43 protein-coding genes, 3 tRNA genes and 2 riboswitches (2 of these 48 cut by a window edge) are annotated in these 57671 nt (G+C 37.5%); of the genes, 18 read left to right on the top strand and 28 right to left on the bottom strand.

All coding sequences use genetic code 11. From position 1 onward, the window contains the following. Positions 1–2471, bottom strand: the 5' portion of a protein-coding gene (locus HHL23_RS06540; protein WP_169234006.1) for a putative LPS assembly protein LptD. The gene continues 115 nt to the left of window position 1, outside the view; only the first 2471 of its 2586 coding nucleotides appear in the window; the start codon lies at positions 2469–2471; the stop codon falls past the left edge of the window. 53 nt (positions 2472–2524) lie between these two features. On the opposite strand from HHL23_RS06540, the gene HHL23_RS06535 reads away from it, so the two are divergent. The 11 genes from HHL23_RS06535 to HHL23_RS06485 all read left to right on the top strand — a co-directional run bounded on the left by HHL23_RS06535 (position 2525) and on the right by HHL23_RS06485 (position 11097). Then, positions 2525–3814, top strand: a complete 1290-nt coding sequence (locus HHL23_RS06535) for an N-acetylmuramoyl-L-alanine amidase family protein (protein ID WP_169234005.1) — start codon at positions 2525–2527, stop codon at positions 3812–3814. A 58-nt stretch (positions 3815–3872) separates the two neighbouring features. Beyond that, positions 3873–3947, top strand: a tRNA-Glu gene (locus tag HHL23_RS06530). Between the two features lie 11 nt (positions 3948–3958). Further along, the gene (locus tag HHL23_RS06525) at positions 3959–4279 is read left to right on the top strand and encodes a hypothetical protein (RefSeq protein WP_169234004.1); all 321 of its coding nucleotides are present in this window, start codon (positions 3959–3961) and stop codon (positions 4277–4279) included. Positions 4280–4346: 67 nt separating this feature from the next. Further along, complete coding sequence (gene rpsT, locus HHL23_RS06520) at positions 4347–4601, top strand: 30S ribosomal protein S20 (RefSeq protein WP_169234003.1); 255 nt, start codon at positions 4347–4349, stop codon at positions 4599–4601. 10 nt (positions 4602–4611) lie between these two features. Then, positions 4612–4683 (top strand) — tRNA-Glu (locus HHL23_RS06515). A 99-nt stretch (positions 4684–4782) separates the two neighbouring features. Continuing rightward, positions 4783–4854, top strand: a tRNA-Glu gene (locus tag HHL23_RS06510). Positions 4855–5138: 284 nt separating this feature from the next. Continuing rightward, the gene (locus HHL23_RS06505) at positions 5139–6176 is read left to right on the top strand and encodes a helix-turn-helix domain-containing protein (protein ID WP_169234002.1); all 1038 of its coding nucleotides are present in this window, start codon (positions 5139–5141) and stop codon (positions 6174–6176) included. A 121-nt stretch (positions 6177–6297) separates the two neighbouring features. Next, positions 6298–7950 carry a serine hydrolase domain-containing protein gene (locus HHL23_RS06500; protein WP_169234001.1) on the top strand — a complete coding sequence of 551 codons (1653 nt, stop codon included), beginning with the start codon at positions 6298–6300 and terminating at the stop codon, positions 7948–7950. A gap of 261 nt (positions 7951–8211) precedes the next feature. Continuing rightward, positions 8212–8868: a FadR/GntR family transcriptional regulator gene (locus HHL23_RS06495; protein WP_169234000.1), complete on the top strand. Its 657-nt coding sequence runs from the start codon at positions 8212–8214 to the stop codon at positions 8866–8868. Positions 8869–8926: 58 nt separating this feature from the next. Then, on the top strand, positions 8927–10132 hold the full coding sequence (locus HHL23_RS06490) for an MFS transporter (protein WP_169233999.1): 1206 nt from the start codon (positions 8927–8929) through the stop codon (positions 10130–10132). 191 nt (positions 10133–10323) lie between these two features. Beyond that, the gene (locus HHL23_RS06485) at positions 10324–11097 is read left to right on the top strand and encodes a T9SS type A sorting domain-containing protein (protein WP_169233998.1); all 774 of its coding nucleotides are present in this window, start codon (positions 10324–10326) and stop codon (positions 11095–11097) included. A gap of 134 nt (positions 11098–11231) precedes the next feature. Here HHL23_RS06485 and HHL23_RS06480 read toward each other — a convergent pair whose 3' ends face one another. The 19 genes from HHL23_RS06480 to HHL23_RS06390 form a co-directional block, all read right to left on the bottom strand. Continuing rightward, positions 11232–13511: a T9SS type A sorting domain-containing protein gene (locus tag HHL23_RS06480; RefSeq protein WP_169233997.1), complete on the bottom strand. Its 2280-nt coding sequence runs from the start codon at positions 13509–13511 to the stop codon at positions 11232–11234. Between the two features lie 29 nt (positions 13512–13540). Further along, the gene (locus HHL23_RS06475) at positions 13541–14749 is read right to left on the bottom strand and encodes a cell surface protein (protein WP_169233996.1); all 1209 of its coding nucleotides are present in this window, start codon (positions 14747–14749) and stop codon (positions 13541–13543) included. Between the two features lie 14 nt (positions 14750–14763). Continuing rightward, entirely contained in the window at positions 14764–15897 is a 1134-nt protein-coding gene (locus HHL23_RS06470) for a YncE family protein (RefSeq protein WP_169233995.1), read from the bottom strand. Further along, positions 15894–17924: a TonB-dependent receptor plug domain-containing protein gene (locus tag HHL23_RS06465; RefSeq protein WP_169233994.1), complete on the bottom strand. Its 2031-nt coding sequence runs from the start codon at positions 17922–17924 to the stop codon at positions 15894–15896. Before HHL23_RS06465 ends, HHL23_RS06470 begins: the two co-directional genes overlap by 4 nt. Positions 17925–18033: 109 nt before the next feature. Then, positions 18034–18220, bottom strand: a riboswitch (cobalamin riboswitch). A 231-nt stretch (positions 18221–18451) separates the two neighbouring features. Then, a complete protein-coding gene (locus tag HHL23_RS06460; RefSeq protein ID WP_185194857.1) occupies positions 18452–19393 on the bottom strand; it encodes a transporter in 942 nt (313 codons plus the stop codon). A gap of 11 nt (positions 19394–19404) precedes the next feature. Next, positions 19405–20451: a cytochrome-c peroxidase gene (locus tag HHL23_RS06455; RefSeq protein ID WP_169233993.1), complete on the bottom strand. Its 1047-nt coding sequence runs from the start codon at positions 20449–20451 to the stop codon at positions 19405–19407. After that, positions 20444–21271, bottom strand: coding sequence for an MbnP family protein (locus HHL23_RS06450; RefSeq protein ID WP_169233992.1), 828 nt, complete (start codon positions 21269–21271; stop codon positions 20444–20446). Before HHL23_RS06450 ends, HHL23_RS06455 begins: the two co-directional genes overlap by 8 nt. A gap of 191 nt (positions 21272–21462) precedes the next feature. Further along, complete coding sequence (locus HHL23_RS06445; protein ID WP_169233991.1) at positions 21463–21831, bottom strand: hypothetical protein; 369 nt, start codon at positions 21829–21831, stop codon at positions 21463–21465. A gap of 2 nt (positions 21832–21833) precedes the next feature. Further along, positions 21834–22508, bottom strand: a complete 675-nt coding sequence (locus tag HHL23_RS06440) for a superoxide dismutase (RefSeq protein WP_169233990.1) — start codon at positions 22506–22508, stop codon at positions 21834–21836. A 193-nt stretch (positions 22509–22701) separates the two neighbouring features. Beyond that, positions 22702–23394, bottom strand: a complete 693-nt coding sequence (locus HHL23_RS06435; RefSeq protein ID WP_169234028.1) for an SCO family protein — start codon at positions 23392–23394, stop codon at positions 22702–22704. Beyond that, positions 23372–23647, bottom strand: a complete 276-nt coding sequence (locus HHL23_RS06430) for a YHS domain-containing protein (RefSeq protein ID WP_169233989.1) — start codon at positions 23645–23647, stop codon at positions 23372–23374. Before HHL23_RS06430 ends, HHL23_RS06435 begins: the two co-directional genes overlap by 23 nt. Positions 23648–23798: 151 nt before the next feature. Then, positions 23799–24161: a hypothetical protein gene (locus HHL23_RS06425; protein ID WP_169233988.1), complete on the bottom strand. Its 363-nt coding sequence runs from the start codon at positions 24159–24161 to the stop codon at positions 23799–23801. Between the two features lie 431 nt (positions 24162–24592). Then, positions 24593–26245, bottom strand: a complete 1653-nt coding sequence (locus HHL23_RS06420; protein ID WP_394354150.1) for a heavy metal translocating P-type ATPase — start codon at positions 26243–26245, stop codon at positions 24593–24595. A gap of 356 nt (positions 26246–26601) precedes the next feature. After that, positions 26602–27021: a Fur family transcriptional regulator gene (locus HHL23_RS06415; RefSeq protein ID WP_169233986.1), complete on the bottom strand. Its 420-nt coding sequence runs from the start codon at positions 27019–27021 to the stop codon at positions 26602–26604. A 15-nt stretch (positions 27022–27036) separates the two neighbouring features. Next, entirely contained in the window at positions 27037–27933 is an 897-nt protein-coding gene (locus HHL23_RS06410) for a cation diffusion facilitator family transporter (protein WP_169233985.1), read from the bottom strand. 22 nt (positions 27934–27955) lie between these two features. After that, positions 27956–28837, bottom strand: coding sequence for a bestrophin family protein (locus tag HHL23_RS06405; protein WP_169233984.1), 882 nt, complete (start codon positions 28835–28837; stop codon positions 27956–27958). Positions 28838–28967: 130 nt separating this feature from the next. Beyond that, entirely contained in the window at positions 28968–30230 is a 1263-nt protein-coding gene (locus tag HHL23_RS06400; protein WP_169233983.1) for an efflux RND transporter periplasmic adaptor subunit, read from the bottom strand. 1 nt (position 30231) lies between these two features. Next, on the bottom strand, positions 30232–34593 hold the full coding sequence (locus HHL23_RS06395; protein WP_169233982.1) for a CusA/CzcA family heavy metal efflux RND transporter: 4362 nt from the start codon (positions 34591–34593) through the stop codon (positions 30232–30234). A gap of 134 nt (positions 34594–34727) precedes the next feature. Next, the gene (locus HHL23_RS06390) at positions 34728–35051 is read right to left on the bottom strand and encodes a DUF6660 family protein (RefSeq protein ID WP_169233981.1); all 324 of its coding nucleotides are present in this window, start codon (positions 35049–35051) and stop codon (positions 34728–34730) included. Positions 35052–35769: 718 nt separating this feature from the next. Here HHL23_RS06390 and HHL23_RS06385 point away from each other — a divergent pair. From HHL23_RS06385 to HHL23_RS06360, 6 genes are all read left to right on the top strand, one after another. Then, positions 35770–36840: a hypothetical protein gene (locus tag HHL23_RS06385; RefSeq protein WP_169233980.1), complete on the top strand. Its 1071-nt coding sequence runs from the start codon at positions 35770–35772 to the stop codon at positions 36838–36840. 7 nt (positions 36841–36847) lie between these two features. After that, the gene (locus tag HHL23_RS06380) at positions 36848–37324 is read left to right on the top strand and encodes a hypothetical protein (RefSeq protein ID WP_169233979.1); all 477 of its coding nucleotides are present in this window, start codon (positions 36848–36850) and stop codon (positions 37322–37324) included. 52 nt (positions 37325–37376) lie between these two features. Next, a complete protein-coding gene (locus HHL23_RS06375) occupies positions 37377–43997 on the top strand; it encodes a SpvB/TcaC N-terminal domain-containing protein (RefSeq protein WP_169233978.1) in 6621 nt (2206 codons plus the stop codon). A 2-nt stretch (positions 43998–43999) separates the two neighbouring features. Next, positions 44000–44464 (top strand): hypothetical protein, encoded by a 465-nt coding sequence (locus tag HHL23_RS06370; protein ID WP_169233977.1) that lies wholly within the window; start codon positions 44000–44002, stop codon positions 44462–44464. Positions 44465–44560: 96 nt separating this feature from the next. Then, positions 44561–45487, top strand: coding sequence for a hypothetical protein (locus HHL23_RS06365; protein ID WP_169233976.1), 927 nt, complete (start codon positions 44561–44563; stop codon positions 45485–45487). 6 nt (positions 45488–45493) lie between these two features. Then, positions 45494–46105 (top strand): hypothetical protein, encoded by a 612-nt coding sequence (locus HHL23_RS06360; protein WP_169233975.1) that lies wholly within the window; start codon positions 45494–45496, stop codon positions 46103–46105. 568 nt (positions 46106–46673) lie between these two features. Here HHL23_RS06360 and HHL23_RS06355 read toward each other — a convergent pair. The 6 genes from HHL23_RS06355 to HHL23_RS06330 form a co-directional block, all read right to left on the bottom strand. Beyond that, complete coding sequence (locus HHL23_RS06355) at positions 46674–48167, bottom strand: RagB/SusD family nutrient uptake outer membrane protein (protein WP_169233974.1); 1494 nt, start codon at positions 48165–48167, stop codon at positions 46674–46676. Positions 48168–48186: 19 nt separating this feature from the next. Then, positions 48187–51120 (bottom strand): SusC/RagA family TonB-linked outer membrane protein, encoded by a 2934-nt coding sequence (locus HHL23_RS06350; RefSeq protein WP_169233973.1) that lies wholly within the window; start codon positions 51118–51120, stop codon positions 48187–48189. An 83-nt stretch (positions 51121–51203) separates the two neighbouring features. Beyond that, positions 51204–51301, bottom strand: a riboswitch (SAM riboswitch). 286 nt (positions 51302–51587) lie between these two features. Further along, entirely contained in the window at positions 51588–51914 is a 327-nt protein-coding gene (locus HHL23_RS06345) for a helix-turn-helix domain-containing protein (protein ID WP_169233972.1), read from the bottom strand. Beyond that, positions 51889–52095 carry a hypothetical protein gene (locus HHL23_RS06340; RefSeq protein ID WP_169233971.1) on the bottom strand — a complete coding sequence of 69 codons (207 nt, stop codon included), beginning with the start codon at positions 52093–52095 and terminating at the stop codon, positions 51889–51891. The genes HHL23_RS06345 and HHL23_RS06340 overlap by 26 nt, the downstream gene beginning before the upstream one ends. 544 nt (positions 52096–52639) lie before the next feature. Then, positions 52640–53887, bottom strand: a complete 1248-nt coding sequence (locus HHL23_RS06335) for a hypothetical protein (protein WP_169233970.1) — start codon at positions 53885–53887, stop codon at positions 52640–52642. A gap of 114 nt (positions 53888–54001) precedes the next feature. Next, on the bottom strand, positions 54002–54550 hold the full coding sequence (locus HHL23_RS06330) for a hypothetical protein (protein ID WP_169233969.1): 549 nt from the start codon (positions 54548–54550) through the stop codon (positions 54002–54004). A 439-nt stretch (positions 54551–54989) separates the two neighbouring features. On the opposite strand from HHL23_RS06330, the gene HHL23_RS06325 reads away from it, so the two are divergent. After that, a complete protein-coding gene (locus HHL23_RS06325; protein ID WP_169233968.1) occupies positions 54990–55400 on the top strand; it encodes a type II 3-dehydroquinate dehydratase in 411 nt (136 codons plus the stop codon). 106 nt (positions 55401–55506) lie between these two features. Here HHL23_RS06325 and pckA read toward each other — a convergent pair whose 3' ends face one another. Continuing rightward, positions 55507–57123: a phosphoenolpyruvate carboxykinase (ATP) gene (gene pckA, locus HHL23_RS06320; protein WP_169233967.1), complete on the bottom strand. Its 1617-nt coding sequence runs from the start codon at positions 57121–57123 to the stop codon at positions 55507–55509. Positions 57124–57250: 127 nt separating this feature from the next. Beyond that, positions 57251–57671: the final stretch of a GYDIA family GHMP kinase gene (locus tag HHL23_RS06315; RefSeq protein WP_169233966.1), read on the bottom strand. The gene runs 485 nt beyond the window's last position; only the last 421 of its 906 coding nucleotides appear in the window; the start codon falls outside the window, past its right edge — the gene reads right to left on this strand; its stop codon occupies positions 57251–57253.

Raw genomic sequence — 57671 nt, 5'->3', positions numbered from 1 at the left:
ACCCAGTTAAAGTTGATCGTAAAACTTCGCTGATCTCTGGAGAATCCGATTCTTGTATACGCCAGATCTTTCGTCACAAGGTCAAAATGCGTACTTCCGTTGATATTCCAGTAAGGAGTCAGCTTAATGCTACCGTCAAGACCTACTGAAGCAATTTTATTGCCAAGGGCAGAAAGTCCTTTTGAATAAGCATAGCTCGCATTGATATTTAAAGTCCATGCCTGATCGAAATGAGCATAATTATCATCATCAAAATAATAATTTTCATTTCTCACTTCACCTTTCGAAGGATATTTCTTAGCATAATCTGTCTTCTTACCAAAAATTTCACTGCTTAAAGGATAAGATAATTGTACGTTGAATCCTTGTACACTGAAATGACCAAATTCTTCTGTTCTGATTCCCTGAGTGGCTCCCGGAGCGAAAATAATTTTATAAGGTTCCAGCGCAAGACTTGTATTAACACTTAGCTTATTATTGAAGAAAGAAGACTGCCCGCGGATATCAATTAAAGACCATGGATGAGATTTTGCAGCAAAGTTATAGTTCCCTGATAGGTTAAGTGATTCAAAAATCTTTATTTTCTTCACACCGGTAGAGTCACTTTTAGACTTTACCTTCATTTCAATATTGTTGCCAATGTTAAAACCTAAAGCCCCTACAACACCACTGGACGGAGTTCCAACAATTCCTTTTTCAAAAATAGAATAAGGCGTCAAAGCTCCTTCTGCATTGTAATAGTTTTTGTAGTAACCAAACCCAGGGCTTGAGAAATCTGGTGAGTAGGTGAAACTAAGACTTGGTGTCATCATATGTCTCACCGCTTCTACAGCAGATCCTTTTCTAAATTTCAACATTCCATAAAGCGTTGTCTGAAGACTGGCTGATGAAGAGAATGTAGAATATCCGGCAACATTCTTTTGGATTTCGTCTACATCCACATTCTTTACAGGATCATAATATTTGTTGAGTGTTTTGGTCGTTAATGCGTTATCAATATTCGCACTTAAACTGAATGTGAAATATTTCGCTAACGTTGTATTGGTTCCTAAAGCAATATTATTTTTAAGCCCTGTCTGCATTTTGTCCCACATGGCTTTTGTAAAAAGCTCATTCTCCTGAGTGCTGACATAGTTGGTCAGGTTAAAACCTGTATTCACTGTAATATTTTCGAGAAGCCCCTGTCTTACCCCTGTTTTTGATTTAAACAGATAAAACTGGTTGATCGCCACATTCATCTGAGGAAGACGGAGATCTGCTAATCCAGTTGCAAAGTTTTGAGAGTATGATGCCGATCCTGTAATCGTTGCAGGCAACTTTAAAAATCTTTTGGTAACCGTTACCGCTGAACTCTGCTGTGTATTCAGGACGTTCTGATTGAAAATATAATTGTTGTTAAGCGGATTGTTATAAAATTTGGTACTTACAATATCTACTGAAGCACTGAAAGTCAGGAAAGGATTGGCTTTTGAATCCTGAGTGTGTGTCCAGGCAATTCTGTAGGTACTGTTTTTCGTATAATCATCCAAACCTTTAATTCCTCTTACCATTGTTCCCACATCCGCTGTAAAGGTTCCGGAATAGCGATATTTCTTCAGATAATTCATTTGGGGCCTTAAATTCCAGCTCCCTTTGGTATAAATATCGGCAAGAACCTTAAGATCAAAATGCTCCCCTATCGGTTGATAATACCCCAATCCATTCAGGAAAAACCCTACATCTTCCCTTTCTCCGAAACTTGGAATAAGGATACCCGCCGCCCTTTTTTCTGAAAATGGAAGAATGGCAAACGGAAGAATAAGAGGAGTCGGAACCTTTTCGATGTACATCTGGATAGGTCCTGTCACAATCTGTGATTTATTTTTGGTCTTGATCAGCTTGACATTCGAAGCACGCATAAAATAATCCGCCGCAGTATCTTTTTTCTTGATATAATATTCGTCGGTCGTATAATCTGCGTTTCTCATAGCAAAAACAGAATCATTATACTTTTTAGTTTTCTGTGCCGTGATAACCCCGCCACTTTCTTCTGTTCTGGCATTAAAAGCGATGGCCTGTCTGGTCTTTGTATTGTAACTGAACTCGTTGGTCTCATACTTTTTACCCGCTTGGGTTGTAATTACCGGTTCAATAATCTTCCCAAGAGAATCCAATTTTCCACGGGCATAGATGAGATTTTTATTATCATCGATAGAAATATAATCTGCATCAATCTGCATGTCCTGGTATTTTACCTGGGCATTTTTGTTCAGGAATGTCATCTTTTTAGGAACATCTCTTCGCTGATCATCCGCCTTTGTGCGGAGAATATCATCTAAAGCTTCCTTTTTTACGACAATGGTATCCTTTTTGGAAATAGTATCATTAACCACATTTTTAGGCAATTTTTCAGGGGTTTTCTGTGCTAAAAAATTGTTAAAAATTAGGATAATTAAAATTTGTAATATATTTTTGAGGACGGTTTTGGCCAATTTTGTTATATATAATTAAGGCTCAAAATTAGTATAATTTTTAAAACTGTAAGATGTACAAACAAAAATTTAAAATAATTTTATCATTTCTCCTTATTCTTTCAAGCACTTTAATTTTCTCACAAAAGAAATTTACGATCGTTTTAGATGCTGGACATGGGGGAAGTGATCATGGAGCAAACAGGTCTTATGCGGATATTGGAAGGGTTGCAGAAAAAGACGTTACGCTTGCCGTTACTCTAAAAGTAGGGACTATGTTGGAGAAAAACAGAGATTTCAAAGTAATATATACCCGTAAGTTTGACGAATATCCTTCTCTTTCGGATAGAACCAATTTGGCGAATAGAAGTAAAGCAGATCTTTTTGTCTCTATCCACTGTAACTCTTCGCAGAGACCTACAGCCTACGGAACGGAAACTTATGTGCAGGGACCGAACCAGAATGATGAGAATCTTGAAGTAGCAAAAAGAGAGAACGATGTGATCTTTCTGGATGAAAAGGATAAACAGACCTTCGGTTCTTACAATCCGAGTTCTCCGGAGTCTCTTATTGCCCTGAAACTCCAGCAAAACAAATACCTGGAGTCAAGTTTGCTGCTTGGCGGACTTGTGGAGGGGAACTTTGTGAATAAAGATAAAAGATTTTCAAGAGGTGTTTTCCAGAAAAACCTTCACGTACTCCGTATGAATGCTATGCCATCCGTACTGATCGAAACAGGTTTCATCAACCACCCCGAAGAAAGCCACTACCTGGCATCTGAAAAAGGTCAGAATGAAATTTCAGAAAGTATCTATAACGCGATCATCGATTATAAAAAAGCGATTGACAGAAAAACCGGAGGTTCTTCTATTGCTACCAGAAAACCTGAACCTGAGAAGCCGGCAGAGTCGCCATTAAAAAATGATTTCAGGATTTTATTACTAAGTTCACCTACCAAATACAATGACGGAGACCCAGCTTTAAAAGGCTTAAATTATATTCTTCCTCTGAAAGACAACGGACAGTACAAATACTACTATGGAGTTACCAATATGGCTTCTGTAAAAGATATCAATTTAAAAACAGCAAAAGATGCAGGATTCAGAAATGCCTATGCAGTAGGATTTATGCCTAATCAAAAACTGTTGACGGGTTACTATACCATCGAAGTTTATGTAGGTGAAAAACTGAATGGAAACTCATTTATCCTTCAGACACTTAAGGATGTGGAAAGGAATAAAGACAGTGGTGTTTTTTACTATACATATGGTAAAGTTTTCACTTTGGAGGATGCCGTAAAGCTCCAAAAAGACCTTGAATCCAAGGGAATCAAGAATACCATTATTCAAAAAGTTTTTAAATAATCTGGAAAATAATTTTGAAGTTAAAAAGTTAATCACTACTTTTGCAACCTCAAAATTTGGCCTATTCGTCTAGTGGTTAGGACTCAAGGTTTTCATCCTTGCAACAGGAGTTCGATTCTCCTATAGGCTACCAAATTTGATATCATGCCGGATTTAAAAATACAAGAAGCAAAACTTCTTTTTAAGAAAATCCACTCTAACCCAAAAAGTTACGATTTACAAATCAATGAAGACGGGATTGCAGGCAGGGATGATAAAATAAGTTTCAGACTTTACAGGACTGGAGAAAGGGTCGCCTTTGAAGTAACAATTGATGGACTTACCTTCACCAACACTACTGGAGAATGGAACAACGCAATGATTATGCTAAGTAGCACAATCAAGAAAATAGAACGAGAACAAGAGAATTTAAAAATAGAACAAGCAATAGATAAACTCAGAAAATACCTGTCAGAAGAAAATTGAAAAATTTTAAAAATAAATTTGGCAGATTAAAAAAAAGTTTATAGTTTTGCACTCACATTTGAACGATATGGCAAATCATAAATCAGCATTAAAGAGAATTAGACAAAACGAAGTTAGAAAAGTTCGTAACAGATATTATCACAAGACTGCAAGAACTGCTCTTAAAGTTTTGAGAAGTGAAGAAAACAAAGCTGCTGCTTCAGAGCAACTGCCAAAAGTTATCGCTTTATTGGATAAATTAGCTAAGAAAAATATTATCCACAAGAACAAAGCGGCTAACTTGAAAAGCAAATTAACTAAGCACGTTAATAAATTAGCGTAAAAGTATAGTAGGCCCGTTCGTCTATCGGTTAGGACCTCAGATTTTCATTCTGGTAAGAGGGGTTCGACTCCCCTACGGGCTACAAAATTTAATCACTACTAACCGGGTGGTTATACTAAGAGTTGAAACTTATAAAAACAAAAAAACTAACCCTGTAGATAGTATTTACAGTTTGGTAGATGGCCCGTTCGTCTATCGGTTAGGACCTCAGATTTTCATTCTGGTAAGAGGGGTTCGACTCCCCTACGGGCTACTTAAAAAAACTTTGATATAAAATATCAAAGTTTTTTTGCTTTTGGACACTTCCGAAATTCTTCCGATCATCGGAAATATCTCTACACAATCCCGCACAAGTCTATTTCATTTTTGCTCATTGAAATTGATCTACATTCCCAATTCGGGGATTCAATTATATAAATGAAGTCATAAATGGATAACAGGGCAGGATTAAAAATGGGGATAAAGTTACTGATCACCATATTAATTAGCTAAAGAGAAACTATAATTTGTAGTTTTGTACTATTCAAAATAAAAGATATGGCATTCATTAACGATTTAGGTAAGATTATTGTTTTTTTGTTTTTATTGCTAAGTCTTTTTCTGGTTACAGCAAAATCCAAAAGAAAATTACCTGACTATTTGTTTGCTGCTTTTCTCCTCGTATCTGTGATTGATTTTTCCGGTTTTTTCCTCTCACCACCTGACTCTAAACTCATCAAAGTAGGGAAACTTGCCAGTGTCATGCTGCAGATGCCTCTGTATTATTTATATGTCAACTCAGCCTGTTATTATAATTTCAAACTTCATAAAAAGCATCTTTTACACGCACTCCCCTTTCTGTTCTTTTTCTGTCTCTTCAGTGTCACAGGAATTTCAAAACAAGGTTATCGCGTGTTTGATATTATTTCCATCATCCAATATTACTATTACATCATTGCAGTATTTCTGGTATTGAGAACCTTCAGAAAATTGTATCAGGAAAATTATTCCAGCAATCATCACCTTACCTATCAATGGTTAATACAAACCACTCTCCTTTTTTTAATCGGAAATGTCTTTGTTCTTATCAGAGGCTTCGTAGAGGAGAATAGCCCGGTTTATACCTATTTATACACCTTCACATCCCTGTTTGTATTATTTGTGATCAGCTGGTTTGTGCTGAACGCCTTATACCGACCCAATTTGTTCGCAGGAATCAATAAAGATTTGGTTCCCGTAAAGTCAGTGAATGAATTGAAGGAAGAGCCGGAGCAACTGAAAAGCCTTCTGCAATTTATGGAAACAGAAAAGCCTTATTTAAATGATAAACTGACATTGCAGAAATTGTCTGAACAAATTAATTTACCCGAAAAGCAACTATCATTATTAATCAATCAGCATACCGGTAAACATTTTTTCGACTTTATCAATGAGTTTAGAATCACTGATGCTAAAACTCTTCTAAAGGAGCAGTCCCAATTAACCGTACTGGAAATATTGTACGAAGTGGGCTTCAACTCAAAATCTTCATTTTATACTGCCTTTAAAAAGGAAACCAACTTAACCCCTACAGACTACAGGAAATCAACCTCTTAAATAGTGTCCGATTTTAAGTCGGACTGTTTTTATGATTCAAAATCAGTCCGATTTCCGATACCCGGATATTTATGCCAATCCAAAGCTCCAGATTTGCTTCATCATTTAAAAACTAAATCAAATGAAGCTACCCATCAAATGGACATTGTTCCTTTTTTCTGCATTGAGTTTCGGGCTCTGCTCCTCCCAATCGAATCAAAAAGATCCTGTCAGGAAAACAGACTCTTTGTTGAAGGTCTATCAACAGGCAAATGCTCCCGGTATGGCTGTTGCCATCATCAAAGACGGAAAAGTAATCTATAAGAAAACCTACGGCCTTGCAAATCTGGAGAATAAAACTCCGATAACAGATTCTACGGCTTTTAATATAGCATCGGTTTCTAAGCAATTTACCGCATTTATTGCTCTTTTAGCTGAACAGGAAGGAAAGTTATCATTAGATGATGACATTAGAATTTATCTGCCAGAACTGAGCCGTCTGCCCTATAAAATTACCATTCGACAATTAGCCAATCATACCCATGGATTGGCCAATTTTTCTGAAATTAAAAAACTGCAGGGTTTTGGTGATGAATTTAAAGTTACCAATGATGTAGGAGTGCATACCCTTCTTGGAATTAAAAGCATCAACTTTCCTCCAGGTGAAAACTACCAGTATAATAACACGGGTTTTACTTTGCTCGCTGAAATTCTTCATCGGGTTTATAAAAAAGATTTTAGTCAAATAGCAAAGAAATATATTTTTAACCCTTTGCATATGAAAAATACTGTAGCCATAGACGATCCCGATAAAATCATCCCAAACCTAGCAGAATCCTACCAACCCAAAGGCAGCACTTTTCTGAAGCTTCCCATAGGACAAATGGTGAATGGCTCGTCCAATATATATACTACGCTGGATGATTTGTGTAAATGGGCAGTCAATTTTCAGAATCCAGTACAGGGAAACCGTGCACTTTATAATACAATGCAAAGGAACACCGTACTAAGTTCGGGCAAAAACATAGAATATGGATTGGGTCTGCAAACTGAAAAATATAAAGGTTTGGATGTTGTATTTCATGGTGGAGGTACGGTGGGTTATCGAACTTATATTTTACATGTCCCCTCTCAACAATTTTCTGTTGTACTATTAGGTAACAAACAGAGCTTTGAAGGTTTGCTGATCGCTTATCAGTTGATTGACTTCTTTCTTAAGGATCAACAGAGGCTTCCTGCTTTGCCGCAAAAAACAGCCTATACATCATCTGAACTTGAGAAATTTAAAGGAGTTTATGAACTTAATCCTGGAAATTATCTTGAAATATCGACGGAAGGAAAAGATCTGTATCTTGGAACATATAATCAGAATGGTAAAGAGCCATTACAGGTAATTGGTGATAATAAATTTAAGATTACCTCTATTCCTACTGCGAGTTTAACGTTTCATAACGGATCGGTTAGTCTCAGAATCGCAGACTTTACCTACAACGCCAAAAAGACAACCCTGAATCCTCCTAAACTGGAGAATATGGCTTTGAACAAGTTGGCTGGATTCTACAGAAATGAAGAATTTAACACGATCTACCAGCTACTCATTGAAAACAATAAACTGATAGCCAGGCATCCTTTGAACGGTGATATTGAATTGTATCCATTACACCCTACAAGTTTCTACTCGACAACAGAATATTTTGGACAGCTTGATTTCAAGTATGATAAAAATAATGAGATCACCGAATTTATATTATCCGGAGCCAATATGCTGAATATTGAATTTAAAAAAATAAAGTAATCTTCAACTAAAACCAAGTCTGTATAGATCCAGTCATTTATTGAAATAAGGCGGATCAAAAAAGAGGCAATTTCAACTTTGAAGATAGCCTCTTTTTTATCCTAATGAGTTGCCTAAAAATAACTTCCGGATGTCTCCGATTCCTGCCTTTTGCTTTATGATTGTGGTTATACTTTTGGGTGCGAAGAAAATCATTCCGAAAATTAGCATGAAATATTTCAAAAAATCTTACCTTTGCATTCATCAGATGATAAGATGTATATGCAAATTCAAAGACGCACATTGGCTCAGGAAGTCGCGGAAAGATTAATTCAGGGAATAATCAGCGATGAATACAGGATTGGAGATAAACTTCCCATAGAACCGGAGTTGATGAAAATGTACGGGGTGGGACGTTCCAGCATTCGTGAGGCTATAAAAATTCTATCGATACAAGGTATTCTGAGTGTACAGCAAGGTGTAGGCACCTTTGTGATTTCAAAAAACATTCAGGAATCATTAGAAACCCAGATTACCAAAGCGGAAATCAACGAGGTATATGAGGTACGCTCTCTTTTAGACTCAAAAATTGCGGCAAGAGCAGCCGTTCACCGTAGTGAAAAAGACCTGGAAACCATTAAAATGTATTTGGATCTGAGAGATCAATTTGCTAAAGAAAACAAGGCGTTGGAATGCTACCAGGCTGACATCAACTTTCATATATCTATTGCTAAAGCGTGTGGCAATACCCTTTTGAAAGAAATTTACAGAATAACAAGCAAACATATTCTAAGAACTTTTGAAAGCAGTCATAACAATAATACAGACTCTTTTAAGCTTTCACAAAAAATACATACTGATCTTTATAAAAGTATTGAAAATAAAGATCCTGATCAGGCTGCACGCATTGCACAGCTCATTGTTGAAAAAGTATATTAAAAATTAAATCTATAACAAAATTCATCAGATGACCAGATGAATTTAAGAATTCAATAGTATGGAAAAGATACAGACACAAACCATTGACACCTCAAAAATTGTTTATCCTATCTTATTTATGATCAGTTTTTCTCATTTACTGAATGACCTGATCCAATCTACCATTCCTTCGTTATATCCAATTTTGAAAGGGGAATTCAGTTTATCATTTGCTCAGATAGGTATCATTACATTAGTATTTCAGCTTACGGCTTCTATTTTACAACCGTTTGTTGGAATTTACACTGATAAAAAGCCCAATCCAAGATCTCTGGCCATAGGAATGGGGCTATCGATGGCTGGTTTATTACTTTTGGCAGCAGCACATCAGTATTATATGATTCTTATTGCCGTTGCATTGATTGGTATGGGATCATCCATTTTCCATCCTGAAGCTTCACGGGTTGCCCAATTGGCGTCTGGTGGGCAAAAAGGACTTGCTCAATCCATCTTTCAGGTTGGCGGAAATTCCGGAAGTGCTATTGGTCCTTTACTGGTTGCTTTAATTATACTTCCTTTAGGCCAGAGCTACGTTGCTCTTTTTGCCATTGCAGCTTTTATAGGAATTATCGTTTTATGGAGAATTGGAAACTGGTACGCTGAAAGATTGTCCCTTAAGAAGTCCGCTCAACATTCGGATAACATTATTGAGATACAACTGTCACGCAAAAAAGTAATATTTTCTATCAGTGTTTTATTGGCTTTAGTATTTTCAAAATACATCTATCTGGCTTCAATGACTAACTATTTTACCTTTTTCCTGATCGATAAATTTCATATTTCGGTAAAAGATTCTCAACTTTATTTATTCATGTTTCTGGCAGCAGTTGCCATAGGAACCATTTTGGGTGGAAAGTTAGGTGATAAATATGGCAGAAAGAAAATCATTTGGATTTCCATTTTGGGAGCAGCGCCTTTTACTCTTTGCCTACCCTATCTTCCTTTGGTGTGGACTATCGTTTTTGCAGTTTTAATCGGCTTAATTATCGCATCCGCATTCTCTGCCATTTTAGTCTATGCTACGGATCTTATGCCCAACAAAATCGGACTGGTCGCAGGATTGTTTTTTGGATTCATGTTTGGGATGGGCGGAATCGGTTCTGCTGTCCTGGGAGCTGTAGCCGATGATACAGGAATTGAATATGTATTTAAAATCTGCGCCTTTCTGCCTCTTATGGGTGTCATCACTGCTTTTCTACCCAACATTAAGGGACGGAAAAAATAGATCAAAAGGTGAAGATCAGAAAAAATTGGACATTCCGATGATTCAATAATTTCTAATCCGAAAAAACTTTGTCGGTTATTATATTCCATATTACAGAATTATTACATAATTCACATTTAATAGAGATAATATTGTATACATATACTTTTATGCTTAAATTTGGATAAACATTAACCAAAAATCTCTATAGTATGAAATCTATTCTACTTTCAAAGAGCCGTCTTTTTCAGGCCGCCTTATTTTTAGCCTTTTTATTCCAATCGAATAATTCGCAGGCACAAAGCAGAATCTACGCAAACGATCAACATTCCAATGTATATGGAGTATGTCTGGGATGTGCCGTACAGAATCCTCTGAATGCCGTGGGAGACAACGAAGACAATTATTCTACCATGGTCATGGGTACCGTTTTATTGGGAGGCGTTGAACAAACCCTAAGATTCCCTGAAGTGAGAATCAACACTAAATTAGTAATCGGTATCGGAACTAATAATATTCCTCTGACCGTTCAGCTGTTAAGCGGTGTGTATATAGAAACGATGAGCGGAACGACAGCCAACAATGACAGCCAAATGATAACCGCCAGTTTACTGAAGCTAGCAGACACTCCTAACAGAGCAACTATTGAACTTACTCCTGCCAGCTCATATAACGCCGTTAAAATAAGACTGAGCGGGGGCGTATTAAGTCTGGGTGGTGGATTCAGAGTGTATTATGCTTATCAGGATCCCCTTGCTACGATAATGGCATACAGCAAAGCCGGACAGATTACTCTGGGTGGTACCGTTCCATTAGAAGGGGCCGAAGTTACCCTAAGAAATACGTCAGGAAAAGAAGTACACCGTTCTACCCTGAAATCAAATACTTTTGAACTGTCTACTCCACAACCGGAAGGCGTTTACATCCTGACGGTGGAAGCAAAAGATAAAAAGACTTACACCCGTAAGATCAGAATTACAAACTAAATAACGGGACCTATTAAATTTCCGGCAGGCTTTCAGCCTGCCGGAATCTTTTTTTATACAATCAACCCTAAAGAAATAAAAACCGGCGGCCCGAATGGGCCGCCGATTCATTGAAATAAAATAGACTGTGAAAACTATTTTTTGATCAATTTCTGTTGGTATACTGCTTTATCAGTAACGGCTTTCAGAATATATACTCCGTTCGGAAGCGTGCTTACATTAATCTGACCGTTGTTAAGCTGTGTATTCACCAGTTTACCGGAAACATCATAAACCGAAACGTTTAGGATCTTCTCCTGAGTTTTAATGGTAAGAATATCTGTCACTGGATTCGGGTAGATACTGAATTCAATTTTCTTCACTTCTGCTGTCGCCAGAACGGAAGCAGTACTGTTGACAGTAAGTGTTTTTTCAACGACTTTTCCGTTTGAATTAAAGCTGATCTTAATATCAGCAGTTCCTGAAGCCATCGGCGTCAGAACAAGCTCATCACTTGCATTGATCACTGCAGAAACAGCCGCCGGATTCGAGTTCGATTTAATTGATTTTACAATGGCTGATGAAAGATTATCCTCATCAGAAACTATTGTTTTCAGATCAATTACAGATGCATTGTTTACGTTAACCTGTGATGGGAAAGTACTACTTACCGAAGGAAGAGTATTATCCGGGAATACAGCCAAAGATGGGAACCAGTAGTAATCATTAAGCGTTTTGGTATCGGTAAGGGTTCCTGTAGCATCAATCGTATGGATCCAGTTTTTCTGATAGTGGGCTCCGTAACCACTTTCCGTAGTATTCAGAATCAGTTGATCCGTTGAAGGATTTACCCGAAGTCCGGCACCGTAAGGAATCTGTTTGTATGTCCCGGTCTGTCCCGGAACTGCTGCAAAGTTTTCATTAAACGCTTTTGTTGTTACATCAAACTTTACGATCTGCGCTCCTGAAACAAAACTGTTGGCCGAATTGATCCAGTATAAAACATTCTGTTTGCTGCTTGCTGTAAAGCTTCCTGCATTCCATGCTCCCCAGGAGCCTAAATACTTAGTGGTAGGAATATTATAAGAAGTAGTGGTAAATGTTGTAGGATGAATGTTCACTACTTTCTGATCCTGGATAGCCCAGATACTTCCGTCTTTTGCCTGAACAATAGAATGGAAAGATCCCGGAATCGTATTGATAAGGGTATCAGTTGCAGGGTCAATGACTAAAATTCCGGCAGACTGCTTCACTGCAAATACATATTTCGATGAACGGATCATATTTCCGATCTGTCCGGCATACTGGCCACCGCCACCTGTTCCGGTTACTGCACTTCCAACCTGTAAATTAGCTATATCAAATACAAAAACGCCGTTAGAAGCTCCGATGTACCCTTTGTTTTCGTTAACTCCAACAAATGATCTTCCGTCACCGCCTCCAATATTGTTAAATCCTGCAATTTTCTGCATCGTCTGCGCATTAGCCACAACAAGTCTTCCTCCCGGAGTATACTGAGTATCTCCACCATCTGCAGCCTGTTTTGAAATAAAATAGAATTTATCTCCGTAGATCGTTCCATATTGGGTTGTAGCACCAAAAGCATGATTGTTATTGGCATTGCTGTACACACGGTAGTTGATCTGTCCATTATTATCAATGAAATTTACAGACCCGTTGGTATGTCCGTACCATTCTTCATTCACCATAAAGTAGCCATTCGTAAAATTAGTAGAAGCCACATAAGCTGATACCGGTGTTAATGTTGAAGAAATAGGAAACGAATTCATCCCTGGATTAAAATTCCATACATCCCACGAGCCATTCTGAAGCACACGGGAAGAAGCGCCTACCCCTGAATATCCGAAATCAACATCTGTAGGATCTTTTACCCAATAAGACCAGTAACTGTTGTACCATCCCGATCCCCAATGATCAGCGGCATCTGCTGCAGTATAATCATCAAAATCATAGGCAGCAGTATTTACAATACCATTTAAAGGATAGTAAGGATAGGTTATATTTCCGCTTTTGTAAAGTGCATTACTGTTTTGCCCGTTCAGGTCAAAACCCATTCCTCCGATGGCTGTTCCGAACTGGGTTCCCGGATAAAGTAATGTGAAAAATCTGTGATCTGTCTGTGCAATGGCTTTCAGCATATCTTCTCCGGTCGCGGTTCCGTTCCATCTGAATCCCCATACCAGCGCATCAGGATTTTTACTGTCATTCCATTGTACCACAAAAGCAGCTTCATTTGTTCCGCTTCCCACCCAATACTGGATATCAGAAAAACTGATATTGGTGGTTACTGTGGTATTCAGCTGATTGTTGCTGGTACTCTGAATATCATTTCTGGGTACACCCTGGACTGTTACCTGCGCATTCGTAAAGAGTGCAAACAGAAACAGCATGGTTAAAAGGTAAAACTTTTTCATTTTTTAAATTATATATTAAATTTTGTTTCTTATTTAAGATGCAGGTCATAGGCACCTCCTACTTCCGTAGAAACTTCCCCAAGCCAGCCCGCTTCCTGATTGATACCGGTGTATACTTTAATAAAATCAATACCGGGAAGTTTTACATAGTTCCCGTTCCTGTCTACAGCCCAGGAAATATCAATATTAGAAGCTTCATCAGTATTCGGAGCATTATCGGCATAACCGTACTCATAAGATGTTCCTACCCAATAATTTCCCACTCCGCTTTGGTCGTAATAATTATCCTTAAGCCGGGTTCCTTTCAGGCTATAAGAAGTGCCTGAAAGCCATAAAGGATAATAGCTTTGTGAATGGAAGGTATTTTTGGTTTTAAATCCTGAATTCCCAATATTATCCTGCCATTTGATGTACTCCACATCAGTCTGCCAAAGTTCACTTCCCGGAACAGGGGGCTTAGTTTCGTTAGGCTTGAAGTAGGTTATGCTGTAATTCTTAGTTGTTGTATTTTTAAAATATTCGCTGCCGGCGATTTCGTACCATTCATCCTCATCAGGCTTTCCATTTTTATTTTTATCAAAGCCAACCATGATGATACCGGGCTCACATGATCCTGTTCTGGTTGCATTGGCGTTATTTCCCCAAAAAGCATTACCCAAGATTTTAAAATCTCTCCCTTCAAGGTTGGGAATCGTATGGTCAAAGCCAAAAGCAACATAACCCCCAAACCCGCCAAGTGTAATCATCATAGAATTGCCACCTACCAATAATTCTTTGGCTTTTTTAATCATATCAGCCTCGGTATTTCCTCCTGTGTATGTGGGATTATCATTGGTAAACTGGCCAACAGAAGGACGGAATTCGAAAACATCTGCAATGTATTTGCTGTAAGGGGTCAGCTCTTTATTAACAATGATCGAAGATTTGTAGGTTTTCACAGCACCTTTTACTTCTACCCTTAATGTCAAAGGGTAAGTTTTTACAACAGGGCTCACAAAGTTCAGCTGCAGATGATCAGAAATAATAGAATCATTAATGCTCCAACTAAGCTTGCCTTCAATTTTAGGATCTATATTCAAAAGTTTAAGCCTGTCTATGGTATAGGATTCTCTAAGAACTTCCGTAGGAAAAGTCACTTCTTCCCCTACTTCTTCACTGTCGCTTTTACAGGCAGCAATTCCCACAAGAACAGAAGAGAGAAGGGTAATTTTTAAAATAGTTCTGGTTTTTCTTTCCATTTTTTCCGATCTGATTATTTATATAAAAAAGTAAAATGGGCAGGTATATTCCCGCCTTCGGTTTTCCACTTGAATTTTCCGCTCTTATTGAAACAGTATACATAACCGGTGGTTACATAATTTCTGGCATCCGTGAGATAGATGTCCTCCGTATAAGGATTTACAGCAATTCCGTAGGGAGCTTTGATTTCATCCACATACTGAGGGTCAATAATTTGACTGGCGATAACCTGTTCTGTCTTGACATCAATAATTCCGAAGGTCTTGACGTAGGTATGGGTATTGTAATTAAACTCATTTCCATAATAATACAGCTTGTCATTCACGATGGTAATCCCGCTGACTGCAACATGGAAGTCTTTTTTCACTGTTCCGGTAGCAGCATCTACAAGGAAAAGACTTGATGGAATATTGTAATAATCTCCCCTGGAACTTACATACAGATCTCCGTAATTGTCTTTTTTAATACGGTGAAGGTTGATCGCCACATCAATTTTCTTAGTTTGCGTGAAGCTATTAAGGTCAATAACAGAAATGGTTTTATCATAATTCGGGAACATATATCCTCCGGAATTGGCTACAAAAAGCTGATCACCAACAATCTCCATTTCTTCCGGCTGATACCCTACCACAGCCTGCCTTTGAATAGTCAGTGAAGCAGTATCGATCTCTACCACTTTACCGGGTGGAGAATTTGGATTTAATTCAACAGGGCCGGCATAGCTGCTCGCATATACTTTATTACCTTTAAAAGACATATAGCGGCAGTTCTGCAACTGTATGGTTTTGATTCTTTTGGCAGTTTTGGCATCCAAAACTTCAATTTTATTGGATACATTCACCACAACGTACATTTTACTTCCGTAGATCATAATGTGATTTCCCACGTCGCCCAGCTCTTTTACCACAGTCGGGTTGATCTCTGCATAAATGTTCTTGTGATACGTTCCTGTAGCATAATCGAAATAATCGAGCGTACATTTGTTACTCCCCATATTTCCTTCATTCAGAAGATAAAAACCCTTAATGGGGGTATCTTCTCCGTTACTTACCTCTTTTTTTTCTGAGGGAACCACATAATCATCCGTCCGGCAGGAGAATAGAAATAAAAGGGTAAAAGCCAGCAGGCAAAAGTTTAGTTTTTTCATAATGTAAAGCTTACAATAAGTTTAAAATTTCTTCCGGGCATCGGATAATTCCTTACCACATCATAATATTGATCAAGCACGTTATTGACCTCAAAACTGGCTTTGAACTGATGGGAATGCCAGTTGAATTTTTTCTGAACGGATAAATCATGCGTGTACCAAGGCTGCAGATAATTAGCCCGGATATTATTCAGCTGCGCGTCATAACGTTCTCCGGTATACATAAAACTGTAATTGAAACTCCAGTCCTTGTAATCCGCCATCATCGTAAAGGTCGCAGCATGCCATGGCACGTAAGAGATCTGATCGCCATAATAATCATCATTTTTATCGGTATAATCCCCGGCCCGCTGATAGGTATAACTCACCAGAGGTTTCAGTTTAACTTTATTAATATCAAATTCAGCCTGAACATTCACGTCTGCACCAATAATTCTCACATCGCCTAAATTCGTCATCATCCACCTGAAAAGATTATTGGTAGGAACAGCTACAATTTTGTTCTCCACTTCATTATAATACCCATCCACTTTCACATAAATTCCTTTAAAAACTTTATGATCATACAGTTTCTGATAGGTAAAACCTGCATCATACTGGTTGGTGTATTCCGGTTTCAGCATTACATTTCCGATCATTGTATAATACAGATCATTGAAAGTTGGCATCCTGAAAATTCTTTTGTAAAAAGCCCGTACTGTAAAATCTTTTGATTCAAATGGCTGATAGCTAAGGAAAGCAGAAGGTGTCCATTCTGTTTTGTTGGGAGATTTTGCATTCTTTTTTACTTCTTCATGAACAAAAGTTCCGAGAAGGCTTCCCAAAAACTTGAAACGGTTCCACTGATAGGTTGTTGCAAAAGCAACGAGCGAGGTATAACGGGTAGGATATGAAAAATCTGTCAGATCAGCATTCAGATTATTATACTGAAAATCAAAACTGGCACTTACATCCCAATCTTTGTTAATGGAATACATATTGGATGTAGAAAAATACAGTTCCCTCTGAATATAAGAGTTATCTATCGGCAGAACGGTTGTGGCAATGTTCAACGTATCTAAAAACCGGGTGTAGTCATAGGCAAATTTGGCCTTCACCTGAGTTTCAAATTTGGGGAACAGCTTTTTCCTGAAACTGGCCTGAACAAAATAATTTTCATCCAGCATTTGCTGTCCCTTAGGCTTAAAATTATTGTTAACAATAGCGGTAGGAATTCCGCGGTCAGAAATATAACCGTAACCCCGTACACTCCAGCTTCCGTCATTAAGAATACCATTTAAACTGGTTTCGAAACGTTTCGCGCGGATGTAGGAGTCATATCTTCTTGCAATGGTATCGTTGGCAATAGATCCATCAGAATTTTTCTTTTCATATTTAAACTTATACAACCCGTCGCTCTGTACAAATTCTGAACTGAAACTTGCCGAAACTTTGTCTGAAAGCTTCTGCTCTACACGGAATGAAGGATTAAATAAACTGATGGAGCCTAACTTTAACTTAACCGTTAAGTTTGTTTTTTGATCTCCTTTAAAAACGGGTGTTTTAGGCTGAAGATAAATGGATCCTGAAGATCCGAAATCCCTTGCAGGCTGAAAAATTTCACTTTTCTGACCGTTGTACAAAGAGACAGATTCAATATCATCCAGTGAAAATTTTCCAAGATCCACAATCCCGTTCTGAACATTTCCAAGCTGAATACCATCATAGAAAACACCTACGTGCTGACTTCCCATACTTCGGATATTCACTGTTTTAAGGCCACCCATTCCACCGTAATCTTTGATCTGAATTCCTGAAAAGTACCGTAAAGCATCAGCCACCGACTGGCTGTTCAGCCTTTCAAGCCGTTCGCCGGAAAGGACCTGCGCAGGAAGAATTTCTTTAAAATCTTTTTTGTAAAGCTGAATAGGAAGAATTGTTTTCTCCCGGATCGTATCTCCGGATTGTGAGAATAGAAATTGAGATGTCGTCACAAATAATGTGATAACGCCTTTTTTAACCTGTGAAGCAGTAAATTTTCTGACCATTAGCTCATTGAGAATAATATTGACGCTAATGGATATAAGATAGCAAAGATAAAGCGCAGCTATCACTGCACAAAATCATTGTTGTCCTAAGCTTTATTCCACGAAAGCATCAAACGTTCATCCTCTGGCAGGTCTTCTGACTTACTCCGTTTTTGAAATCCTTCCCATTAAAAACAACAGTGGATATACTCTTCAAAAACTTTGATATGGAGCTTACAGCAGCGGGTCTGTTCCGGATTTTCACCGGATTCCCTTTTAAGTGCTTTTTACAGCGCACCAGATTGCGGCAAAGATAGAAAATTATTAACATATCCAATAAAAGACTTAATAAATTAATTTTCAGCACTATAAAAGCGTTTTTAATAAAATTTGCGTACGTGATATTATGTAAAGCTTCATTTTTGCGCGAAAACTTTCTACGAAAAAACCTTATAGATTTTAGAAATCTATAAGGTTTTTTAACAGTAACCAATTTTCAGTACTAACAACTGGCGGTTTCGGCAGCGGCAGCCTCAGCCACAACTACATTAAATTCCAAAATTGATAAAAACACTGAATCTGGATTTTGCGTCAATGTCACCTCCTGCTAAATTAGAGTATGCGGGCAGCATAACTTCCCCTCCCAAGCTGAATTTTTTATAAGAAGCCTCAAAACCCACCTTTCCATATAAAGCACTTCCTGCTGTGTTGGGCAGTACCTCATTAAACTGTTTGTTTTTATTATAGACCTCGCCCTGAAGTCCGGCTTTAGCAGAGAAAATAGTCTTTTCATTTCCTGCGAGCTGATAAAAACCTGTTGCTGCATAATTCCACTGGTTTCCGAAGTGATACTTCTTTTTGTTTTCAGTCTTTACGGTGTAATCTGTATTGACAAGCACAGCCAGCTTATTCTTTTGAAATTTATAGTTTAAAGCAGCCTGATAATCCCAGCTTCCCGTTCCCAGCTGAAAACTGGGATTGACACCGGAAGCTCCTTTTTCATCAAACTTCCCCAAAGGAATTTTAACACCCAAACCACCGTTGAGCTGGTGAAAATTATCTTTAGAATTGATAATCCGGTAGATTCCCATCAGGTTTAGATCTCCGATCCCATTGATGTTGATATCGCCCTGCATTGTTTTTTTCTCATGAAAATGAAACGGCAAGCTGGCGTATACACTCAATTTTTTAGTCAAAGGGATCTTTCCCCATACCTGCAGGGTATTGAAATACTGGTCCTGCGTAAGATCTTTTACGAAAAGATTTTCCTTGGCTTTATAATGCTGTGCAAAGTATTTGATTCCGATAAACTGAGGATTCAGTAAAGATTCAAAACCGGAGGAACCGTTTCCAGCTGCACAACCGCATGCATCACAGTCATCAAATACAATACTATTTATAGGATCTGCGATATAAAGACTCTCGTTGATTGTTTTAGCCTGGCAGATTACTGATAAAATCAGGCTGAGCGTAAAAATTATTCTGTTCATGTTCCTCATGATCATTCTGCAAATTTTGGATTAGAAATAAAGTTTTTATCGGACAAAGTTTTCAAAAAGGCGATAATAAATTGCTTTTCCTGGGTATTTATCGCAATTCCGATGTGCCCGTTCTGTTTCAATTGTGGATCAAGATTGGGATTGTCTTCTACATTATCTGAATAGAAATTAAGAACGGCTTCCAACGTGTAAAATCTTCCGTCATGCATATAAGGTGCTGTATATTCTACATTTCTCAGACTCGGCACACGGAATTTCATCCAATCCACCTGATCAAGCGTTACCCGATAACGCCCGGCATCTTTGAACTGGGCATTGTAATACATTCCTGTATTTCTAAAGCTTTCATCCGTAAATAATTCTCCGCTATGGCAGGATGTACATTTCTGTTTAAAAAGAGCCATTCCTTGAGATTCTTCAGGGATAAAAGTTTCTTTTCCCTGTTTTACTTTGTCGTATTTCGAGTCTGCAGAGATCATGCTTGCCATAAACTGCGATAGCGCTTTCAATATTCTTTCACCCGTCATATTTTCGTCACCGTAAGCTGCCATGAAGAGTTTTTTATACTTCGGATCATCCTTTAATTTAGAAATCACTTCAGGCATTGAACTATCCATTTCATTCACATCCGTGATCGGTATGATCGGCTGCTCGTTCAGATTATGAATGACACCATCCCACATATATCTTTTGAGGAATGCCATATTTTGAATCGGCGGTGCATTTCGGATTCCTATTCTGTCATCTACTCCATGGCTCACAGTATGGCCATGGTGGGTAAAAGCATTTTCCTGAATATGACAGAATCCACAGGATATGGTATTATTTCTTGAAAGCTTTCCTTCATAAAATAATTTTCTACCCAGCTCTACTCCATTTTTAGTCACCGGATTACCGGATGCATCGAAAGTCATTTCAGGAAAGTAAGACGGAAACTGCAGCGAATAAGCTTCATCTTTTTCCAGCGGCTGGATGACCTCATCTGAACAAGACAGGCAACTCAAAAAAGTAATGACAACCAATAGTGTTTTCAATAAAATCCTAATCATTGTGAACGTGATCTACTTTAAACATCGCTGTAAGATTATTCGTAACATCTACGAGATGCTGACTGGAGCCCATCATCATATTATTTTCTGTAGTAAGAGAAAGGGGTTTGCTACCACTCAGAAACTGATTAAGATCTGCAAGAATATGAATGGAAGGCTTTATCTGTGAAGTAACTCTGGCGGTTGTAGGCAGATTCAACGTAATTTCCCGGTAAAGATCCGGAGTAGTATTAGCGATAACATTTCCCATATTTCCGGTATGATTCATGAATTCTGTGTCTGCCGAAGCTGAACCGTATTTCCCTTCCAGTTTTACAAAAACATAACCGGCTGCCCAGGACCAAGACATTCCTTTCTGTTTAGCTTTCGTCCAGAATTCTGCCTGGCCGTCCTGTCCTAAGAGATAAGCCTTCTGACTGATCCCAAGTCCGAATTTTACTTTTTTGTAATTATTTTTAGGAATTCCGTTCAGATCAAGATAGATTACTCCCGCAACAGCGTCTGCCTGATCGATGATAAAAGCGCCTTTATCAGGATTATTTTCATTGTATTTGAATTCATTTCCGCCCTCATCAATCAAAGTGATGTTGCTGATGACATATTTTAATGCGGAGAAATTATGTTTCTGTCCGGCCGCGGAAGTCTGTACCGTTTGGTTGAGGACAATATCCCCCAGATTATTGAATCCGTTTTCAAATTTGATCTGAAGATTTCCGGTTGAAGTATCCTGCGGATCATCGTCATCACTGTTCTGACATGAGGATAAAGTGAATAAACTAAAGGCAATAAAGAATAATGATAAAAATTTATAAATTTTCATTTGGATTATTTAAGTTGAATTTTTTGAAATGGAAATGCTTTTGAATGAGTGAACATTCAATTATTATTAACAACAAAAGGCACAAAAGTTTTTAACACTTTAGTTATTTAAAGTGTATTGAAAAACTGTTTTAAGGAACACTGAAGCTTCAGAGAACCTTATATGCACTTTGGTAATGATTAGAATTGAACTTAAAAAACCGGTGGTTTGAAAATGTGTTTCAGAAACAGAAAAGAATAGGCTGTTTCGTCAAGAAAATTGAAATGTACAGAAAGGAGTTTTTCTGCATTTTGAATAGAAGTAATGTCAGGAAGTGTACAGATATCAAGAATTTTCTGTCCTGAATTTTTTGTTTTGTTTAAAGGCGAAGAATCAGAATCATTCGTCTTTGAAAGTTCCTTGCTTAAATAACATTTTCCGTTACAGTGAAGCTCCGGCCTGCTTTTATTGATGCAGAGAACGGTGGAAATATAATTATAATTTACAGCATACTCCATCAATGGGATCAGAGGTCTGAACGCCATATAAAGAGTGAGGAATATGCTGCAAATTAAGTTCATCTTTATTTTTTGCTTATCGCATCATCATATCTTTTGCTTACTTCCTTCCAGTTAAGCACATTCCAGATCGCCGTAAGATAGTCGGCTCTTTTGTTCTGGTATTTCAGGTAATAAGCGTGTTCCCACACATCAATTCCTAAGATCGGAGTTCCTTTTTCTTCTACGACATCCATCAGAGGGTTATCCTGGTTAGGTGTAGAAGACACGAATAATTTTCCGTTCTTATCTACAGAAAGCCATGCCCATCCTGAACCGAAACGGTCTGCACCCGCTTTGCTAATCTTTTCTTTGAATGCATCCATACTTCCAAAAGTCTCAGTAATTGCCTTAGCCAATTTTTCAGAAGGCTTTGTATTTTTTACAGGCGTAAGAACTGTCCAGAAAAGCTCGTGGTTGTAATGGCCTCCTGCATTGTTTCTTACCGCTGGAGTCAATTTAGAAACACCGGAAAGGATTTGGAATAAAGTCTGTTTTTCCTGTGGTGTTCCTGCAATTGCTTTATTTAAATTAGCAACATACGCTGCAGCATGCTTAGAATAGTGAATTTCCATAGTCTGTGCATCTACCGAACCTTCCAATGCATTGTAAGCATAAGGAAGTGGGTTCTGCTTAAACTGCGCGAAGGCAAATTGTGCTGCCACTACGGCACCTAAAGTTGCTACTTTCAAAATCTTCATAATTTTTTGTATTTATGGTTTAACAATATTTTTTACTTATAGAGGGAGGAGGGAAGCACGAAGTTATTTCTGCCTGAAGATGGCTATCCTTCATTGATACTTCTCCATCTCATCTTTTTAATCATCTGCATTACTGACTGCCATCAATCATTACCCTCATCATTAACTTCCATCTTCTTTCTTCCAACTTACTTTATTTCAATAATTTCTTAATATCCTCGATCAATATTTCCCGGTCAGGATGATATTTTCCGTTGAGTTTCGGGGTCTTTCCTTCGGGATCTTCATAGTTCAGCCCCGAGTAGTATAGGATCGGCATATTTTCTTTATTGTATCTGCAGCGGATATTCCCCTCTTGATCTACCAGAGCGATCATTCCACTGTGGTTAAGGCTTTCGCTGTCGTCTTCCTTATCTCCTACATAGATATTGAACTGGTCTGCCAGTTTTCCGATATAGTCTCTGTTTCCTGTTAGAAAATGCCAGTCGGGAGATTTTGCGCCTACACTTTTAGCATGTTCTTTTAATGCAGCAGGCGTATCGTTTTCCGGATCAATACTTATAGAAATAATTCCGAATTCCGGGCTGTTTATCTCATCTTCAATAAATCTCATATTACGGTTCATCACAGGACAAATCGTAGGACATCTGCTGAAGAAAAACTCCACCAGATATACTTTTCCCAGCATATCTTTATTGGTGATCTTTTTATTATTCTGGTCGGTGAGTTCAAAATCGGGAACCTTCATTACAGTGTACAGGTTCTTTTTAAAATATCCCATTCCAACACCTATTCCCAGAAACAGCAGGGCAAAAATAGCAATCGGAATGATCACCTTTCTTTTTATGCCTGGAGCTTCCTTTTTAGTTTTGGACATATTTTTCAGGATTTTTTTTGAACTCGTCCTTACAGAGGATATTGCAAAAACCGTACGTTTTATTTTTATAGACCACTGTATCTTTCATATCATCCTCTGTTTTCATGTGACAGATAGGATCTTCGGCATTAGCAAATTTTACTTTCTTAACAGTCGATTTTGAAGATGTTGTACTCTTTTTATGCTTTACTTTAGGTGTTTCTTGGCCACAGGCGAATAATGAGACTGACAATAATGCAGTCAAAATAATTTTTGATTTCATTTTAATTGTAAATTGAAATTGATAGTATGATGAATGTATACATTAATTTTTAACACAAAGATAATCGTCGTTTTATTACTTATTGCTTAAAGCAAAATTAAGCTACAAAAACGAAGATATTTTGATAAAAAACTAAAAGAATAGTTGAAAATCAGGCTAAAGGAGGATGGAATATCCTGGAGAAATAGTCTGAAGTATGATCAACAATATAATCCGAATGTATAGCCTTAGCTTCAGTATCATATTCTTTATGGTCTAAAAATGAAAGGGTATCGTGGGAAACAAAAACATCCAGTACAGATATTTTGATAACCTGCGAATTGTTGGATTGTTTTTCTGTTTTCGCCAGTTCTTTGCTGACGTAACACTTCCCTTTACACGTTGACTCAGGAACATTTCTGTTTTCACAGAGGTTTTTTACAATATAATCATAGTTCACGGCATAGTTTACCAATGGCAAAACAGGGCGTAATGCAATGGTAAAAATGATGAATATGGAAATAAAAAGTCTCAATGATCAGTTCTGTTGTACAAATATACTACTCAAATTGTGTTTATGTATTAATTATGATGAATGTCATTGATTATTTTTAGATTAGGGATTAGGGATTAGGGATTAGGGATTAGGGATTAGGGATTAGGGATTAGGGATTAGGGAAAATAAGGTTTCTTATAGTTATGGTAGTTTTTATCCCGCAGATTTCACAGATGACGCAGATCTTTTTCTTTCAATAAAAAACCCTTACAGCTTTTTAAAACTTATAAGGGTTGGTTGTTTTTTATCGCAAGGACGCGAAGGTTATTACAAAATACTTTTTTTAAGGTGCAAGGGTTTTATCTCCGATGAAATTTTATAATGCAGTGATTATTTGTCACTTTATCCTAAAACCTATTATTCGACTCCTGCTACCTGCAACCTACCATCTGCTACCTTCCCCCTACTCCCTAATTAAACTTCATCCTCTGAATCCTCACTGCATTTAAGATCGCCAGCATTGCTACTCCCACATCTGCAAATACGGCTTCCCACATTGTGGCTAAACCTCCGGCTCCAAGCGCTAGGACAACAGCTTTTACAACAAAGGCTAACACAATATTCTGCCATACAATCTTCTTGGTCTGCTTCCCTATGTTGATGGCCATTGGGATTTTGCTTGGTTTATCATCCTGGATAACGACATCTGCTGTTTCAATTGTGGCATCGCTTCCGAGCCCGCCCATAGCAATTCCTACGTCGCTGAGTGCAACTACCGGAGCATCATTCACGCCATCCCCAACAAAGGCTACGGTTTGATTTTTCGCTTTGATTTCTTTTACTTTATTCACTTTGTCTTCCGGTAAAAGATCTCCGAAAGCATTATCGATACCCAGTTGATCTGCCACATATCTGACAACGGTACTTTTATCACCGCTCAGCATGGTGGCTTTTACGCCCATTCTGTGCAGGTTGTCAACGGTTTCTTTAGCATCACTTTTTATACTGTCTGCAATGGTGATATAGCCTGCAAACTTTTTATCATAAGCTACGGCAATAAGCGTGTACACAATATTGGCGTGATTGGTATCGTAGCTGATATTGAATTTATCCATCAACTTAAAATTACCTACCAGCAATTCTTTTCCATTGACTGAAGCTTTTAAGCCATGCCCTGCCAATTCTTCCACATTTTCCAGGGGAATAGTATGATCAATATCGCCTGCATAATTATGGATCGCTGTAGCTACAGGATGGGTACTTTTGCTTTCCAAAGCGTTGACCAATTTCAGGATATCGTCTTTATTGAATTCAGGCTGAATGTTTACTTCCTGCACTTTGAATACGCCCTCCGTCATGGTTCCGGTTTTATCCATCACCACATTCTTGATCTCTGCGATACTGTCTAAGAAATTACTTCCTTTAAACAGGATCCCGTTTCTGCTCGCAGCTCCAATTCCTCCGAAATACCCCAGCGGAATGGAAATCACCAATGCACAAGGACATGAAATAACAAGGAAAATCAAGGCTCTGTACAACCAATCTCTGAACTGATAATCGTTCACAAAGAAATAAGGCAAAAGACAGATTCCTATGGCAAGAAATACAACAATCGGCGTGTACACTTTTGCGAATTTTCTGATGAATAATTCGGTCGGGGCTTTCTGCGCAGTAGCATTTTGCACCAGCTCCAGAATTTTACTCAGCTTGCTGTCTTCATAAGCGGTATTTACCTTTACAAGAGCGATGCTGTTCATATTGATCATTCCTGCAAGTACAACTTCTCCTTTTGTCTTCGTATCCGGTTTGCTTTCACCTGTGAGTGCAGCGGTATTGAATGAAGCTGATTCTGTCATCAGTTCACCATCAAGAGCCAGTTTTTCACCGGGTTTCAGCTGGATGATATCTCCTATTTTGGTTTCTTTTGCTTTAATCGTTTTAGGCTGGCTGCCTTCAATGACTGTCACCTCATCAGGACGCTGATCCAGCAAGGCTTTGATATTTCCTTTGGCTCTTGAAACCGCCATTCCCTGGAACACTTCTCCTACGGAATAGAAAAGCATTACAGCAACACCTTCCGGATATTCCCCGATTGCAAATGCTCCTACTGTGGCAATTCCCATCAGGAAAAATTCAGAAAAGACATCTCCGTGAACGATACTTTCGTAGGCTTCCTTTAATACGGGAAATCCTACAGGAATATAGGCCGCCAGATACCAGACCAAACGCACCCAGTCTGTAAACCATTCTGTTTTTATATAATTGTCCAATGCTATTCCTATCAGCAACAGCAGGAAAGAGATGATGGCAGGAAGAAACATCTGAAAAGGTGTTTTGTCTCCTGTATCGTGAGAGTGATCATGTCCGTCTCCTTCGGAATGATCGTGTGTATGCTGTTCTTTCTTTTTAGGTTTTGTACTGCAACATTCTTCCATAAATACTATTTTGATGTAAAATTAAGGTTATACTCAGTGCAATACTATTGCAAACTTTCAAGGCAGTTTTCGCAGATTCCTTTGGCAAAAAGTCTTATTTCATCGATTCTGAAATTGGTCTGAACATTTTCCGGGAAAGAAATATCTTCTCTGCAGGTGGTCTGCTTGCATATTTTGCAGTAAAAATGCAAATGCCAGTCTTTGTGTGTTTTCTCATCGCAACCGTCATCACATAATTTATATTTTGTAGTGGTATTTTCCTGGATGCTGTGGACAATTCCTTTTTCTTCAAAGGTTTTCAATGTCCGGTAAATAGTTGTCCTGTCCGCATTATCAAAATGATTTTCCACTTCAGAAAGGGACAGTGCAGCTTCCTGCGTACTTAAAAAATCATACACCAGGATTCGCATGCTGGTGGGCTTGGTATTTTTATCGATGAGCTTGTTTTCTATATCTTTTTTCATGTCTGCATTTAATTTTTAAAGATGTACTTCCTGTTCTTCATAACCTTCTTCTTCAATCTGAAAAGTGGTATGGCTGATCTTAAAATTCTCGGTTGTTACGTCCGTTAAGGTTTTCAACAATTGGTTTTGAGCCGTTCTGCTATCTCTGACGATGTGTGCACTCATCGCATTTACGCTTGATGTCAATGACCATACATGAAGATCATGAACATCTTTTACTCCGGGAACTTCCTCCAGTGACTGACGCAGCTGGTGAATATCTACATCTTTCGGAGTTCCTTCCAGTAATACATTAACTGCTTCTTTCAGCAAACGCCAGGTTCTTGGAAAAATCAACAGACCAATCGCTGCTGAAATAATTGGATCAGCATAATACCAACCCGTTGTCAGCATAATAACTCCTGCAATCATCACTCCAATAGAGGTAAGCATGTCGGAAAGCACTTCAAAATAAGCGCCTTTCATATTCAGGCTTCCTTCTGAATCTTTTCTGAGGATCATCATTCCGATAATATTGACTACAAGTCCTAATCCTGCGACAATCAGCATTGTTTTGCTCTGAACTGCCGGAGGATTCTGAAATCTTTGGTACGCTTCATACAATACATACAGGGAAATACCGAGTAACACCACTGCATTGATTACTGCTGCCAATATCTCTGTCCGGTAATACCCGAATGTCTTAGAAGCATCTGCTTTTCGTTCTCCTATTTTGATGGCTATCAATGCCAAAAATAACCCCACAACATCGGTCAGCATATGTGCAGCGTCTGCCATCAGGGCAAGACTTTGGGTTACAAGGCCGCCAATCACCTCAGCAATCATGTAGGTTCCGCTCAACAGCAGGACAAAAAGCAGATTCTTTTTATTTCTGCTGGCCGGGGAACCTGTTTGTGTTTTTATTTCTTCCATGTTTTTCTGAAATTTTAGTTGATCACATTTCGTAATACAAAGAATTATCTTTTTTGGCAGGAACATTCTGATCTCCTGTCATCTGTTTAATATTAATTTCAATGGTCTGCGCCAATGCGGTCACAGGCGTATCTACAGGTCCGTTTTCAAAAGGATCCTGCATGATGATTGATGTTTTTTCTATCGCAAGAAACATGACCGGAATAAGGAATGTGATGATGATCTCAACAGCCAGCTGTGCATCATCCAGTCCAAAAGGAAGGATGGCAGCAAAAACATAGATTAGGGTATGCAACAAAATACTGTAAGACCTCGGGAAAACTGTATTCTTCAATCTTTCACATTTCCCCATACTATCGCAGAGCCTGGTGATGATGTCATTTAGCTGCATCTGTTGAAAGTCTGTTAAACCTTTTGAAGAAGCAATTTCTTTGAGCTGTTGAGAATGGGCATCCAAAAGGGCATTCGGAATATTTGTGGCTTTGATCTGATGCTTATCCAGATAGTTCTGAACTCTTTCTGAAAAAGGCTGTCTTCTTAAAGATTCCCCAAGCGCATAGGTCCAGATGATCTGCCTTTCTGCAAATTCTTTTATGATTTTATCTTCTCCAACAGGGGAAAACTGTATCACCAACCTCATCAGGGTTCTTGAATCATTCACTATCGCTCCCCAGACTGTTCTGGCTTCCCACCATCTTTCGTAAGACTGTGAGGTCCGGAAAGCCAGCAGCAATGATACTGCGGTTCCTAAGAGAGCAGGAATATTGAGTGGAAGTGAGATTTTCCGGAACCATGGGAGAAGGTCTAATAATCCTATGGACACAGCAAATATGCCCATATACAGAATCTGGGTTTTTATTTCACGGATGAAATACCAGATGGATATTTTCTTGTTTAACAGCATAGCTGAAGATGTATTAGAGCGTTTCTTATATTCTGACCTCTGAAAATGTACCGTAAACAACTCTAATTTAGGCATAAAAATCGGTAGTTCTTTCGGTCTGTTTCTATAAATCGATTATCATTTCCTTATTTTAATGCTCATGCCCGCCGGAATTGGAAAGTTTAGCATTCACGAAAAAGGCTCCTTTTACTACAATTCTGGCATCAACAGGAATTCCTTTAACAGGCGTAATGGCCGTATATCCCATATCTGATGTTCCTTTTATCACTTCTACTTTTTCAAAATTCAAGGTTTTTTGATGTTGGGCAGGTTCTCCTTTTTCTTCTTTGTGATCATCTCCACCTTCTTCCTCTTCATGTTCCTCCGGTTTTTTATCGGTACGGATAAAGACATAGTATTTTCCGTCGGCTTCTACGATGGCTTCATTAGGAACGGCAGGCGTTGTATTTTTATCAAGACTTACAATTCCGGTGATATTCATACCGTCGATGAGACCTGCTTTATTTCCTGTCACTGTGCCGTGTACAGAAACGGTTTTGCTTTCGTTTTCAAAAGAAGATCCTACACTGTAAACCATGGCATCATATTCCGTTTCGGGATTATTCGTTAACTTGAAATGCACGATCTGCCCTACTCTCATTTTAGGAAGATCTTTTTCAAAAACCTGCAGGTCAAGATGGATCGAATTGTTATCAATAATCTCTGCCACAGGTGATGAAACATCTACATAGCTTCCGATCTGTGCTGAAATATTGCTGACCGTTCCACTGATCGGTGCTGTAATCACCAACCCTGATCTCATATTGGAATTATTTACTTTTCCCGGACTGATTCCCATCATCTGAAGCTGTCTCAGAAGGGAAGCTTTTTTCGTTCTCAGGGTTTTAAGCTCTGCATCTGAACTCTGCAGGTTTTTCTTTGCGCCTGCATCATTGTCAAAAAGCTCACGCTGTCTTCGGTATTCCTGTTCTGCATAGGTAATTCTACTGTTGGTGGTCAGATATTCTTCCTGAAGCTGTATAAATTCAGGGTTTGCAATGGTTGCGATCACCTGTCCTTTTTTTACGATGCTTCCTACCTGTACGTTCAGGGTTTTGATCACTCCGCCATACAGAGAAGTGATAGCGGCTTTGTTATTATTGGGAACTCTCAGAAGACCGTTGGCTTTGACGGTGGACGTAAGTTCCTTCATTTCTATGGGACCTAAAGATATCCCGACGGACTTTATCTGTTCTTCAGTTAATGAAGCAATAGTCTGCGGTGCTTCTTCATGACCGGCTACCGCTTTTTCAGTTTTTACTTCAGTATTTTCTGCTGTTGCTTCTTTTTTTCCGCAGCTTATAAGTAAAAGTGCCGTGACGGTCAGAGATATGATATTGTGCTTTATTTTCATGTTATTTATTGATGATTGAATTAATGGTAACTACAGATTGATTGACCTGCTGAATGGATTCTAAATATTTTAACTGAATATTGGTGGCCGTCTGCAGGGCAAAGAGATATTCTACATAAGAAATTTCTCCTGTTTTGTACCCTAACTGAGCTGCTTTTACAATTTTTTCGGCATTAGGAATAGCCTGACTTATGTAATATTCATACTGTTGTATATCCTGCTGATATTGTTCAAAAGCATTTTCAAGCTGTGTTGAAAGCTGCTTCTGTTTCATCTTTGCATTGGTTTCGGCGGCCAGTTTTTCATACTCCAGAGACTGCATTCTTGCTTTTGTTGCTCCAAACATCAAAGGAATGGCAACGCCTACAGAGAACGAATTGAAACGGTCGCCCGCATTATAAAATTTCTCCTGCCCGTTTTTGGTATGGAAACCAATCAGCGACTGGCTGGTCAATCCGAGGCTGAATTCGGGAAGTCCCTGGGATTTCTCCACATTTTTATTCTTTTCAGCAATCTCCATTTCGTGATATAAAGCTTTGACTGTAGGGTTATTGACTACAGAAGAACTGTCGAGGATATTTTCTGTTCTCAAAGGTTCGTAATCGCTTTTAAAAGGAACTTCAATATCTTCGGAAGTATTTAATAACGTCTTTAAATTTTTATAAGCATTGTTTAAATACACTTCATTCTGTTTCAACAGCAGACTGATCTCCCCCTTTTGGGTTTCTGCTGTATTAATTTCAATCTTCTTTATATCTCCTGCTTTAAATCTTACGCTTGCAATTCGAATAAAATCCTGATACAGACTGTCGAGATCCTTCAGCTTGAATTTGTTGTACTGAAGGTATTCGATCTGATAATAATAACTCCTTACCTGTTTGGTCAGTTCGTTCGCCGAAACTTCTTTATCGATTTGCCTGCTTTTTATATTTTCAGTGATCAATTCTCTCCTTGCTTTGAACAGTGTCGGGAAAGGAATGGTTTGCGAAATGGCAAATGACTGATCGAATTTCGGACTGTTGTACTGCCCGAGTTGTGCTTCAAAATTTAATTTGGGAAGTTCTTTTGCCGTTCCTTTCAAAGCTTCTGCAGATTTTATATTCAGATCTTTTGATTTTAGAACCAAATTATTTTCGGCAGCCATTTCTACGGCCTGATCCACAGAAATCTGTCTGGTCTGCGCTTTAAACACCTGTCCGAACATCAGAAACCCAAGAACGATAACCGTTGTAATTGGCTTAATTTTATTCATTTTTCCTGAAATCTTTGAATTAAAAATAATATAGAGCATCGGCAAAACAAATAAGGTAAGGAATGTAGCGGTTACCAATCCTCCGATCACCACTGTCGCTAAAGGTTTCTGTACCTCAGCTCCTGCTCCTGTAGAAATTGCCATGGGCAGAAAGCCTAATGATGCCACTGTTGCGGTCATCAGAACAGGTCTTAATCTGGTTTTTGTTCCTTCGTATACTCTTTTCAATACGTCCGTCTCGCCATCTTTTTCAAGTTGGTTAAAGGTTCCGATCAAAACAATTCCGTTAAGAACCGCTACTCCGAAAAGGGCTATAAATCCAATTCCGGCACTGATACTGAATGGCATATCTCTCAAAAGAAGCGCAAATACGCCTCCGATGGCACTCATCGGGATAGCGGTAAAGATCAATGCGGCCTGCTTAAATGAGTGGAAGGTGAAATAGAGCAGCATGAAAATCAAAAACAAGGAAACCGGAACTGCGATCATCAGACGTTTGCTGGCTTCCTGTAAATTTTCAAACTGTCCGCCATAAGTAAAATAATATCCGGAAGGTAGTTTGACCTGTTGATCCAGTTTGACCTGAATATCTTTCACCACGCTTTGTACATCACGGCCTTTTACATTAAAACCGATCACAATCCTTCTTTTTCCTTCTTCACGACTGATCTGTGCCGGTCCCAGTTTATAGCTGATATTGGCGACCTGGGAAAGCGGAATCTGCGCTCCTGTTCCGGTCGCGATCATTAAATTATTCACATCATCGATATTCGTTCTGTGAAGACTGTCGAGACGGACCACAAGATCGAAACGTCTTTCGTTTTCAAACACCTGTCCGGCTGCTTTTCCAGCGAAGGCTGTACTTACGGCATTGTTTACGTCTTCTATATTTAAACCATAATTGGCCATTCTCGTTCTGTCATATTCTACGTTGATCTGGGGAAGTCCACTTATTCTTTCAATCTGCGGAGGCGTCGCACCGTCAACGGTCTGGATGATCTTTCCTACTTTATCGGCATAAATAGATAGTGAATCCAGATTCTCACCAAAAATTTTAACGGCAACATCCTGTCTGATCCCCGTCATCAACTCATTGAAACGCATCTGGATCGGCTGGTTCTTTTCAAAGAACACCCCGGGAATGGTTTCTAATTTTTCACTGATCTCATCGGCGAGTTCTGTATATGATTTTTTTGATTTCCATTCGCTTTGTGGTTTTAAAACGACAATCAGATCCGTGGCTTCCGGAGGCATCGGATCGGTAGGAACCTCAGCAGAACCGGTTTTTCCTACGACCATTTTCACCTCATCAAACTGTTTGATAATTCTTGAAGCCTGCATAGAGGTTTCAATACTCTGGCTGAGTGAACTTCCCTGCGGCAGAATACAGTGGAATGCATAATCCCCTTCCTGCAGCTGTGGAATAAATTCGCCACCCATATTTTTGAAAATAAAGGCACTAATGACAAATATGAAAATAGTGGCCGAAACAATGATGTATTTTACTTTAACAGCTTTATGCAGCATCGGCTGATAGATCTTCTGCAGGAAGTTCATCATCTTATCTGAAAAGGTTTCTTTATGTGACATCTTTTTAGACAAAAACAAAGCACTCATCATCGGGATGTAAGTCAGGGAAAGAATCAAAGCTCCCAGGATGGCAAATCCTACTGTTTTAGCCATTGGCGTAAACATTTTCCCTTCTACTCCGGCAAGGGTAAGAATCGGAATATAAACAATAAGGATAATAATTTCACCAAAAGCCGCACTGCTTCTGATCTTGGATGCAGAAAGGAAAACTTCTTCGTCCATTTCATTTTGGGTAAGGTTCCGTACGGATTTCCTTAGGCCTAAATGATGCAAAGTGGCTTCAACAATGATCACGGCACCGTCTACAATTAATCCAAAATCTATCGCTCCAAGGCTCATTAAATTGGCACTGACACCAAAAACATTCATCATTCCCAAAGCAAACAACAATGATAGCGGAATGGCTGAAGCTACAATAAGTCCTGCTCTAAGATTGCCAAGGAAAACCACCAATACGAAAATAACAATCAGGGCACCTTCTATGAGGTTTTTCTCTACGGTATTGATTGCTCTTCCGACAAGATCTGTTCTGTCTAAGAAGGGCTCTATCACCACATCATTGGGAAGCGATTTCTGAATGGTTGGGATTTTAGCTTTAATAAGACTTACTACATCGTTACTATTGGCACCTTTTAACATCATCACTACACCACCTACTGCATCTACTTTTCCATTATAGGTCAATGCTCCGTAGCGTACAGCACTTCCGAGACGTACCTCTGCCACATCTTTTATAAAAATGGGAACGCTTCCGGTTTCATTTTTAACCGAAATATTTTTAATGTCCTCCAATGAAGTTACAAATCCGATTCCCCGGATAAAATAGGCATTCGGTTTTTTGTCTATATAAGCCCCACCGGTATTCTGGTTGTTTTTTTCCAAGGCTGTAAAGATGTCAGAGATGCTTACGCCCATTGCTTTAAGGCGGTCAGGATTTACCCCTACTTCATACTGTTTCAATTCTCCTCCGAAGCTGTTGATTTCTGCAACACCGGGAGTTCCGTTCAGCTGTCTGCGTACGATCCAATCCTGCATGGTACGGAGTTCTTTAGCGGAATATTTCTTTTCGCTGCCTTTTTTCGGGTGGAGAATATACTGATAGACTTCTCCGAGGCCCGTACTTACAGGTGCCAGTTCCGGTGTTCCCACTCCTTTGGGGATTTCTTCTACTGCCAGTTTCAGCTGTTCATTGATCAGCTGCCTGGCAAAATAAACATCTACATTTTCTTTGAAAACTACCGTGATCACGGAAAGCCCGAATCTTGAAATACTTCTGGTTTCCTGAATATCCGGGACATTGGCAATACTCTGCTCTATAGGAAAGGTAACAAGCTGCTCTACTTCCTGTCCTGCGAGTGTGGGACATGCGGTAATGATCTGCACCTGATTGTTGGTAATATCAGGGACAGCATCTATGGGGAGTTTCGTAGCACTCCATACTCCCCAGATAATGAGAAGTAAGGTCATGATACCCACAACCACCTTGTTTTTGATACTGAATTTTATGATTTTATCTAACACGATCTGTATTTAATTTTTTATTGGAAATACTGCATACGGCAATAATGCCGCTGCAAAAATATCACGAAGACCTCTGCAATGGTATTGCAAAGTTTAATAGATAGAAAGCCTAACTTTCTAATAATCAATAAAAATTAAATTTTAGGAGGTTGCCAGATATGATCGTACATCTGGTATGCGAAATTGTTTTTCTGAAAAAGAATTTTCTTTGAAAAGTAAGCCTGAACCTGGCTCGGAATTTCTAATAAAGGATCCATTTTGAAAGAAGATACCGTCATCTGACAGCAACTGCATGTACACAGCGGTGAGCAGACATCTCCTTTATCCTTTGAATGGGTTTCCTGGATATTGAATGACAGTTTAATCTCTGTAGGTCCTGCAGGACGGTGCACATCTTCGCAAGGCATCAGTGATAATGCCATGAAATAGAATGCTAGTATCCATCTTAACAGGTTCATATGGGCAAAGGTAAAGTTTTTTTCTAAAACGGGAAGACTGTAGAGTGATTTATTATATTTTTATCATCTAATTACTTTTTAAAGAGCATTAAATTTTCAAAAATAAATTAACACTGATAAACAACTATTTACGAGTTCAAAATCGGTGTTTTTTTTATTTTCAACGCTTAATATTTTTTGATTTAAAAGAGTTTTAACTAAAATTATTATGCTTTTTTTCAATTCATCATAATGTAATTCCCATTTTAATGATTTGTATCATTATTGTCAGTTTTTGATTTAAATATTCTTTATTTTTGCTAAAAAAACATAACCTCATTACTAAAAAACACAGCCTTCAGTCACTCACCTACTGACATTTTACATTAACCATTTTTGAAAAACATTTATACTGAAAGAAAATTATGAAACAATCTTTATTATTTATTCTGAGCTTTTCGGCTTCATTACAATTTGCACAGAACCGGAATACAGATAGCTCAAGTGCTACTCCTTCGAACAAATTTACAGAGACAATTGTTCATTTCTAAGGCCAACAATACAGAAGTTACACGATCCTTCACAGAAGGATGGACTACTGAATCCACAATGCGTAACCACAATCCTTTAGTAATTCCACTGCAAAATACGTTGGAAAATATTGATGAAGGACATTTAGTAACGCAGAGAAACTTACCTAATCTATTTAATTGAACAAAAAACAAACAACTATAAACAGATGAAAATTAAATTATTATCATTAGCCATATTGGCATCATCTTTCACATTTGCACAGTTATACACTCCAGCTGGTGCAATACAAGCCTCTTCAAATAATTATATTGGTATTGGAACCAATGCTCCAGAAGGGAGTCTTGATATTAATGCAAATAGCAGCATTCCTATCATCAGAGGTAATGGAGGTTATATTCCAACTGGACTGAGATTTATTGATGATTCATATACACAGTCCGGCCAGGTAAAGGAATGGAGTATATGGAAAGGAAATACTTTTAATAAAGGATTGGCATTTATGAGATATGACGCAGTCAATCGGTGTGCAGGAGGGATTTGTGATGCTCCTTTATTCTTAGCAGATAATGGTAATATAGGTATAAATACAGATTCACCTCAAGAAAAATTTACTATTTATGGGAAACACTTCACTTCTACAATCCTATTGCATGCAGACAATGATGGTAATGCTCCTGCTGATTTAATGATTTGGGCTTCTGAACCAGGATTAACCTATTCCGGGGTAGGTATTGGAAATAATATAAAAAATAATGTGAATGGAGTAAGTATGGAAAGAGTCAATACCTCAAAAGGAGGATCATATATTCGATTGCTAGATAATGAAATTAATTTTAATCTAGTATCCGGTTCAGGACTTAAACAACAGACTCTGACTTTACATTCCAACGGCAATGCATCACTACAAGGTAAATTTGAAGCCAAAGAAATAAAAGTAACTCTTACACCAACAGCTGATTTTGTTTTTGATGAGAATTATAATCTTCCAAAACTAGAAGATATTGAAAAGCACATAAAAGAGAAAAAGCACCTTCCTGAAATTGCATCAGCAGCACAGATGGAAAAAGAAGGGGTAAATGTTGGAGAGTTTCAAATTAAACTGTTACAGAAGATAGAAGAACTTACCCTTTATTCAATAGAGCAAAACAAGCACTTAAAATCTCAATCAGAACAAATTAGATTGCTTAAGGAAGAAAACAAAGCCTTAAACATACAAGCTGAAAAGCTGGAAAAATTTGAAAAGCAGCTGGAAAAACTTCTTTCTGAAAAAAAATAAAATACATATGAAAATAAAATTACTTTCGATATTCTCCCTGATGATAGGATTTTTAGGATTTTCCCAAACTGAGGTCTATTTCAAATATGACGAAGCAGGAAACCAAAGATACAGAGGCCCTAATGTTGCAGGAAAAACAGCTCCCGCTGAAACAGCAAAACAGGATACAAAAACAGTAGCTGCTCCGCAACAGCAAGAAGCTCCCGCCATGGATGAAAAAACTTTCCTGAAACAGATCAGACTCTACCCTGTACCCGTTAATGATGTTCTTACCATAGACTGGACTGAAGAAGCAGACGATCTTATAGAATCCGTTTCGCTGTATCAGCACAGTACGGTACACTGGAAATTCCAACAGCAGAATATTCCTGCATTGAACCGTCAGCTGAAGATCAATATGACAGGTTATGACTGGGGTGTTTATATTCTGCGCTTTACTTTAAAAGATGGTAGAGTGTTTAGCCGAAATGTTACCAAACGATAAGCTATTTATCTGATTCGTCATCTATCAATTTATTAACACAAAGAAAAAGAATATGAAAATTTTCTATTCATTCATAATATCCTGTCTCTCAATATTAGGATATTCACAAACTATATTATACCAATCTGAAAGCACATCAAGAACCGTTCAGGATCCACAGACCGTAGTGCTTGCACAGGGATTTCATGCAACATCAAATATATCCAATCCTTTTGTTGCTAAAATTGGACCTGGTACGGAAAATCCGGGAGGAGGGCCAATTGATTCAGGAGCTGGTGCGGGTAATCCAACCGGAACTACAGAAACAACAGATAATAAATTCCATGACACTAAAGGAAATATTGACGTGAATGGGGCAGGACAATTACAATTTACGTTACCGATTGATCTGCCTCAGGGCGTGAAAAATGTTTCTCCAAATATGAGCTTAATCTATCTGAGTAATTCCGGAAATGGAATTGCTGGTTTTGGATGGGCTTTATCAGGCGTTACTACTATCTCAAGAAGTGGTAAAAATATTGAAAAAGATGGAGAGTTAACCAGTGTAAAATTAGATTATTCAGACTATTATAGTTTTAATGGTCAGAGATTAATTTTAAAATCAGGAGAATACGGAAAGGACGGAGCAGAGTATGTGACCGAAAAGTATTCAAATATCAAAATTAAATCTATTGGAACAATAACCGGACAAGCATGGCAAGGTCCCGAATACTGGGAAGTGACTTTTGAAGATGGCTCGCAGGCTTGGTATGGTGGCACTACTTCGGGAGCAAGTTTAGCCAGAACCCCCATAGAATACAATATTGCTAAATGGAGAGATGCTCAGGGAAATTATATTGTGTATAACTATGTACAGACTGCATCTAAAAATGTAGCTTCAGTTTCCAGCATTAAATGGGGAGGAAACGAAGTATTAAATACTCCTGTAATCAATGAAATCACATTTAACTATATGCCTAGAACTTTGTCTGAGCAATATTATATTGGTGGAGTTTCATTGATTCAGGACAGGATATTGGATAATGTTGTTGTGAAAACGAACAACAATTCCTATAAAAAATATACTATTGAATATGGCAACAATGGTACAAGCTACCAGTTTGTTAATAAAATTACGGAATATAATGCTGAGGGAGCAGCTGCTAATCCTATAGCATTCGAGTACCCCCAGCCAGTTCCTTCTTCGGTAGACTTGGATTATTTACCCAATAGTGATCCATTTAGTGGCGTAAAGCTGACAGGAGACCTCAACGGGGATTCCTATATCGATTTTGTTATGTCAAATGGTACTGTAAAATTGGGAGCATTTAATAATGACACTTTTACGACCATTACCACCAATAAGTATTTTGAAACTAATGCAAAAGTAGTGAGTACATTACTGGACGAAGAAGGACAAATCTATAACGGGAACGGGATTGTACAATATGAAGAAGGGAAAATTGTAGGTTATATCTTCAGAAATAACATTTTTGTCAAAGTATTTGAAAAATTAGTATATGATGAATCCGACTGTGTGACAGGTAATGAACCCCCACCTGCGGGTTGTCGCATAGAGGTTCCCTCATTGAATGAAGGTGATATTAATGGAGATGGTATCTCGGACATTTTTTTGACTTTAAAAAAAAGAGTTTGTGAATGGGTGCCAGATCCTGCTTGTAATAATATTACACCAAATGAAACTACGAACCGTCCTGCTCCGTGTACCGTTCTGAGATGTGCCACATATGATGTAGGAAACTTTATTGTGGATTTAAAAAATCAGAATAATCCAGTTGCTATTTATACAATTGATGCAGGAATTAATGAAAACATTCTTTATAACCAGCAATATATGGATATAGATGGAGACGGAAAGGTTGAAATCATCAATGTCTCCAATAATGATTACAAAGTATTTGAATTTGTAAAAACGGCCCCGAATCAATATCTGAAAAAGATTAGGTTTACAAGTGGTTTAATTGAAACCAAAGATCCTGAATTTCCTGTATTATTTGGTGACTTTAATGGTGACGGTAAATTAGATTTTACCATACCTGTTACAGATAATGCTGTTGGGAAACCTGATAACTGGAGATTTTATATAGGAACAGGAACAGGATTCAATAATTTCCTTAAGACTGAGTTCTTCTCTTATAGAAAACGTCAGACACAGGTTAATAACAGCTATACCCAATTTGCCAGACAGTACTTTTTTGCTGTTGCTGATATGAATAAGGATGGTAAATCTGATGTTATTCAAGTATTTTCCTATAATCAGATTAATAATTCCAGCGCACAGGGATATAGAGATTTTGGATATGTTATAAGCACAAAATTAGCCAATGGAGCTGCCTCTGATGGTACGCTGAATTTCCAACCCATCCCATCTTTTGTAAGTCCGACTTATGGAGTGCAGGATATACAGGATTTAACGTTATTCACACCATTAACAAACCCAATAAAGGCAAATAATAACTATTATAACGTATTTCTATATTGGAAGGAGCATCTGCATAGAATAAAAGCACCTACACCACTTTCAGAGCTGGCAAGGATTAAATCCATTAATCAGGGAAATGGGAGCATTATAACGGGAATTAGTTACGCGGAAGCAGTTTCTAATGGAACTAATATTTATAAGAAAGTTAAGAAAGAGCTCTACCCTTATTTTTCATTAGAAAGAGTGGATCAGACATTCGTTGTTTCTCAACTTCAGCAGGTAGGCAGAAAGCAGGATTTCCGATACAGAGGAATGACAGGGCATTTGCAAGGAAGAGGAAGTATTGGGTATCACCAAATGGCTCGATCTTCATGGTATGCAGATGGTTTTGAAAACACGAAAATATGGAGTGGTGTTGAAATTGATGCTCAAAAATTCGGTCAACCGGTAAAAGAATGGTCAATCAGAACTAACGACGAAAATCTAATTTTCCCGACAGATATTTCTGTTAATAATACTCAGCTGTTATCATTTAAGCAAAGTAACTATTCTATTCAACAATTGCCTAACAAAGTTGATGTAATTCTTCCTGAAACCATTATTGAAAAAGATTTCTTAAAAAACATTACTTTAACAAAATCGGTAACTTATGACAATTACTATTTACCAGCTTCAACCCTGATTAATGTCAATAATAATTTTTCAACGATAAATACCACTTTTGAATACATTCATAATCCATCAGGAGTTGGATCAGACTATTACATTGGGCGCCCGAAATCTAAAACTACCGTAAATCAAGCCTATGGCGATACTAAATCTGCTAAAGAAGAATATGTATATGAAAGTAACCTTTTAAAAACGCTTAAAACATGGAACAGGGATAACACCGAATATTTACAAGAAACTTATACTTATGACGGATATGGAAATATCACTCAAAAAGTTATCAGTAACAGTGTAGATTCTCAAACCCAAACCAGTATATCTAAATACGAATCTACAGGAAGATTTGTTGAAAAGAATACGGATAATCTCGGACTAGCGACTAGCTACACATACAATGATAAAGGACAAATTCTTACCCAGACCGATCCTTTGGACAACAAGCTTACCAACACATATGATGCTTGGGGCAAATTAATGAAATCCAAAACCAATCTCGAAGGAACAACAACATATCAATATGAAAAAGATAGCCAATCAAATATAACTATTACTCAATATGATCCTGATGGCGATGTCTCAAAAAAATACACCAACAAATTAGGACAGAATTATAAAACATCTACAAAAGCATTTGGACAGGGGCAATTTGTAGCTCAGGAAACCCAATATGATGTTTTGGGCAGGAAAACGAAAGAGAGTGAACTTTATTTTGAAGGTGGAAATATAAGCCTATGGAACGTCATCGCCTATAATGATACTTTTTATCCCGCTAAAATAACAGCAACTGCATTAGCAACCTTAAATAATGCTGGAGAAATATCTTCATTCTTGGGCAAGCAAATAGAAACTATTATTTCTGGAAATACCATCTCTGTAACAGAAGTTAACGGATATGCAAGAACAAATAGTAAAACCACTGATGCTTTAAATAATGTTATCTCCAGTACAGATAAGGGGGGAACTATCAATTTCTCTTATAATGCTGCGGGCGAACAAATAAAGGCACAATACGCTGAAAATATAGTTACTACTAAATATGATTCTTGGGGAAGAAAATCAGAATTCAATGACCCGTCTAACGGATTATATAAATATGAATATGATCCTTTTGGACAATCTAAAAAAATCATCAGCCCGAAAGGAACTAAACAATACACTTACAATAATTTAGGTCAGCTTATTTCTCATACAGAAATCTCCACAACAGATGGCGGACAGGCAACTAATAAGATAATTTCTTATTCTTATGATAACAAAGGTAGGGTAGTTTCAAAAGCCGGAACCTCCAAAGGAAAATCTTATAGCTCAAATGTTGCATATGATCCGCAGGGAAGATTATTATCTTCGTCTGAAAGCAGTAATGGGAAATATTTTATACGAAAAGGTATTACGTATGATGACAAAGGCAGAGTGCTTTCTTACGAAAAACAGTTATATTCTTCTGGTATTTTGACTAAAGTACAAGTAGAAAATTTATATAGTGCCTGGAATGGAGAGCTTTATCAGGTAAAAGATAAAAACTCAGGGAAAGTTTTATGGGAACTTAAAGAGACCAATGTTAAAGGGCAGGTTGTAAGAGCCAAATTAGGAGCATCAGATATTAATAATACATATAATGATGCAACTGGTTTCTTAGCAGAAATCAAACATATTTCTCCTGTACAGAGTATTCTAAATATCCAGTATACTTTCAATGTTATTAAAAATGAACTTAAGTTGAGAAAAACTTTAGGAGATTTTAATATAATTGAATCATTTGATTACGATGACAATAACAGATTAATCAGCTGGACAAACCCTAGAACGGGACAAAATTCTCAAAATAGCTATGACACCAAAGGAAGGATCATAGAAAATGATCAGGTGGGAACGATTAAGTATGAAAACTCCACTAAGATCTATCAGCCAACAGGAATGACCCTGAACGCAGCAGGAACTCAGAATTATAATAATGACCTGATCCAAAGCATAGCCTACAACGAGAATAACGATCCTGTCTTCATTGATGGCGAGAAAGGAGATGCTGCATTCCAGTATGGATTGACAAGCATGAGACAAAGAGTTACGTATGGAGGAAATTTTGATCCTGATCAGGAAGGTAAATTCACCAAGTTCTACAGTGAAGACGGAAGTTTTGAAATCGTAAAAGACAATACAACAGGTAAAGAAAAACACGTTCTTTATATTAGTGGAAGTCCATACGAAAGCAGTATCATTTACCTGAAGAATTATGATGAAACCAATGGATCTTACAAATTCTTACATAAAGATTATATCGGAAGCATTCTTGCCATTAGTGATGAAGCCGGAAACAAGCTGGAGCAGAGACATTTTGATGCTTGGGGGAATTTCACTCATTTACAAATAGGAAATGGAGCGATTATTACCGATAAAAATATAATTAACAACACTTCGTTATTAGTAGAAAGAGGCTACACCAGCCATGAACACTTTGCAGAAGTAGGAATCATCCACATGAACGGAAGACTGTATGATCCATTGTTAAGAAGATTCTTAAATGCAGATGAAAATATACAAGACCCTACCAATACCCAGAATTATAATAAGTATGGGTATGTAATGAATAATCCTCTCCTTTATAATGATCCTAATGGAGAATGTTTAGTCCCATTATTTGGTGTACTGGTGGCATCATGGGTTGCGGGGGCTGTTGTAGGTACAATGGTAGCAGCAGGGATGTTCATTCTTAAATCTTTAGTTAATGGAACATGGTCTTGGGGTGGTTTTGCCAAAAGCTTACTCCTTGGAGCTATCACGGGAGCTGCCACTGGAGGATTAACTGGAGGGATGTCCGCCAGTGGGTTTAACGGGGCCGTCATAGTTGGTAGTATGAACGGAGCTATTACAGGTGGTATTGATGCTGTATTTAATAAGCAGAACTTCTTTACAGGATTGTACAAAGGTGCTGTAATGGGTGCTGCTATGGGTGCTATTAATTATACTATTAATTATTTTGTAAATGGAAACTACAAAAGAAAATATTTATATAAAAAGACAACTGAGCACTATACTTACGATCCAAATGTAGATGAGAAAGTTATGTTAGAAAACATAAATGATATGAGAGCTGCCAGAGAATCTGTTTCAGCAGGTGAAAAAAAGGTAACTAATGTTGGAAAAGATATATTAGGAAAAGGTAATTCTAGAGGATATATAGATCCAGGAAATGGTGACGCTTATGCATATACAACCACTAATTTTATAACTGGTCTTGAGGATATAACTTATTCTCCATTAGCCGCCCAGCATAAGGATCTTTTAGGCGTAACAATGGTTCATGAAACTGGACATGCATATTTAACAAAATTAGGAATAAAAGAAACTAAAATTGATATTACACTTGAATCTGGTGCAGATACAATAGGTCATTTTGCTATTGGAAAGTTGGAGCATGTATATGCTGATGCAAATAAAATACCTTTTTCTCAAAGATTTGGATATATGTATAAAGATCAATTAACTGTTGATTATTTTTTATTAAATAAAGCTTTACAGAAGGGAATAGATAATATTTATAATACCTTGCACTCAATTTTTAATAAACAGATTATAATAAAATAAATATGAAAATTTTAATTTTAACATTCACATTTTTTTATAGTGTAATTTTAAGTCAAAATTACTGTGATAAAGATTTTTTATATGAGAATCTACTTTATAGTAACAACAATATTGATCTAAAAGAACATTATAATAGTTTAACAGGAGAATATTCATTTGTCTATTGTGGTACAAAAGGTGTTCAAAGAAATATTAATTTTAATGTAAAGTTAACTGATGAGGAAAAGGTAAAATTAAAAGAAAAATATATTGATTTAAAAATTAATAATAAAATTTTATGCATTATAGTTGATGATAATCAATTATTTAGTAGTATTTCTATAACTTACAAACATGATAAGCAAGACTGTGCAAGTAACGAAGATGATAGACAAGCTTTGATAGCTTTTAATAGTTTTTTTTTACAAATAATGCAAAAAAAGGAAGAATATAAAAAAGCATTATATTGGAAATATATAAAAAAATAACCAGCTTCTAATGTAGAATGTCTTATACCTTTATTTGGTGTACCGGGAGCATCATAGATTGCGGGAGCTGTTGCAATAACAAGGGTAGCCACAAGAATGTATATATTAAAATCTTTAGTTAACGGGACATGGTCTTGGGGTGGTTTTGCCAAAAGTTTATTATTAGGAGCCGTCACTGGAGCTGCTACAGGAGGACTCACCGGAGGAATGTCAGCCAGTGGCTTTAATGGAGCCGTCATAGTTGGTAGTATGAATGGAGCTATTGCAGGAGGAATAGATGCCTTGTTTAGCAAACAGAATTTCTTTACGGGACTATATAGAGGAGCCTTAATGGGTGGTGCAATGGCAGGATTAGGCTACGGTATTAGTAAAGTATTAATGATGTTAACAACACCTCATTATAGTTATCATAATATTACAGAAGAGGATCTTAAATTCTTAGAATCAGATAATTCTTCTCCAGTAGATGCATCACCCCGTACTATGTGGAAAACTTTCTATGACAAAGGTTGGAACGAAGATGGTACAGGAGCACGTAACTTTTATGCTGATAATCCAACTAAGAGGTATATTAGAGACGGTGACTGGTACTATGATACTGTCGATAAAGTTAGAGCAGGTGGATATACGAGATTTAATAATTGGAATAATACCACATCCATAAATTTGGCAAAAACAGCCTTTGCTTCAAAGTTAAGATTAGAATATGTTATGACACATGAATTAGCCCATTCTACAATTTTTATAAATCCATCTTTACGATCCTTTCTACAAGTTAAAGTTCAAAAAAATGGTAAAGAAGTTTATGAGCCAGAAATGTTACTACATAATGGACTTAAGACAGATGTCAGTATTGAACATGGTGCAATATGGGGGATAGAAAGAGATTTTATAAATAAATACGGTTCAAAAGGTCTATCTGGAATAATGCATGATTCATTGGGTACATATTGGAATGATCATTTTGCCCCAAATAAACAATATAATCATGTATATGAAGCGATTAAAAAATTAGTAAAATAGAAAATTATGAGAAAAATCATTTTAGTAATGTTATTTTTCTTTTTTGTTCTGTCTTGTAATAAAAAAGAAAAAGAAGGTGTAGAAATTTATATGGAAAAAAAGCAACAACTTAATAGTCATTGTTTGCTGGTCAAAATAATTATTAAGAACAACGATAAAAAAAATTATTTGATTCCTATCGGTCCAAATTTTTATTTAGATAATGATAAAAAAATGTTACAGTCAATTCCTTCACAGATTATAACTTCAGATTTTATAACTTTCGATGATAGGAAGGATTTTATGTTACAAGAATTTACTGAAAAAAATCTATACAAAGGATTTTCTCATGAAGCCTTTAAAATGGCAATATTAAAAAATTATGAAGAATATGCAAATTCATTATTTTTTATTCCAAAAAATTCTAAAAGAGAACTGTTCTTAGCTTTTAATAACTATATGTATAATACGCATAATCGTAATGAAATTTTTAGCGATAAATTCACAAAAATAAGAATTGTTCATTATGTAAAAGAAGACGTAAAAACTATAGATTCATTGATTAATTATAATAAATTAAAGTATATTCTGTACAAAAAGAATATATATTTAAATGATTCATTATATATCAATAAATAGAATTTGAATATATATGTAATGAATAGTAGATCCGAGTGGAGAATACTTAGCCCCTTTATTTGATGCTGATATTATATGTTATAGAGCTGTTTTTAGGGATAATGATAGTTGTAGGAATGTTTATTCTTAAATCTTTAAATGAAATATGGTCCTGGCGTAGTTGTCTAAAGTTTGCTCATAGGAGCCACAACAGAAGCTGCTATATGAGGACTCATCGAAGGAATGTTTGTCATAGTGATTTTAACTAACGGGAGCAGACACCATTGGTCGTATGAATAGCTCCATTTCCGGAGGAATAAATGGCAAGTCCTACTTTTCTGGCACAGGCATAAAAAAACAATTCTAACTGTATCTGAATTAAAAAGATTATGTGAACTAGAGATAAAGAACTTAATTTTTGAATCCTAATAAAAATGAAACCTATTATTATGGCAATTAAATAACTGCACTCCCCCAGATTTTTTTGGGGGAGTTTTATTTTATAATAAATCTATCTCAAAATATTCCCACTCCCACAAAAAAAGCCATCGCAAACACGATGGCCCAAAAAAATCAAATCTAAATAAAATTACAAATTCGGATTATTATCAATCTCCTTCTGAGGAATATTGAACAGATAATATCTACTGTTCGGTGCAAAAGCAGTTTGATCAGGAAAATTAAAGACCGAATGCCCTCTTCCGTTCACTGTTTTTATGGTTCCGTCAGGAGTGGTAATCTGTACTTTTATAGGCTGTCCGTTGGCATCAACAAATGGTTTTCTTACTACTGCTCCCTGCGTTCTAATAATGTCTGAAAGGGAGAATCCTTCTCCGAAAAGCTCTTTTCTTCTTTCGATCAGTATTTCTTTTACTACATCATTCTGAGCAAGAGAACCTGTGTAAGGATTGGCATTTCTGGCCGTTTTCAATTGGTTTAAAACTGTCACTGCGTTTGTAATATTTCCAATTCTGGCTTCTGCCTCCGCTTCGATCAGGTACATTTCTGCGGCCCTCATCAATACAATATCTGCGATAAGACCAGTTTTAAATTTAAACTTGGAATACCTTAACAGACCTTCCCTACCCGGCAGACCATCCCATTGAAACAGCTGATATCTGATATCATTCGTGTCAAACAGATCTTTGAAAAACGGATCTGCCATAAAACTGTAATAATAACTTCCTGAAGAAGATACATCAAGATAATGGAAGGCATAGCTCGCTCCAGACTGTTCTTGAGTCTGCCCATGTCCCCAGATCCATTCTCCATTGCTGATGTCATTGAATCCTTCTTTATATTTTTCAGGAGTCATCAGCGGATAGCCTGCTCTGGCTAGCTTTGCCGCCGCTGAAGCTTTGCTCCATTCTCCGGTATTCAGGTAAGTTCTTGCTAAAAGTCCGTTGACTACCGCTTTGTTGATCTTGTCCTTATTATTTCTTGTATAATTAGTCAAAAGGTTATCCGCTTCCGTCAAATCACTTTTAATCAGTGTATAAATTTCTTCAAGACTTGCTTTTTTCTTTGGAACAGAACTTATCGTTGAAGGTTCCGTATAAATCGGAGCTGTAAGTGCCGTTTTGTCTTTCAGATAACTGAACTGGTAAAAGCTGGCCAGGTTCAGATAACAGAAAGCACGCAATGCTTTAGCCTGTCCTTTTACCTGATCTTTTTTTGCATGGCTTCCTTCTGTCTGGTCAATACGGGCAATCACATTATTCATGTTATTAATGGTGGAATATAATGTAGACCATATAAACTGTGGACGCGAAAGCGTATTGTTAATCATTTCCGTAAAAGCGTAGGCAGATGGGAATCCATATTTATTAGTAAGAATAGCAGCATCACTTCCCATCGCATCACTCGTTCTCAAAACTGTTGAGTACCCGATATTTGCATAGGTGGGTCCATCATCATTAAATTTTGCCCATGCGCCATTGATTACCGTTTCTGCACTTTCTGCTGTTTTAAAAACCTCTTCGCCATTAGCCTGATCTGTAGGAGCCGTTTCCAGCTCATTTTCACAACTTGTTAGCGACCAGAGAGCAACCAGAGCAAAAGATATATATTTTAATTTTTTCATTGTTTCAAATTTTAAAGGTTTAAAGAGTCGCCTGAAGACCGAAAGTTATCGTTCTCATCGCTGGATATCTGTAATACGTAGTTCCATCCAGTGCCTGTTCAGGATCCATTCCTTTATGTTTATAGAACGTCAGAAGATTTTCTGCCTGAACATAGATTCTAAACTTTTTCAGGCCCAGTTTTTCAAAATAATCTGAAGGAAGCGTATAACCCAGGCTCACATTTTTAAGTCGTGCATAGGTTCCGGAATATAAAAATCGTGAAGAAGAAGAATTCCAGTTGTTCGTTGTTGTACTCAGTGCAGGAACATCCGTGTTTGGGTTTTCCGGAGTCCATCTGTTCAGCATTTCTGCACTCCAGGCACGTCCGCCGGAACTTCCGTTAGACATCAAGGACGTATAATCCGTATCGAGGATTTTTCCTCCGATGCTGAATGTCAGCAACCCTGATACATCAAAGTTTTTGTAAGCAATACTTGTCGTAACCCCTCCAGTCACCTTAGGCAAGGCGGATCCCTGGTAAGTTCTTGTAGCCTTTGCATATTCGGAAGTGGTTCCGTCTACTGTATTTCCATTGGCATCCTGATAAATGTATCTCCATAAAGGTTTTCCGTTGGAAGGATCTACCCCTTTCCATTCCTGAAGATAAAAATCATAAATAGAACCTCCCACATCCAAACGCTTGGTTCCGGTTATAACGGCACCTTTTGGTAGCTTTGTAATTTTATTGTTTAATGTGCTCAGGTTCAAATCTACATTCCATTGGAATTTATCATTTTTGATGGGTGTTGTGAACAGTGAAAACTCAAAACCTGTATTCTGTATTGTCCCAACATTAAAAGGAAAATCACTGATTCCTAAAGATGGAGCCACCGGCATATTAAACAAAAGATCCTGACTTTTTCTTTTAAAATACTCGATATTCCCTTTCACTCTGTTATTCAGAATGGCAAACTCTAAACCTACATTTAAATTAAGATTGGTTTCCCATTTAACATCATTGGTCTGTATTTTTTCAAGAACAGTTCCCGGTTCACCCAGGTTATTATAAAATTTGTACAGTTCCTGATAAGCGTAATAAAGCGAAGATCCGTTAGGTCTCCGTAATTTATCATTCCCCTGACCACCATAACTTGCACGAAGCGTCAACTGATTGAAGATATTTAAATCCTTGATAAAATCTTCATTTGAGACTTTCCATGAACCTCCCACAGACCAGAATTTCCCCCATCTGTTATCGGCAAAGAACCTCGAAGAACCGTCTGCCCTTCCTGAAACTGATAAAAAGTAGGTATTATTAAAATCATATTCTGCTCTTCCCAGGAAGCTCAACAGGGAAAATTGATCACTGTTCCCACTGAAACTCCCCAATAAGGCCGCTGCATCAGGCTCATAATAATAAGGCAGGGAAAACTGGCTTCTGGAACCTGAAATCGTCTGATAATCATATTTATAAAATTCCTGACCTCCTAAAATATTGATATGATGCTTCCCGAATTTCTTGTCATACGTCAGAATATTACTGGTCGTATAAGAAAGTGTTCTGCTGTTTGATCTCGTTACAGAACCCCCGATTTCACTTCCTTCGCCAATAAGCGGATTCGAGTAATAATGTCCGTTGTAGTTCACTAAATCGACAGAAAAGCTGGTCTTGAATTTCAGTTCGGGCAGGAAGGTAAATTCTAAAAATCCTTTTCCTGAGAAATTATCTTCTTTATTTTCATTTTTATCCAAAGGCAACGTTGCAGCTGCATTCTGATTTTGCAATGCACTGGTAGGCCTGTACTTTCCAAAATCATAGATCCTGTTCCCTTCTGCATTCAGTCTGTAGCTTCCGTCATCATTTCTTTCATAATACGGATAGAATGAAGGAACTACTCTTGCTGCCTGAATGATATTATCCTGTCTGGAATCTGAAGATGGCGGTGCGTTCTGAATACTGTTGGTGTAGCTTAAATTCACACCAGCGTTCAGCCATTTTTTAACTTCTGAATTGATCTTCAATCTGGTTCCAAATTTTTGAAAACCTGACTCGATGGCAATCCCCTTATCATCTAAATAGCCCAATGAAAAGAAATAATTGCTTTTCTCACTGCCTCCGCTGATATCAAAATCTACCTGACTTCTTGAGGCCGTTCTTTGAAGAATATCTCGCCAGTCATCATTCCATAAAGGTTTTGCGCCGGGAAGAAGTTTTCCGTCCGCTCCTACAGGTTTTGGATAAGCAGCCCCGTAAGGGTTGATTCCAAGGGCATTAACCAGGTTGTCACTTGCCATCTGCCCTGCCTGCTGAGAAGATATCTGAGGAGATTTGTAACCATTCCTCAATGCTTCCCAATACAGCTGAAAATACTGATCTGTACTGACTTGCTTATAATCTTTTACCGCTCTGCTGGAAAATCCCTGGCTGATATTAAAATTAACTCTTGATTCTCCTTTTTTGCCGGATTTCGTTGTAATAATGATGATTCCGTTGGCTCCTCTTGAACCGTATAATGAACTTGCCGTAGCATCTTTCAAAACACTGATGGATTCTATATCATTAGGACTGATGGAATTGATGTTTCCGTCAAAAGGAATTCCGTCTACTACGTAAAGAGGATCACTTGAAGCGCTTATGGAACCTACACCTCTTATCCTGATGGAAGCCGTAGATCCCGGTTGTCCGGAAGCACTCACAGCCTGAACCCCTGCAACCTGCCCTTCAAGTGCTTTCGTTATATTGGTAACAGGTCTGTTATTGATCTTATCGCTGGAGATGGTGGCTATTGAACCTGTGTAGCTTGTTCTTTTCGCTTTACCATAAGCTATCACTACTACTTCATCGATTTCTTTTTCTTTGATCGTATCTTTTTTGGGCTTGACTTCCTGTGCGTGCACACTGATCATCCCCAGGAAAAATACAGCGACTGGTGGAAGCCAAATTTTAGAATTAATTAAACCTTTACTAATCATAATCAATTTTATTTATCATATATTAAAAATTAACCCTTTGCAGAAAATTCAGCAAAGGGCATCGATAACTACGATTAACCAAATGCTTATTTTTCCTTTAAAGGCTGAATGTAACACCTTGCACAGGGGCAGGTTGTCAAGACTTCATAGGGCCAGTTCCCTCCATCTTTCTTTATAAGCCGATCGAAATATGGGTGCAAAGCTAAAAACAATTAGTCTACAAAACAAGTAGACTTTAATTTTTTTTATGATAGTTTTTCAAAAATTAACTTAAATATATTGTAAAAACCACAAAAATAGAGGCTTAAAACCATTATCGATTTCCTTACACATGATAAATATCAGTAAACACAATGGAGAAGCTATACCATGAGATTTGACAATAAAAAAATGACGTCAATGACGTCATTTTTCAGATTACTCTGATTATTTTTTATAATTTTCAGCCAAAGCTTATCTTATTACCACTACTTTATCTCTATTTTTTTCCATTTCGCTATTGAATTTCTGCTTAATTTAAACTCCTCAGCCACCTTTGTATTACTAAGCTTGTTTTTCTTTTGATATTCTAAAATCTCTATGATCGTAACCCTATCATAAGACCTCATTTTTTGATTAAATAATGACGTCTCCAGATTTTCAGAAGTGAAAATTATTTGATTCAGTTTAATGACATCCAATGTGGATAAAACTTCTTTCTGTAAAATGGAACTACAGGATTGATATTTTTCAGGATGCTTTTTAAAAATAAGGTCGGAGTATATTTTTTTATAATTTGGACCTGAGCTTTTCATACATTATTTTTATTTCTGTTTTAAAAACTATCTCATTGTCGAAAAATATAAACATGACCGTTTTCCTCCAGAAGCTTCCCGTTTCCAAAGATGGGTAGAAGTTAAACTCCTCTCCCACCAGCTTTACAACCTGTTCTTTATCTTGATTTAATAAATAATCAAATTCATATTTCTTCTTCATTCCATCTCATTATACTTACTCATCCACTTATACAGGGTGGTTTTGGGAATTCTATACTCTTCAATAATCTGAAATTTTGTTTTCTGCCCTGTATTAATTAATTCTAAAATAAAATCTACAACCTGTCTGGTATATACATTTTTCCTAAACTTAGGAGGAAAGGTTCCGGTGTTTGATGCTATATGATGGGAGTGGTTTTCAGGAGCAAACAATATAAGATGCTGACAATAAATTCTGAAAAAATCGTATTCGAGGAGTTTACATCACCTGAGAAGAACTTCTGTATCCATATCTTTCCGGGCATACATTGTATTAATTTCTTCCTCAGTAGCTTTATGAAAACTGCAGATACGGATCATTGAAATTTCCATTTCCTCAACTCTTTTTCTTATGCATTCTCCAATATGAATATTTTTAAAATTAAATTTCATCAGATTCTCCTTCCTGTATTTTTTACAATATGACCTTACTTTTAATCTATTGAAAATGGGAAAGAAGAACTTGCTACAGCTCCCCTTTCCAAATATTCAATGAATCATTTCAATTAATATAATCTCTGAATCGATACGAAAACCTCCAATGTATTATCTGAAGTACTGGAATCCGTAGTCGTATTACCATTACCTGCACTTGTAAAAGATTTATTATCTACACGCAATGCATAATAGACTCTATACCATTTGTTATCTGCAGTAGTAATGTCAAAAGTAACGGTCTCGTTTCTGCCATAGGTAAGATACACTCCGTCATCAAATTGTGCGTAATTATTGGGGAAGACTAATAAATTGGCCCCATGAGAATCTCCTGTGTGGGTAGATACTTCTGAAACCCATACTTTTGCATTGGCAGCCGTAATATTATAAAGACGCGGATCAAAATTGGTACTGGCCCCATTTGCATCAAATGCATTAGGTGAAGTGATGAAAGCATCAACTCTGAACGTATTATTAATGATCGGAAGATCGTTAAGAAACTGACTCAAAAGAAATGATGTGGTCTTACGTGGAATTGAAGAATGGTAATATACTAATTCTCCTGGGGCAATAACAGCTCCGGCTCCTACTGTAGCACTACAGGTCTGCCCTCCAATACTTAATGGGAAAGTAGTAAGTGTAGGACTTGAAGCGGTGGGCATTCCAGACACTGTATACGTAAGAATCCCTGATCCGACATTAAAATTTCCGGCAGCCAGCGTTGCGGTAAGTCCGTTGACAGGGCCGATAGCCTGCGCAGCATAAACACCTCCATTTCCTCCTGTGTAAGGCACACTCATGGTTCCGGTATATGGAGTACCTGCGGTATACGTCCCCGGAGAAAGCGTTACTCCGTTACAGGTAATAGTTCCTAAGGTTCCGGGCGCAAGAGAACCATTACTAAATGTTCTCCACTCCGTACCGTTCCAGAATACATAACCCACATAACTAAGTCCTGCAGTTCCCAGATTATACACAAGCAGACCCGCCACCGGTGAAGGAATTGTAGCCTGATCAGTCTGAGAAGTCAATCCTACTTTCGGGCCCAGAAGTCCTTTTTTACTGCCAATAGCAAGTCCGTCTACATTGACGTCTAGAATTGCAGATGCATTAGGTATCGTAGTACCAATTCCTACACTACCATCGGAGATTACTGTAAAATCATTTGTTCCCTGTATGGCAGTTGGAACTCCCGTTGCAGGATTGTCTTTTTGACCATCCACATGGAAAATACCACGCGGATTAGCAGTATTAATTCCAACTTGGGAGTATATGAGTCCTGAAGCAATCGTGGCTAGAAATAATATTATTTTTTTCATTTTTTGTATTGTTTTTTTAGTTTTAAAAATGGTAAAAGCCTTTTTGGAAAAACTTTTACCCGGTATCATGATTGGTGTAGTTTTTATCCAAGTGTTTTTTATGTGGTTCTGATTTTAAGCAACAGATACAGGCGGAGGCCTGATACAGCAATACCGGCCTGATATAAATGTTCGTTTGGCATTACTGAAAGAATTAATCTTTATTTTTTCCGGAGAGAATTCTAAAAAAACAGATAGGATAAGAAAAGGATAATCATATTTATACTGCCCGTTTGCTTTTGTAGCCTGAAGTTCACTAAGAAGCAAGGACTGATATTTTTCCCCATGATCTTTGATTGATATTTCTATCTTGTTTTCCCGGACCTTTTTACAATTTGCCCGCTCCTTTAAACCAGTTTCTTTTTTTACTATTTTCTGTTTTTGTGAAGACTGCTGAACGACACGTTTATAAGATGCAGTGTCTTTTTTTATAATTTTAATTTGCGAATTAGACAGTGCTTCGACTCCTGAAATAATGGTTTCATCAAGAATATATACTTCAGCATTTTTTGTTTGTTTTTCAAAACCATGGTTGTCGATTGAGTCATTTTCTTTTCCAGCCTGTAAAAATGAAAACACCATAACCATTGCTCCCCATAAAAATTTCTTTAATGGAAACAACAAGATTACTTGACATTTTTTAGGATCCGGAACAAACATTTTGCAAAATTACACCTGCTGCTCAATCAAAAAAGAACAGAACAAATGAAAAACAAGAAAATGGCTTAAGTTTTACATTAATCTGACAACCAATATTTTAAAACAATGATTTTCCGTAAAACACTTAAATAACTCACTTTTCGGAATTAGAAATAATTTTTAAATATGAAAAGAGTAGAAACCTATACAACAATAAGGATCTTAACAAAGTTTCTGCACGAGCTCCTCACCAGATTATCATACCTTTTATGTTCTAAATTTTAGAAAAGAATAATACATTAAAGAGGGTGAAAACAGATCAATGCTTGTGGAAGCATGTAAGAAATAACTATTGCTCATATATCTGAGGGGTAATCATAGGCAGGATCTATAGAAATTATTTATCTTTGAATAAATTTTTCACATGAGAATCCTTATCATTAACGGTCCAAATCTTAATTTACTGGGTACAAGAGAACCGGAAGTATACGGTACAGTTTCTATGGCTGATTATTTGGACAAGCTGGAAGCTGAATTCTCAGAGGATGAGATCAGCTATTATCAGTCTAATATTGAAGGGGAAATCATCAACAGGCTTCAGGAAGATAATTTTGAAGCTCTGATCATTAATCCCGGAGCATACACCCATTATTCCTATGCTATCGCAGATTGTTTAAAAAACATCCGTAAACCAAAGATTGAAGTTCACATCAGTAATATTTATAAAAGGGAAGAATTTCGCCAGAAGTCTGTCACTGCAGCTAGCACAGATGCTGTATTATCCGGCTTTGGAATGGATGGATACAGACTGGCTTTATTAAGTTTAAAAGCTTGATTTTATTTCCCACAGATCCCAACAATTGACAAAGATCTTATGTAATGAGATCATCTGAAAGTATAAAAAATAAAAAAGCCTCATCGTTGATGAGGCTTTTGTTATGTTAGATAGTCTGTTGCTGAAGTTGAGGTCCTGAAGAAATTAATTTCTTCCCCTCTTCAGTATCACAGTACTGTTCAAAGTTTTTGATATATCTTGCAGCAAGATCTTTTGCTTTTTCTTCCCATTCTGCAGCGTTGCTGTATGTTTCTCTAGGATCTAGGATGCCTTCAGAAACATTCGGAAGCTGTGTAGGAATTTCAAGATTCATGATTGGAACCTGAGTTTTAGGAGCATTTTCGATAGAACCATCAATAATGGAATCAATAATAGCTCTTGTATCTTTCAAAGAAATTCTTTTTCCTGTTCCGTTCCATCCTGTATTCACCAAATAAGCCTTAGCTCCGTGCTCTTTCATTTTCCCGATCAATGTTTTAGAATACATGGTAGGGTGAAGCGTAAGGAACGCTTCTCCGAAAGCAGGAGAGAAAGATGGTTCCGGTTCAGTGATTCCTCTTTCTGTACCAGCTAATTTAGACGTATATCCACAAAGGAAGTGGTATTGTGCCTGGTTTTCATCTAAGATAGAAACCGGAGGCAATACTCCGAATGCATCAGCAGAAAGATAAACGATCTTCTTAGCATGTCCCGCCTTAGAAGGAAGAACGATCTTATTGATATGGTAAATTGGGTAAGATACTCTTGTATTTTCAGTGATAGATCCGTCAGTATAGTCAGCAATTCCGTTGTTCACTACTACATTTTCAAGAAGCGCATCTCTTTTGATCGCTCTGAAAATATCCGGTTCTTTTTCTCCAGAAAGGTCGATTACCTTGGCATAACATCCACCTTCATAGTTGAATACACCATTGTTATCCCAACCGTGCTCATCGTCACCAATCAGGAATCTTTTAGGATCTGCAGACAAAGTTGTTTTTCCTGTTCCTGAAAGACCGAAGAAAAGAGCTACATCCCCATCTTCACCAACGTTTGCAGAGCAGTGCATAGAAGCCATTCCTTTCAATGGAAGATAGTAGTTCATCATCGCAAACATCCCTTTTTTCATTTCACCTCCGTACCAGGTACCTCCGATGATCTGTATTTTCTGGGTAAGATTGAACATAATGAAGTTCTCAGAATTCAATTCCTGAGCTTCCCAGTTCGGGTTTGTTGTTTTAGAACCATTGATCACTGTGAAATCCGGCTCACCAAAGTTTTCAAGCTCATAGTGAGATGGACGGATAAACATATTGGTAACGAAATGCGCCTGCCACGCTACTTCAACGATGAACCTTACTTTTAGCCTTGTATCTGTATTGGTGCCACAAAAAGCATCCACTACATAAATTTTCTTAGCTTCAGAAAGCTGGTTCAGCACTAATCCTTTACAAGCATCAAACGTTTCTGCTGTGGTAGGAAGATTTACTTTTCCATCCCAGAAAATTGTATCTCTTGTAACATCATCCTGAACTATATATCTGTCTTTAGGTGAACGACCTGTGAAAACTCCAGTTTTTACTGATACGGCACCAGATTCTGTAAGTTCAGCTTCCTCAAAGCCTTGATTTCCAGGAGATACTTCAGCCTGGTATAACTCTTCGTAAGACGGGTTATAGACGAGTTTGTAATTTCCTTTAATCCCTAACTTTTCTAAATCCTGGATGATTTTAGCGTGTTTCATTTTACTTATATTTTCTATTTCTTTATTGGGTTCAACAAAATTAATATTAATTATTTGTTAAAGGTGGTTTAAATATAATGATATAAGTCAGAATGACAAATAAAAAAAAAGGATTGTAAATTATTGATTATAAATTAATTATATCAGACCATTGAAAAACGGTATTAAAACCTTTTCCCCAAAAATAGTCCTTATAGCCATCAAATTTAGCACTCATCACAAAATCTCCGCCCCAGGCTCCCAAACTTTTGACAAAAACAGGACAGTCTGTGAAAAACTTCTCTTTAACTGTGGGAATTTCAAGAAATTTTGAAATTTTCTGCTCATGAATCATCATCAGTTCAGAAAAATTTTCCAATTCGCTGCATAACAAAACTTTCTTTGTGATATCCGAAAATTCGTCAACGAGTATTTGGGACTTCGGTTTCGACTTGTAAAAATTGATTCCTTCCCTGCTGTCCTGCTTCTGATTTAAATGAATAAATATAAGCTCATTTTTGAACACAGGATTGAAATCTGCCTTTTCATAGCTGATCTCTGGTTTGCTT

The sequence above is a fragment of the Chryseobacterium antibioticum genome, assembly GCF_012927325.1.
Lineage (GTDB): Bacteria > Bacteroidota > Bacteroidia > Flavobacteriales > Weeksellaceae > Chryseobacterium > Chryseobacterium antibioticum.
The sequence above is the reverse complement of the archived record's forward strand: the minus strand, read 5'-3'. Positions and strand labels throughout refer to the sequence as shown.

What these genes read in the sequence shown, in the direction of transcription:
- HHL23_RS06445 (WP_169233991.1), bottom strand. Translation starts at nt 21,831, where the DNA reads ATGAACTTAATTTGCAGCATATTCCTCACTCTTTATATGGCGTTCAGA.
- HHL23_RS06345 (WP_169233972.1), bottom strand. Translation starts at nt 51,914, where the DNA reads ATGAAAAGCTCAGGTCCAAATTATAAAAAAATATACTCCGACCTTATT.
- HHL23_RS06430 (WP_169233989.1), bottom strand. Translation starts at nt 23,647, where the DNA reads ATGAAATCAAAAATTATTTTGACTGCATTATTGTCAGTCTCATTATTC.
- HHL23_RS06440 (WP_169233990.1), bottom strand. Translation starts at nt 22,508, where the DNA reads ATGAAGATTTTGAAAGTAGCAACTTTAGGTGCCGTAGTGGCAGCACAA.
- HHL23_RS06365 (WP_169233976.1), top strand. Translation starts at nt 44,561, where the DNA reads ATGTATATATTAAAATCTTTAGTTAACGGGACATGGTCTTGGGGTGGT.
- HHL23_RS06455 (WP_169233993.1), bottom strand. Translation starts at nt 20,451, where the DNA reads ATGATTAGGATTTTATTGAAAACACTATTGGTTGTCATTACTTTTTTG.
- pckA (WP_169233967.1), bottom strand. Translation starts at nt 57,123, where the DNA reads ATGAAACACGCTAAAATCATCCAGGATTTAGAAAAGTTAGGGATTAAA.
- HHL23_RS06400 (WP_169233983.1), bottom strand. Translation starts at nt 30,230, where the DNA reads ATGAAAATAAAGCACAATATCATATCTCTGACCGTCACGGCACTTTTA.
- HHL23_RS06360 (WP_169233975.1), top strand. Translation starts at nt 45,494, where the DNA reads ATGAGAAAAATCATTTTAGTAATGTTATTTTTCTTTTTTGTTCTGTCT.
- HHL23_RS06405 (WP_169233984.1), bottom strand. Translation starts at nt 28,837, where the DNA reads ATGCTGTTAAACAAGAAAATATCCATCTGGTATTTCATCCGTGAAATA.
- HHL23_RS06450 (WP_169233992.1), bottom strand. Translation starts at nt 21,271, where the DNA reads ATGAAAATTTATAAATTTTTATCATTATTCTTTATTGCCTTTAGTTTA.
- HHL23_RS06460 (WP_185194857.1), bottom strand. Translation starts at nt 19,393, where the DNA reads ATGAACAGAATAATTTTTACGCTCAGCCTGATTTTATCAGTAATCTGC.
- HHL23_RS06375 (WP_169233978.1), top strand. Translation starts at nt 37,377, where the DNA reads ATGAAAATTTTCTATTCATTCATAATATCCTGTCTCTCAATATTAGGA.
- HHL23_RS06525 (WP_169234004.1), top strand. Translation starts at nt 3,959, where the DNA reads ATGCCGGATTTAAAAATACAAGAAGCAAAACTTCTTTTTAAGAAAATC.
- HHL23_RS06390 (WP_169233981.1), bottom strand. Translation starts at nt 35,051, where the DNA reads ATGAACCTGTTAAGATGGATACTAGCATTCTATTTCATGGCATTATCA.
- HHL23_RS06505 (WP_169234002.1), top strand. Translation starts at nt 5,139, where the DNA reads ATGGCATTCATTAACGATTTAGGTAAGATTATTGTTTTTTTGTTTTTA.
- HHL23_RS06385 (WP_169233980.1), top strand. Translation starts at nt 35,770, where the DNA reads ATGAAAATTAAATTATTATCATTAGCCATATTGGCATCATCTTTCACA.
- HHL23_RS06485 (WP_169233998.1), top strand. Translation starts at nt 10,324, where the DNA reads ATGAAATCTATTCTACTTTCAAAGAGCCGTCTTTTTCAGGCCGCCTTA.
- HHL23_RS06340 (WP_169233971.1), bottom strand. Translation starts at nt 52,095, where the DNA reads ATGAAGAAGAAATATGAATTTGATTATTTATTAAATCAAGATAAAGAA.
- HHL23_RS06380 (WP_169233979.1), top strand. Translation starts at nt 36,848, where the DNA reads ATGAAAATAAAATTACTTTCGATATTCTCCCTGATGATAGGATTTTTA.
- HHL23_RS06355 (WP_169233974.1), bottom strand. Translation starts at nt 48,167, where the DNA reads ATGAAAAAATTAAAATATATATCTTTTGCTCTGGTTGCTCTCTGGTCG.
- HHL23_RS06420 (WP_394354150.1), bottom strand. Translation starts at nt 26,245, where the DNA reads ATGGGAATTGCCACAGTAGGAGCATTTGCAATCGGGGAATATCCGGAA.
- HHL23_RS06535 (WP_169234005.1), top strand. Translation starts at nt 2,525, where the DNA reads ATGTACAAACAAAAATTTAAAATAATTTTATCATTTCTCCTTATTCTT.
- HHL23_RS06495 (WP_169234000.1), top strand. Translation starts at nt 8,212, where the DNA reads ATGCAAATTCAAAGACGCACATTGGCTCAGGAAGTCGCGGAAAGATTA.
- HHL23_RS06490 (WP_169233999.1), top strand. Translation starts at nt 8,927, where the DNA reads ATGGAAAAGATACAGACACAAACCATTGACACCTCAAAAATTGTTTAT.
- HHL23_RS06325 (WP_169233968.1), top strand. Translation starts at nt 54,990, where the DNA reads ATGAGAATCCTTATCATTAACGGTCCAAATCTTAATTTACTGGGTACA.
- HHL23_RS06415 (WP_169233986.1), bottom strand. Translation starts at nt 27,021, where the DNA reads ATGAAAAAAGATATAGAAAACAAGCTCATCGATAAAAATACCAAGCCC.
- rpsT (WP_169234003.1), top strand. Translation starts at nt 4,347, where the DNA reads ATGGCAAATCATAAATCAGCATTAAAGAGAATTAGACAAAACGAAGTT.
- HHL23_RS06465 (WP_169233994.1), bottom strand. Translation starts at nt 17,924, where the DNA reads ATGGTCAGAAAATTTACTGCTTCACAGGTTAAAAAAGGCGTTATCACA.
- HHL23_RS06350 (WP_169233973.1), bottom strand. Translation starts at nt 51,120, where the DNA reads ATGATTAGTAAAGGTTTAATTAATTCTAAAATTTGGCTTCCACCAGTC.
- HHL23_RS06500 (WP_169234001.1), top strand. Translation starts at nt 6,298, where the DNA reads ATGAAGCTACCCATCAAATGGACATTGTTCCTTTTTTCTGCATTGAGT.
- HHL23_RS06475 (WP_169233996.1), bottom strand. Translation starts at nt 14,749, where the DNA reads ATGGAAAGAAAAACCAGAACTATTTTAAAAATTACCCTTCTCTCTTCT.
- HHL23_RS06480 (WP_169233997.1), bottom strand. Translation starts at nt 13,511, where the DNA reads ATGAAAAAGTTTTACCTTTTAACCATGCTGTTTCTGTTTGCACTCTTT.
- HHL23_RS06410 (WP_169233985.1), bottom strand. Translation starts at nt 27,933, where the DNA reads ATGGAAGAAATAAAAACACAAACAGGTTCCCCGGCCAGCAGAAATAAA.
- HHL23_RS06335 (WP_169233970.1), bottom strand. Translation starts at nt 53,887, where the DNA reads ATGAAAAAAATAATATTATTTCTAGCCACGATTGCTTCAGGACTCATA.
- HHL23_RS06470 (WP_169233995.1), bottom strand. Translation starts at nt 15,897, where the DNA reads ATGAAAAAACTAAACTTTTGCCTGCTGGCTTTTACCCTTTTATTTCTA.
- HHL23_RS06370 (WP_169233977.1), top strand. Translation starts at nt 44,000, where the DNA reads ATGAAAATTTTAATTTTAACATTCACATTTTTTTATAGTGTAATTTTA.